Here is a 57,671-nt window from a genome sequence, read left to right on the forward strand (position 1 = left end):
TTGGCAACTCATATACGGTATGTGCTCATGATATTACCTCCGGCGACCAGCAACTCGCCGAGGATGGCAGGTGTGCCGGCGAGACTCCGGTCGGTTCTTCCCTCTCACATCTATTTGTCTACCCCAGTCCGGTTCATGAGAGTGATGAAGTGATGACATTCGCCGGGCTCACGCCGCAAGCCAGCATCATTATTTATACCACGGGAATGCGACTTCTCCGTCGACTGGAGAGCACCGATCAATCAGGGGGAATTCAATGGGATTTGCGGGACGAAACCGGTCGAAAATTATCGAGTGGTGTCTATATCTACCGGGTTTCAGGGAAGGATTCCGCTGGTAATGAGGTCGAGGTAGGCCAATCGAAATTTGTGATTGTAACCGACCGATAAAAAATTGTTGCGGAGAGGGAGAGATTCGAACTCTCGATACCCTTGCGGGTATAACGGTTTTCGAGACCGCCCCTTTCAACCACTCAGGCACCTCTCCTCCGTGGAAAAGACGGACAAACAACCCGCAGATGCTTCTGCGCGTTCCCCTCTTCTCAAAATGAGAAATTATGTGTGTACGTCAGAGTTGCGAGAATCTCCGTGAATGCAGGAGTGCCGCTTACTGAAGTGTTCGTTTCGGTCGCATAGAGTGTAAAAACGAAGGTCCCTTGGTCGCTGATGCGAAACGTAGAGTTCAGGCTCTCACTATACGTGTTCGATGTCGTACTGATCGACGGGATAGGCGGGACAGTGCTCCCTGCTATCTCAACTGAGCTACGTGTGTATCCGATCGACCCGCCGATAGATAATCGATTTTCCACTAAGCTCTTCGCACCATTAAAGGTAATACCCCGAAGGGCTGTTGAACTCGCGCTCTGCTTCGTATCGGCGATCAGTAGCGAAGCCCCGAGACTCAATGCACTTCTCAAAAATGTAATATTGTAATTGATCGTCCCGCTCGTCGTTTTGGAATTGGAATATTTCTGCGTAAATATATTCTGATCGGTATAGTCTTGGTAAGATGCCGAAAGAATGATCGACTGCGTGGAGATATTCGAGACAAAGAGAAATCTCGGTGTAACGGATGCCGATTGTGCCACACTGCTGACACGTGTGGAATCGTTGATCAGATTACTCTTCGCACTCGTCCCTTGTTGTGTCGAGTAGTTCGCATAATTCATGTCGATCCCGAAAACTTGTGCGGGGTTGATGCTAATATTCCCGCTGCCGATGATTCGCTGGGTGCGGGCCAGTTTCGTATCGAGCACATTGTCATTCTGAATACCGATTGCGCCACTCATACGAAGCTTGTTGGAAAATGCATCGAAGCTTGGGGCAATCGTATAATTCTCAATATCGGTGGTAAAATAGTACGCACCCAGCGAGGCATAGTCCGGTTCGACGCGCTCATACCCAAGACGGATGTTAAAATGCGGCACACGCAGCGTCAGGCCCGTCGTAGAAGCCAACAACAGACTCGTAGAGGAACGGGTATCGATCACCCATTTCAGACTATTGGGGATCTGTGACGAATCGATAAGCGGCGAGCGAAGATCGCGCGTGAGAAAACTTGAGGCAATCTCCGCATCGAACGTAAGCGGTTCGATAATCTTGATCTTGGTGTTAATTCCAAGAACGGTATTTTCCTCCGGAAAAATATTTACACGCGTCGGGATATGTGTCAACGATGCAGAATCGTCTTTTGCATGGAGGTAGATTAGATCGACGAAACTCTCGTCCGTCCCGTAGCCAATCTTTCCCGCGAGGCCCATCCGCTTGAACGCTGGTTGAACTGCAATGTTCGTCGTATCCTCTTCTACGGCACGTTGAAACCGTCCATACATAAACGAAAGTCTCAATGGATTTGGGTCGAGGTCAACGCCAGCTCCTAGAAACGTGATTCCTGCTAGAGTATATTTCGAATATGTCAGCGAGCGATATCCCAGGTGCAGAGTGACCCATTTGTATTGGGGCGATACACCGACCTGATCGAACGGTTGGCGGAACGAACTCTCCTGATCGGAAAGAATGAAAGAGAACGGAAGAGATACACCATAGAAGCTTAGCGTCGGCGCACCCACAAAAGTCCAGCCGGTGGCCGGTCGGCGTGCAGGTCCGCCGGATACGGAATACTTATTGACGGAAATACTGACCGATCCATCGAGCCGTACCGGCCGTTCACCGACCGATGACTCAAGATCCTGAGAGCGGGCTGAATAACTGAGGAAGCAGCCGAGTAATAGTACGAGCACCACGCGCACCACGCGCGTTCCGCTATTCGGTCGACCGATGTGATGTCGCAGACACATAGTATTTTCACTCGGCACGCACACCCACGAAATTCAACTACCTCCCTGCAAAACTACCATATTTCCGCTTCAATTTACGAAATTCCGAATTGCCCGTGCAATGGGGTGTTACGTTCATATCTTTGTAGAAAGAACTCAATAGATTCCGTTCGCATGAGTGTAGTTTCCGTACGATCTGTCAGCAAGCGGTATGGGCGTTCCATTGCTGTAGACTCCGTTTCCTTCGAAATACCGTCCGGATGTATTTTTGGCCTCCTCGGACCGAATGGTGCCGGCAAGACATCGACGATTCGGATGCTGAATCTCATCACATTACCCGATAGCGGCGAGATCGAGCTTTTCGGAGAAGCTCAACGCCTTGAGCACCAAAACCGTATCGGCTATATGCCGGAAGAACGCGGATTATACAGGAAGCTGCCTGTCCGTGAACAGTTAGAGTATCTCGGCGCCCTTCGTGGCCTTTCTAAGGCAACCTTACGAACAAGTATCGATTATTGGCTTGAACGGTTCGAAATTCAAGGTTGGGCCAAAAAGAAGACCGGAGAACTGTCCAAGGGTATGCAACAAAAGCTACAGTTTATCACCACTCTGTTGCACGATCCGGACCTCTATATTCTCGACGAGCCGCTTTCGGGCTTGGACCCCATTAATGCAGAGATCATCAATGAGATTATCCTCGAGCTGCGATCGAAGGGCAAAACGATCATTCTTTCGACCCATCGAATGGAGCAGGTTGAACAACTATGCGATGAAATTGCACTAATGAACCTCGGACGGATCGTTGTCCGCGGTGGCTTGCGGGAGGTTAAACAGCGTTCGAATAAGCGTATGGTTCGGCTGATTTTTGCCGGCCCCGATGGTTTTGTCATTCCCCTCGAAACAAAAGGAGTCCGAGTGGTTGAACGGCATCCGAACGAATTACTTCTGCAGCTTCTCGAAGGTACGTCTGGACGCGATGTCCTCTCATATCTGACCACTGTGACAGAAGTCGTTACATGGCAAACGATCGAAACGCCACTGAAGGAGATTTTCCTCGAGGCAGTCACCGGCTCCACCGTCATTCCTCAGATCTGATTATACCGGCACGTATGTCCAAAGTACCGATCATCATAGGGCAAGAGTTTCGCCAGAAACTGCGTTCGAAGGCTTTCATCGTAATGACGCTGCTCGCGCCGGCATTGCTTGCCCTCACAGGGTTACTTCCGAAGGCGATCGATTCGATGAATAGCGGAGAAACGAAGAAGATCGTCGTCATCGACCAGACGAAGCGTATTGCCGCTTACTTCGCAAATAAGCCGAACAATTCGTCAAAAGACGAGATCACCTACGAGGTTCGATCGGTTATTCTACAGGACTCCTCACTCGTCGATTCATTAAAGAATGCCGTCGAGGCAAAGCAGATCGCAGGGGTCTTTTTGATCCCCCCCGGGGCACTCGCGGATACCGGCGTCGTCTCGACGCTTCGGTTATCGAATACAAATGACTTTTCAATCGAGGCGGAAATTTCCGCGCGGTATGAAGAAGCCTTGTTCGTCGAACGGCTACGATACAATGGAGTCGATCCTGAAATGGTGCGAAATGCGCAGACGGCACATAAAATTCAGACATTGAAGGTTGACAAAGGATCGGAAGCGGCGGATCACGGACTCGGATTTGCAGCCGGATATATCTGTGGGTTTTTCATTTATTTCTCGATGATTCTCTATGGCTCGCTGATTATGCAAAGTGTCATCGAGGAAAAAAGCACTCGAGTAATAGAATTGCTCGCATCGAGTGCCAGACCGATCGACATCCTTGTCGGCAAGGTATTAGGCGTTGGGCTTGCAGGGCTCGTTCAGGTGACGGTCTGGGCCTTAATGTTTGCCGCACTGCCGGGTCTATTGCCAAATTTTGTGCCCGGTCTTGGTAATACACTCAGTAACATTCTCGAGCCGGTGCGGTTAGCCTATTTTATCGGGTATTTCCTTTTCGGTTACCTCATCTTCTCGGTACTCTATGCAGCGGCCGGTGCGACGGTGGAACAGGCAAGCGATGCTCAACAAGTCACGCTCCCGATCACCATTCTCATTATGGTACCGTTCTTGACGATGACGAGTGTTATTCAAGCTCCATCGAGTACCACGAGCGTCGTGTTATCGTTAATCCCCTTTTTCTCACCGATCCTCATGATCGGCCGCATATTCAGCGAGACACCTCCATTTTGGCAAATAGCGTTATCATTTGTCCTCATGGGACTCACATTCTATGGGGTTCTCTGGCTGGCCTCGAAGATATACCGTACAGGAATTTTGATGTACGGAAAGAAGTATACCCTCAAAGAGATCTTCCGTTGGGTACGCTATAGTTGAGGATTCGAGGGGCGTTTTCCATCCCATGCATGCTCTTGTACGCCGAGCCGATGGTTAGCATAGCGTGCAAGAACAAAAAATAGATCGGAAAGCCGATTTACAAACGGGAGGATAAATGCTCCGATATCTTCTGTATGCATGAGCGTCACCACCTCACGTTCGGCGCGACGCGCAACCGTCCGGGCAACATGTAACTGTGCGGCCAATGGCGAACCGCCCGGCAAAATGAACTGCGTTAAGGGCTCTAGACTTTCCTCGTATTCGTCGATGAGCAATTCCAACGCCCGAATATCTTCTGCGACAACACGAGGGACATCATAACTAACCTTTGCTGAGAGTGGTGTTGCAAGATCGGCCCCTGCGACAAAGAGCAATCGTTGGATAGATACCAGGCGCGTGTTGAAGACACCACCGGTATCCAACGCCACTACAAATCCGAGGATCGAATTGAGCTCGTCTATGTCACCGTAGGCACGAATCCGTGCCGCATCTTTTCGTATTCGTCCTGCGGAAAAGAGTCCGGTCGTCCCGTCGTCACCCGTTTTTGTATAAATTTTCATTGTACAATGAACAATGGAATCGAAAGTTCGTGTCGCACCGGCGAAATGGTCGCGCCGAAGAGTAGATCCTTGAAACCACGATGACCGTGCGAGCGCATTACCAACAGTTCTAACTGTTGTTCTTTTGCGATCCGCACCAGCTCGCGAGGCGGATCGCCGAAGCCGATCTTTGTCTGCACGCGAAGATCGGAAACCGTTGCCAATCGCTGCTCCCAATCGGTCATTAACTCTTCTGCCGCACGTGCGGCGCTATCGTGCGTTTGTTCGCGATGGAAGATGGTTGGTCCGCTGCCGACGACATGAATGAGAACGAGTGTCCCACCGGGTGCGCAAAACGACCGGGCCTCGCTCACGACCCGCTCGTCATCGTCACTTCCCTCTACTGCCACTCCAACGATCCCGTAACGGTTGCCTGACTCCACGGTAGTGACCAATCTCCGCGTGCGTGCCTTGCGGGTCAAGCGTCCCGCCTGCTTGCGCAGCCAAGGTTTGACAATGATATAGGCTAGCAGAGCTACAATAGCAGCAAGAACCGGCAAGAGTATAAACCCCCACACGCGACTGCTCCCATCCGATGATAATAACGATTGCTCGAAATCGATAATATACTTGCCGTTGAGTCCGATGATTACCAGGGCCGTAAGCCATGATAATATCCTGACCCAGATCGGATTGGCAAATTCTCCCATCAAGCGCTTGTCAGCCGTGAATTGAATCAGTGGTATCAATGCAAAAGACAATTGCAGACTGAGGACTACTTGGCTGGTCAACAACAATCCGAGCGTCGACCCATCGCCCATAATAGAAATCACAATCACCGCTGGGATGATCGCGAGCATTCTGGTGATCAATCGACGAGCGACCGGACGAATGCGCAAGTGCAGAAACCCCTCCATTGTAATCTGGCCTGCGAGTGTGCCCGTGACCGTCGATGATTGTCCGCTCGCTAAGAGCGCCACGGCAAAGAGAATACCCGCGAACGTTGTACCAAGCAATGGCGAAAGCAGAGAGTGTGCCTGTTGGATCTCTGTAACGACCTGGGAATGTGAAAAAAATACCGTCGCAGAAAGGATAAGAATGGCGGCATTAATCAGAAACGCACCGTTGAGGGCGACAAAGGCATCGACGAGATTAAACTTGCAGGCCTCTCGCTTCCCTTCTGTTGTCTGCTCAATCTGTCGGGTTTGGACCAATGCCGAGTGAAGATACAAGTTATGTGGCATGACGGTGGCCCCGATAATGCCGATAGCAATCACAAGGCTGCCATTTGGCAAGGACGGGATTAATCCCCTGGCAATGCCTCCCCACTGTGGTTGTGCCAAAATGATCTCGATCAGAAAACACCCCCCGATCAGCACGACCAATGAAATGATTGCCCCCTCCAGTTTTCTGACTCCAAGGCGCTGCAGCCCGAGCAGTACAAATGCATCGAGGGCGGTGAGCAGTACTCCCCACAACAGTGAAAGACCGAACAATAGATTGATGGCGATGGCAGTCCCAAGTACTTCTGCAAGATCGCATGCGGCGATCGCTATTTCGCATAGAAACCACAGCGCAACTGCTACGGGCTTTGGATATTCATCTCGGCATGCTTGTGCCAGATCACGCCCCGTGACAATCCCGAGCCGAGCGGAAAGCGTCTGTAGCAGCAACGCCATGAGATTGCTCAGCAGCAACACCCATAGTAAGGCATACCCAAAGCGAGCCCCACCTTCAAGATCGGTTGCCCAATTGCCAGGATCCATGTAGCCGACGCTTACCAAATACGCCGGCCCACCGAATGCAAGAAGCCGCCGGAAAATACTCACACCTGTCCCGGGTTTCGGGACAGCAACACTCTGATGTACCTCCGACAGTGATACCTGATCAGTCATTGCTGGTTGTGGCTCAGAATAGCGTGCAGCAGTTCTTTTGCCGTATCGACCTTCCTCCTTAGCTCGCCTAACACTGCCGGCGAGACACCTTTGGACGAGGGTTTTTGATAATAGATATCGAGCGCATTGAGGTCGATGAGCATATCGGTCAGAATCGTCATTGCCGTGGAAACACGGCCACGATTCTCACCTCGCATAAACATTTCATCCTCAAGCAGCTTCTCGTATTGGGATTCTGTCATCAGTTGGTAAATCGTACACTCGAAATGGTGGGCACCGATCCATATCGCCGCCTCAATTGCCGGTCTCGCCGGCCAACGGCTGAAGAATCATAATATGCAACGATGGCTGGATTTGAATCAATCATGCGCATCGCATTGACGGCCGGGGCAGAACACATAAGCATTGCATACAGAATCCCCTTCGAAAAGAATCGAGTCATGTGTAGGCTAACACACTTCTTATTGGGGAAAATTCACTGTACGACTTACCGCGCTACGTACTCCAATGTACGTGCCAGTACGACGGCAGGGTCGATCTTATTCATGCAATCGAACGTATGGATCGGGCACTCATTGGAACCGTGCGAAGCACACGGCCTGCACCATAAGCCCTCGCATTCAGCCACTATGCCGGATGCAGGACGAGGAGCAAAACCGAATTCCTTCACGGTAGGACCGAGGACATCGACAACCGGGGTGCCAACAGCGACTGCGATATGTACAGGGGCGCTGTCGTTTGATACTAACACATCTAAGTGTGAAATCACCGCCGCCGATGCTTCAAGAGATAGTTTTGATAAATAGCTTATCAACTTTACATCATATGTACTTACAGGGTTAATAATTTCAGAATCAACATCCGTTTTCTGGCCGATTAACACGATACTTCCTGCCCGAGATGAGAGCAACTGGATAAGCGAAGCAACATGTCTGGCAGGCCACCGTTTTGTCTTCCACACGCTCCCAGGCGCGATACCAATAATCGGGCGTGGGAGCTGTGAGAACTCCGGAGGTAAGAGCGTGGATGGTAATCTAAGCGTCGGCAGCGCCGTAATGTCCGCGTTTGACGATAGCGTTCGAGCTAATCGCGCCGCAGAAGTCGGGGCGTCATCGGTCTTCTCCGCAGGTATGACATGCGTGAATACAGGACTTGGGACAATACCAACCTTCATTGGGACATTCAAACGCTTGACCAACTCTATCGTGCGCCTTGAGCGGTGCAAGCAAAACACGACGTCAAAACCGACGGAATTCAATTCCGCCGCTTTCGCTTCAATCCCCTTAATACCGGAATCCTCGCCATATTTGTCAAACGCAAACACACGGTGGATATTAGGGGCATAGCTCAGAAGACTCGCGGACTCCGGCCGAACCAGGTAACTTATTTCAAATTCCGGGTCGATCGTCGCAAGCGTATTCGCGAGAGCCACAGAACAGATGGCATCCCCGATGAACGCCGGCTGCATGACGAGTGCGCGCTTCACTGGACGTACTTCCATCGTTTATGCTGCCAGACCCAAGGGGCAGGTTGTTGAAGAATGATATTTTCCAGTATACTCACATGCTTTTGCGTCAACGATTCGAGCGTATCCTCAGGCTCCACAAGAATGGGGTGGAAATGAATTGTGTATTTCCCTCCTGGGCCTAACTGACACTCGGCAAACAACATTCTCGCCCCGGTTTTTAGCGCCAACCATGCGGGCCCCTGCTGTGTCGGTGTAGGAATCCCCAGAAAGTCAACTCGGACACTCTCGCTGGGTGCAGCCTGATCGGCAAGCAGAGCCAAGCATTTCCCTTCTCGTATCGTGCGGATCATTGCTCGTACGTCTCCGGAATTAATGAGTGAATTTCCGGGGCGTAGGCGCATATTCTCGAGGAAGCGCTCGGTGAACGACGTCTGGATGTTCTTACGGACAATGGCAAAATTGGACTGAAGTTGCAAAGCTCCGCCGAATGCCAGCCACTCCCAATTTGCGTAGTGCGCAGCCACGACGATCAATCCCCGACCTTCTGCGAGCGCTGCATGGTATAGCTCGGGGTTAGAAACGTGGGTCTTCTGTTCGATCGCACGAAGTGGAGCAAACCGTAGATACATCATTTCGGCAAAGGTGCGGCCAAGAAACCGATAGGAAGCTCGGGCAGTCCTCTGCCGCCATGAATCACGAGCATGAGGAAATGCTCGCACCAAGTTTCCAATCACCACGTCGCGGCGAACACCGAGGAGATATGCGCATAGCGCAATGCTCTCCCCAACGATCACCAACAACCACCTCATGCGCGCCTAATTGCCCGGGGTTCGCTGAGCTTCGCGAGTAAACCAGTCGTCTTCTTCCACTTCCCCACGCGCGTTCGAACTGACCAAGATAAAATTACCGCCACCTTGTTTGTCGACGAACACAAATTCTGCGCGTGATCCGGACTGCAACGGGATCTTCTGGCTTACGTATTCCCACTGGATATATGGTTTGGAATTAATGGCAAACGGTTCGCCGGTGATCTGATCCGGTTTACCGTACTGTATCCAGACTCGACCGCGAGACGATTTCCATCCCGGAGTCTTCATGACGCTGAACATTCGGTTCGCCTCGTCAACACGCTTTAGAAATGCACGATATTGTGACAGCGGCGCCGCACCGGTCTCCTTATCTTTTGCGCGCCAATAATCAAAGAGCCATTGTTGACGTGCTTTCAGCTCAGTAAGCTTCTCATAGCTCTTTCTCTGAATTTCTGTCGCACCGTAGAGCGTCTGCTTCGCACGTTCCTCTACCTCCAGTTCGCTGAGGTTTCCAAAGCCTGCATCTGTATAGAGTGTAGCCTCATCGACATTTGTTGATGCAGGAGCTTCGTCCTCTTCGGAGAGCTGAATGCCGCTATCATAGAAAAATTGACGTTTTACTGAATCGACTACCGTCGTACCGCGTACGAGTGTCAATTGAAGAACGTATGCATCGGTCGGCAACCCTTCGATCTCTGCTGAGCCGATGATCGGTACAACCGGTGCGTCAAGTTGGACTTCCTCGGAGGTCTTAAACATTTCTTTCCCTGTTCCGTCGAGTACTTGAATTCGAATAACACCGCCGTTCGAGCCACTCACATCGCTCTTCGGGACCTCTACCTCCGTATAGTAATATAGCTTCGTGTAATTTCCGCCGTATGTTCTCGATGGATTCGGGATGACAAGGAAACCAACCTTTTCGAAAAAGTTGGACTTGTCGGCCGTTTTTTCCATCTGACTTGCAAATTCCACATTCGAGAACTGATACTTGGTCGGCTTACGCAGAGGCACCTCTATTTCGCGGCGGAGTGTATCGTTGTAGGACTGCTTCGTATCGTTGAGTCCGATCAATGTTAACACAGCCCGAGTGTTGGAGACAGCCGGAACCATGAAAAACGATCCATCGACAACATCGTCGGCAATATGTTGCTTCAGCTCATCTTCAGAGCCAGCGAAGGACTTTTCTTTCTGGATCGATGCCGACCGAACTACTTTTCCGTCCTGATAGATATCGATTCTACCGTTAATCGGTGCGATCCACTTATCACCGCTCTTTGTGAACGGCAAGAGCTTCTGCAACACACTATAGTAGACCTCTACCTGAATGGAGTCATTTCCCCGGGAGAACGCCACTGCATCCATTGAGGTGTAACCCTGGGCATAGATCGGGATCGCCAGCAACAGCAGAAACGGGAGAATGAAGTACTTGCGCATCGTGTACAATGATAGATGATAAAGAATATACGCTCGTAGCTCGATATGTTGCAATAAAAACGCCTTTCCGGAATTGACCCGGAAAGGCGCAAACGAACGGAAAAGCACTATTAACGGAATTGCGCGCTCACCGAGATCCGGTTGATCGTCCCGAGGGACTTCGTCGTATTGATCGCGTAGTCGATCGTCCCCATAAAATCCTCGGTCTTATATTTGAACCCTGCGCCAAGACCGAGTCCGAACTGATCCTGGTTAAACGCATATCCACCGCGAAGAGCGAGCATATCGTTCCAGACATATTCCCCGCCTAAGTTGTAGGTTTCCGGTCCGTCGGAGTGCGCAGCGAAATCAAAGCCGACGTTCAACTTCTGATCCTGCATCTCACCCTGGAACACGTCCGTTCCGACACCAATGCGGAATGACAACGGGAGCGAGAACGTGCTCGTGACGAGCTTGGCATCGACAAGTTTGGCCGTGGTATTGGCAGTATTTTGCGCCAACACGGAAAGTGAGTTTCCGTCAAACGAACGATCGGGTCCGAGATTCGTCAAGGCCAACGATATCTTCAGATGATAGAAATCCGTCTGGTACAGCGAACCCGCATCGAATGCCAAACCGTCGGCACTGAGATCGAGAATTGCACTACGAAGGTATTTCACCGTCGCACCGAACGAAAAGCGGTCCGTAAGGGCGCCAGCAAATGTCAGGCCGAATGACATATCGTTCGCATTGAACGTGCCTGCGTTGATGTCCTTATCGATCGTAGCCTTGTTCAGTGTCCCATTATCAAGAACAGTAAGGCTAACCCCAAACCGATACTTTTCACTGATCGGCATTACTGCACCGATGAAGTTATGCGTAATCCCAGCGAACCATGCCGTATAGGAGGCATTCGCCGAGATCCCCTGCAAATGTGCGATCCCTGCGGGGTTCCAGTAGAGGGCAGTAATATCGTCAGCAAGCGCACTAAACCCTCCGGCCATACCGGCAGCGCGTGCACCAACCCCAATCTTCGTGAACGTCGATCCGCCAGAACCGACGTTCGTAAAGTCACTACTCGTGGTCGATGTGGTCTGTGCTCCGACGTTCAGGCTAAGGCCGAACGTCGCCGAGAGAATCATGGCACAGCACAAAGAGCGGCGTAACAATTTCAATGAAGTCATTCCGTTCTATATATAGAAAGTGTACGTACGAATTCTTGTTCATCGGCTGAGCCCATCGGCGAAATGCCGACGGGCCCCGAGTATGCTACGATTAATTACCCGTCACCTGGCGATAGCCGCCAAGAATGACTGCGAATTTCTTTGTCGTTTCGCCAAGGACAGCATCCGTGTTGATGTCCTTTGCAATGATGCGAGCGACAAGCACCTGCGAACCGACACGCTGACGGCCCGATGTCAGGAGATTCCACTCCTCTACATTGTAGCGGTCATTGAGTGAATCGACACCATTTGTCACTGTTGCACCATGGTGCTCCAGAGTGGTCACAAGATCGCCAGCCTGGGTGTAGATCTCGATGGTCGCACGCGGTGGGAGTCGCGTGAAAAAGAGCTTCGCATTGTCGGTCGATGTTTGGCCAAGATGCGTCACAATGTACGGATTCGGCACGACCTGCACCTGATCGAGAATTTTCTGCTCCTGGTAATACGCGTTCGATGCAAAATCGACACGCTTGTCCTTCGAAGTATAGATAAAGAAGCAAGTATCCGGCATCGGCAAGCCTCGTGCGAGTCCTGTAAAGTTTACAAGAATCTGATCACCCTGACGGAAGTCACCCGTTCCTTGTATACCGGTTGCCATCGTATCACCGGTGATGGTCGAAGCAGTGATCTGCGGGAAGTTAATGATGATCTCAGCACCCGCAAGTCGGACACGATGCACCGTTGCAAGCTGCTGCCCATTCGACTGATTCGCATGATCGTACGGGTAGTAGAAACTGCCCGTCGTCTTCAAGATAAGGTTCGCCGTGCTCGGATCATCCGGAGACTCGGAGAAATGGAACGCATCGACAGCATATTTCCCTGGCTCCGGTACGAGCATCGAGTCCGGATCATTATTTGCAGGGAAGGAGATTGTCGGATCCTTCGCGGCCTGAAGTCGGCCTATATAGAATCGGCTGTCTCCTTCGTAGACAATATCATTCCGGTTACCCGGTCGAATCGGCTTCAGGAGTGCATCGCAATGTGTTGAGCTCGTAACGGTGATCGGAAGCACCGACGGGTGGAATTCGACGCTGGAGTTCGGGTCCTTGATGCTTGTGATACGTGTCAAGTTACCGAGTGTATCAGCCTCTTGTTCGTCCAAATTCGTGGGCTGTCCGAAGTGAATCACATAATTACATTCACCCAGCGCACCCATAAATGACGGAAGCGTTGCCCACTCCGGAAGATCGGTTAGATCGACCGCACCGCTATCTTGTTGAGCCTGCATCGTGCGGTGTGACAAGTGCACGATCGATGGATCGACATTCGACGAAGCATCGCGTACTACCTGAACCTTACGGAGGCGGTACGGAGCCTTCACCTGTTCGAACTGGTAGTCAACGACGACACGGAACGCCTGATCAACGGTCTGATTTGGAGCGAAGTTAGTATTGTCCGAGGTAAAGCGTCCTTTCACCACTGAATCCGCATGCTGATCCAGCACTTCCTGTTGAATACCCGACGGGGTACTATACGGGGTGGTTGGTGGAACGGCATTGGGATTATACAATTTGTCGTAGGTCAGCTGTTTCCCCTGTCGCGTATCCGTCACGTTCACATATAAGTTTAACGGACTCAAATACAGGAAGTGGGGATTCAATACTTCATTCCACCTCGGCAGGAACGAGACACAGACAGTATCATTCGAATACAAATCGAGGAATTTCCCTGTATCGACGATCTCAAGCGAGATACTATCGACACCGGCTACATGGAGATTATCCGACGTCCAGGCGCCTTGAATACAACTGATATCGCCGGCTATTTTTGTCGGAAGATCCGGGAATACGGGTCGCGAAGGGATTGCAACGACGAGATTCTTAGGGGAGACGACTGCCGTCGTCAGTGGCCCGACTTTATTGATAGAGTCAAATTCATCGGTGGCAGTAAGGAAGTAGTAATACTTCACCCCATTGAGCAACCCTTCACTGCCGTTGATGACTCCGTCGCCATTATCGTCGCCAAGATCAAGGAATGAGTGCGGCAGTGTATTCGGGGTCTTGTTCGTACGAGTGTACTTGAAGCCCGTAAATACCGGCACCTTTGCTCCTGCTTTGGTATAGAGCGTATCGGCAAAGACACTATCCTGCCTGAGATTCCATAATGACCATGTGCCGAGGTGAACGATCGGATTCAAGCCGTCAGGGCGAATGGTCGAGTCGTGATCGCTGCGTGTGGTACGATACAGATCATAGGTATTGAACGGAAGCGTTGTGCTCAGCGGATCCTGCGAATTATCTGCTGTATAATCCCACTTCAACAGAATCGAACGGTCGAGGCTTGTTGCCGTCAGCTGCGGGATATCCGGCGGAACCGGCGTGATGAAATGCTTCACGATCGTTGCAGAAGAATCATGCGTAGCAGCATAGCTGCCCGAGGTATCCGCAAAGACGGTATGTGCGAAGGCAATCAACTTCACGATCGAATCTTTATTCGATTCGAGGTTGGTCGTACTTGCCTGAGCAATACCAATCGCAACGGTGGTCTCGACACTCTTCCCCGGGGCCAATGTAAACGGCCCGGTAGAAAAGAGAAGACGCATATCGCCCTGGATCGCCACATCGTGATCTTTACTGCCATCGGACACAAAGTCGTAGCGAAGATCCGGCGTCGGCGGATCGTTCGAGATCGTCCACTTTTTGAACGTCGTCAGTCCGAGCTGTGATTGACCACCCGGTCCATATCCATTGACCGCTGCACTATCGCTGTTATCGACGATATTCCCATTCACGGTTACCGGTGACTCGAGGAACGAGAAACCAATAACACCATACTGCTTACCACTTTCTGGTCCCGACCACTGATACCCCATATTGAGCTTCGTCGGGTCTTGGTAATACGGTGAGTTCTTTGGAAATACACGACGTGCTCGAAGCGTATCAGCATTCAAGAGACCGAAATACGAATTGTAGTCATTTGCTGCCGCACTTCCACCGACCCCAAGATCCGGATCGAACGCAGGAGCGACAAAACACTCATACAATGTGTCTTTGGATGCATTGGTCACTTTGTGACGAACGAAGATCATGTCACGATACCGGCCGAAGCTCCAGCTATAGATCACTTCGACAATGTTCAAACCGAACGGGTATCCCAAACCTTGGCGATATTCGGGGTTTGCAGAAACATCTTGGTCGGAATACACATTGACGATATCTTCCTGAGACAACATGGCCGGCACAACCTTGTCACCATTCGGCTTGAGGGTTCCAGCGAGTGTTTTACGCACCGCATTCGATTCGATATAATCACCGAAGTAGTAGTTGTGCTTTAACGTCTTCGTCGTCGCAGTATCCCAGATTGGCCACACTTGTGACATGTCTGGCACCGTTGAGCGTACTACCCTGTCATACGCCCCGGTAGAGGTCGAATAGCGAGGACTCAGATATGAGATAAACTTCCCATCGTCTCCAGTTTCCGGGTCGTTGATCTGTCCTTCGGTGTACCAGCCGGCACCGGAATTCGGATTGTATCCGAGCTCCACCAGTTTACGGCGCTTGCCGGCAATATTCTTCTTCGTCGCGAACCACAAGCCGCCGCCGAAGATATAGGAGTTCGACGTACCGCGCGGCCAATTTAGACCGGCAACGGCATCGTTATTGAACAGCACACCTTTGTTCGTAAGATAGAAATCCAGGTTGCTGAGTGTGTTCTTCTGACGCTTAAAGGTTTGCGTCTGAAATCCGCTGGACTTGCTCTTGGAGGGTCGCGCGTTGCTGTCGCCCGCACAGGCGGCAATCGCAACCAACGCCAAGACGATGAGCGTCACACGAATGCGAAGAAGAGATGTCATCATAGTTCCGTTATACATTCCTGTAATCTGATAGTGGCGCGTACGATGCCGGATTAGAAGTGGAGCGTCACGTTGAAGTAGACTCTGCGCGGGATCTGGTAATTCGTCCGGCGAGCAAAGTTCGTCTTACGCAGTGCCTGGTATGCCTGCGATTGTTCGTCAATACTGACGCGACCGTCGTGGTTAAGATCCCAACGAGGGTTGTATTTCAACTTACCAAGCGCATCGATCTGCTGACCGTCTGCATTCGTCGGATCGTTAATGAAATCCGTCGTACCGGTATAGAGTGGATTGACACCGTCGTCATCACCCTGGCCGGAAGTCGCGTACACGAAAAGTGGATTCGTCGTATTGAACAGGTTCACGACTTCGAGCTGGAGATCGAGCGACGTGTTACCGAAGCTCTCCCCGAAGAGATCGGCAAGAGGAATATTACGTGTCAACTGAGCATCCGTCTGGAAATATGCCGGCTCGCGATCTCCGTTGAATTCGCCCGATTGTTGGCCCTTTGCATTGAGTCGGGTGTACGGCACACCTGACTGGTACTCCGTCGTTGTCGAAAGACTGAGCAACTGAAGTAACTTCGTACCGAAGATCGTCGGCCCTTCGCCACGATTGAATCCAGCAGTCAACAACAGCTCTGCAACGTGTGTACGATCAAAGCTCAATGCGAACGGCTGCAACGGAAGCACCACGTTCGGATCCTCACCGGTCGCACCCGAATTAATCAGGAGACCGTAGTTTTCAGCTGCCGAGCTGGACGTGCCCTTCGAGACGGAATACGTATAGTTGAATCGGAACGAGTAGTTATCCGACATACGCTTTTCGAACGTCAGCTCGATACCGCGATAATTGCCGTATTGATCATCGCTATAAAGCGTGTAACCGATTGCAAGATCCGAGCTGCTGATCTTCGAAAGACCGGACAGATTTCTCAAATCTTTATAGATACCCTGCAGCGACATCGAAAGGACATCAGTGAGTGCGGTCGTAAAACCAACAGTAAACTCCTGCGTATGCTGAGCCTTGAGTGAGCCGTTGCCAATGATCTGGTTACCGCGTTGGATCACCCGATTGAAATTGCCACCGGTATTCGTTAGTACTTCACCGAACAATGGCTGCTCAAAGTACAAACCGTAGTTAAAATTAAATATGGTTTGTTCGGTGACCGCATATGTGATGCCGAGTCGTGGGCTCAACTGCGTCTGCACGGGAGCTGTCGTGAAGTTCGGCTGCTTGGTTGCAGAGTCGATCGGGTGATTCGGATCGACCAATGCATGGTCATTACCAGGATTATAGATATCAAAGCGCAAGCTCGGGTTAAACGTAATGTCGTTGAACTCCATCTTGTCACCCACGTAAATCGCGCCGATAAAGGGCTTCACTACGAACGAATCGCTGAACGGGTTAGCATCCCACGGCAATCCGTTGTTATAATTGAACAGGGTGTACAAGTGCCCTTCGAAACCGGCATTGAAGAGATGGTTCTGGCCGATCTGATTGGTATACTTGCCTTCCAACTGGATTTGGTCGCGCGTATTATGGAAGAAACCGGCAACGTTACCTGCGACGATGTACTGATTCAACAACCCATAGGGGTTGGCGGTCGAGTACGAGATCGGGGCGCCTTCGATATGTCCGGTGAACGGGTTCAAGCCAGCGCTCGAAAGGCTTAAGATATTTGCGGGGTTGCGCGGATCCGGAATCTGCTTGCTGACCGGAGTATAAATATCGATGATTCCGTCAGGGCCAGGCGTCACGACATGGTTATTATCGTCGTAGCTGAAGTTATCCTGTGGATCGTACAACTTATAGAGCGAAAGCAGACCGCCGCCTGCCGACTGGTCGTACTTTCCATAGCGATCGTTTACGCGCTCGTATCCGACTGTAAATTCGAGAAGTCCATCACTACCGTTTTCACCCAGAGCCTTGTTCCCACGCAGGGTGTATAGATTATCGATCGTGTTTCGTGCAGGTAATTCTGCAGGATCGCCATATGCAAGTGTGACACCGTTCGATTGACGACTGACTGCGGAGAGCACAGCGTCTGCGCTTAAATGGAATCCAAGTACATCGAAGGTTACCTTTGCGGTTGCAGCGCGGGAATAATACTTACTGTTTGGCAACTGACCGGTCGTATTTCCATACGGATCCACGACGTTGAGTCCTTCGTTATCTTGGGTCGGAGTCGTGAATGCATTCAAATAATCACGGGTGTTGATCTTTGCCGTGAGGAAATATCGAACATCGGAAGTGAACAACGGGCCACCCATAGCCAACTCATAGATACGGTCACCCGAGCCCATTTGCTTGTAACCGTTATCGGAGCTACCGAACAATGCTGGGATTTCCTGTCGGTAATGGGCTGTCATTTCGAAATCAAGACCGCCACCTTTGGTCTGAGTATTAATTTCACCACCGATATACCCTCCCTTGGAAGCATCACCACCGGCCGTGGTGACGTTGACTTCGGAAATCGCAAGCGGCGAAACAGCCGATTGAATCACAGAGGTTGCTCCGTTGACGACGTCGTTCGTTTCGATATTATTGAAACGAATCGAATTCTGCGTACCGCGAGCACCATGGATCGAGAACCCACCATTACTGTTATCGCGGACGAGACCGGGTGTCAAGGCAACAACCTGGTCTACACTATGACGTCCGGCCGTCGAAGTGATCTCGGTCGACGAAAGCTTCGTCCCTACATTCGTAACCGATTTGTCGACGAGTTTCTCTGCCGATACGAGGATCGTGTCCTGCGCCTTCGTGGATAGCCGGAAGCTCAACTCCGTAGTCGCATCGGATTTAATGCGAACCCCCTTGACCGTCTGCGGTTCATATCCCGCGTACTTTGCCACGACGGTATAATTTTCACCGGGGCTGATATTGATAATGGTCGCGATACCGTTATCCTTCGTGTATGCTCCCTGCTTCGTCTCAAGGACCTGAACGCTGGCACGGAGCAACCCCTCGCCAGTCTTCGCATCAACGACCTTTGCTCTAATCTTACCTGGCTGCGCGAACACAGAGGTCCCAATACCGGCAAGACAGACGATCACCAGTGCTCCGATGATCCTGTGAAGTCGTACTGATCGCATCGTGCGGAAAGAAATGGTCATAGCCTTTACCTTTGCAAAAAAATCTCTTGAGAATACTTCAGATCACACAACTCGTTGACAGAAGTGTCTGCCTACAAGAACACAAACAACTCTCGAAAGTAGCACAGATGGGCAGAACCGGTACTGCCCGACACAGGCAGTACCGGTATAAGCCGATAACTCAATGCACGACTGCCATCATGCCCGACGCCGAACCCGTTGCAGTCGTCAGCACAAACCGGTACACCCCAGGGACGAGCGAAGCCGTTTCGACCGGAATATTCGTCGTACCAGCGGAGAGTGTCCCGCGGAATACCGTGCGTACCGGTCGCCCGAGAATATCTTCAACAGAAAGCGTGGCAGCCTCTGGCTGATCAAGGGTAACCGGAACAGTTGTCGAGACAGCAGCTGGGTTAGGGTAATTAGCGCCAAGCATATTACTTGCAACTGCGTTTTCAGAATGCACCGCTGACGTTGACATCACCTTATGATACCAGGTATTGAACGTCCATCCGGGCATTCCATTTCCGAACTGCTGACCGGGAAATGTATCTGCAACAAAGTTTACATGATACTGCGTATTTCCTGCAACAGCCGGGCTATTCAATGCGGGCGCCGGGTAATGGAAGTCCAGCTTCGTAGTCGGATCGGCGTTCGTCGGATCATTCGCCATAAACGGTGCCGGTTCTGACCAGGTTGCGCCTCCGTCAGTAGTCTGTTGGAAATAGATATCGCGGAACAGATAGACTTTGATGCTGCTACCATCACCCAATTCATCCACGGTCATCGTGTCATTGTCTTGGAAGGTGTTATAGAGCACCATGAAATAATTCGGATTCGGCGACAATGTGGTCGTGACTTTGGAAATAAATGGGACACCCGTCGGCTCATACCCTGCCGCGGAAGGAGGCGCTGTAAAGTAGGTAGGTTGGTATAGAATTGTGTCATCGACAAAATCATTTCCCATCTGCAGACTGGTGAACTGCGGCTGATAGATCGTATTGAGGATCTGCACCTTCTTATCGCCAAGCGCCCAGTAGCAAACCATACCGGTGTATGGGTAGAAGCGGTTCTGCCCGAGCAACTGGTAATCCATCTGCCACATGAAGTGCGGACGACCGGTAGCATCATACCAAAAATCAAGTCCGTCGTAGTCGACGAGCGATGCTCCGCTGAGATTTCCATCCGAAGCATCAGGTACGTAGAGAGGCAGATAGGGTGATGTCCAGGTGGCACCGCCGTCATTCGATTCTACGAAGTATAAACCTGCATCGCTATTATCCCCTTGTCCCCACAAGACACCGATCTTTCCGTCTGCGGCAACTCGCATCAAATCGACACCTCCGTTACAGATTGCGGAAGTAGCGTCACCACCGGGATGATTCTTCCACCCCTTCCATGAGGGCTGCGCACCGCTAAGATCGAAATATCCGAACTCAAGTGGTTCTGCCGAGGCGGATGAACTCGCCTGGAGGACGCAGCCGAGTACATACAACTTGTCCTGACTCGGAGAGAGAGCGAGCGACGGATATCCAATATCCTTCGTCGATTGGTCCGATGCGGTACGATCGCAATCATACGAAGCAAAATTGCCGTCTCCTGGCTGTCCCTGCTCAAAGAACACCTTCGTTACCCAGTTCGTATTTCCCGTCGAGTTCGGGCCGTTATGTGCCGCAATGATCGGCACATTCACCCCGTTGTGCTTATAAAGCACGATATCGGGATACCCCAAACGCACACCGCCGAGAATCACCGGAGCCTTCCATGTCTGGCCTCCATCGGAACTGTACGAGTATTGCACACGACGGCTGCTGAACGCATTTGCGCCGGAGGTATCGGCTTCCGTGTTATCGGTCAGCACCATCGAAATGAAGTGCATCTTGTTCGGATCGTCCGGATCAACGACCAGATTGTGAGAGGCTCGACCATTACTCACAACATCGTATCGTGACGAGATCGGTAGCACATTGGCACCCGTAACTGCAACTTGCGTGGAGAGAGGCGACGAAGGAAAACCTGTGTTCTCCTTGACACTGCGGGTGGCAAGCACGGTGGAGAGCTCCCCTTTCTGACGGGCAGTGGCCGTCTGGCGCAGTGCACTATTGTTTGCAGGCATCTTTCCTACCTGCGCGACCACGGTCGAAGCGCAGAATGCGAGCGCAGCGATCGTTCCAATCGTAGTTCTTCTCATTGTGATATCGTTAGGGTGAATCGAAGCTATCTCAGATTTGCAAATTACGCAATTTTTCGGGTCGTCATGAGCAAAATCAATAATACAGCAACACACAAGAAGCGTCGAAGTTGCGTACTGCGAGCATACTACCTCGTTGCTGTAGTCGTCTCCAGATAGCGGCGAAGCGGAATGATCCCCTTCCCAGTCTCTGAGGACACCGAAAACAAGGATTCTGCCTCGCTAAATTCCGCACGAAGGTACTTTTCGTGGACCGCAAGCTCGCGTTGAGTACATTTATCAGCTTTTGTTAATATAATGATCGAACGCCGCTGCTGTTGTCGCAGCCAGTCGATCGCCTCCAGATCGTTTGCGAGTCCTGGGTGGCGGCTATCGATCACCATCGCAACGGTTTGCGGCTCCGCTCGATGTTCGAAATACCGATCCATGAGGATATGCCACTTTCGGCGCTCTTCCTTGCTTTGGCGGGCATAGCCATATCCCGGGGTATCGACAATGTAGAATCTATCTTCCAGCCGATAGAAATTCAGACTCTTGGTCTTGCCTGGAGTCGAGCTGGTCTTGGCGAGCCCTTTATGAGCGGCTATCGCATTGATCAGTGAGGATTTTCCGACATTGGAGCGGCCGACAAGCGCAACCTCGGGCAAGCCGTCGGTCGGCAAGTCCCTTAGGTCAAACACTGAGCGAACGAAGGCCGCAGCGAGACTCATTTCTGGAAAAGAAAAGAGCGGTACACCGTTATGGGGTACCGCTCCGAAATCTTGAACACTCGAGCACTTACTCCGAGATCACGTTCACTCGCACCGTCGCCGTGACGCCATGCTTGAACTTGATCGTAATCTCATGCGCACCGAGCGTGCGAATCGGCTCTTCGATGGCAATAGCGCGACGATCGACCGCGAAGCCCTGATTACCAAGACTGTCAGCAATCATCATCGGCGTGACCGAACCATACAAGCGCTCTTCCTCGCCGACCTTCATCGGGATCGTAACCGAAATCTCGGCAAGTTTTGCAGCGACTTCGGAAAGATTCGCGCGTTCAATGTCGATCTTCTTGGCGCGGATCTTCATCTCCTGCTCGATGCGCTTAAGAGCGCCAGCGGTGGCGACATACGCAAGCTTGCGCGGGACGAGGAAGTTACGAGCGTAACCGTCCTTCACGTTCACAACCTCACCGGCTCCGCCGAGTGTCTCGATATCTTCGCGTAGAATAACCTTCATACTACTTAATCTATGATCGTACTGATAAACTCTTACAGTTTGCCGCTCGTCTGGGCGACGGCAGGGAATGTGTACTCCCCGATGGGTTCGCTGCACGGCGCTGTTTGCACCGATGTGTTTGCTTCAAGGCTTTCGAGGTCGGTCGGGACCTCGCTGCGATTGAGAAACTGGATCCGGTGTGCCTTGATCTCGACGATCGTACGGCTGAATCCATTATCCGATTGCAGCACCCTGCTTTGCAGCTCGCCGTCAACCAAGACGGCACTTCCCTTCTTTAACTTTTCAATGCAGTTCTCCGCGAGTTTGCTCCATGCCACGACGCCGACATAGCAGACGTCTTCAACCCATTGGTTGTTCGCGTCGCGGAACTTCCGGTTCGTTGCGATGCAGAAGTTTGCAACCGGAATCCCACTCGTTGTGCGCCTGATCACCGGATCTTTGGTAAGATTACCGGCAATCATCACACAATTCAACTCGGGCATTTTCAAGCAAGCCATTGCGGGTACAGAGACTGCTTAAAACATACACAGGCCGTCGTGACGTTTGCACACGGCCTTCAACACAGACGCTTCGTTAGGAAGCGGCGTTTGCAGCTTCGCTTTCAAGCTTCGCTGCAGCGGCGGCCGTACGGCGAGCCTCGACATTTTCCTGGCGCGTCTTCATTGCCTGACGCAGCTTATGGTTTTCGTCCGGCATCTCAAGGATCAACCAGCGAAGGATCGTCTCATCCAGATGGAACGTACGGTCAAGCTTCGCATTGACCGACGACGGCGCAGTATAATGCAATGAGTAGTAGTGCGCGTTGGTATGCTTCTCGATCGGATACGCAAGGCGGCGAATTCCCCAATGTTCGGTATCGATCATGGTGCCGCCGTTCTTCGTAATGACCTCCTGGTAATGCTTTACGAGCGTCGTAAGCGCGTCGTCAGCCAAGGTGGTCGGAAGTAAAAATGTAGTCTCGTATCGCTTTTCTGCCATATTTCGTTGTCCTATGGATACCGGAACCTCCGGCAGCCCCCATCACAATGGGTGGGAGCAGGTTATTTTTGGGTGGTCATATAACAATATTTCGGCAAAACCGTTTCTGGATTCAGAAGATATCCACAAGTATCGCAGCATCGATTTACCTTCGCCGTAGAACTGCTTTTAGGGTCTCCGACACCCCTTTCCCCGTCACCCGTATATGATATACTCCATCAGTCAGTCCATCCGCGTGAATATTCAAGGGGCGTCCAGGTGCGATCTGCCCTGCCACAGTTAATATCTGTTCGCCTCGCTCGTCGAAGATATCGGCATCCACAACTCCCGTATAACTATATGATCTGATTGCGAAGCCCTCCAACGACGGGGTTGAGATCATCGCGAAGACGTCCGACCCTGATTGAGTACTATTTGGCACAACCTCATCGATTCCACAACCGGTGCCTACTCCGACGAACCCGGAGAACGATTGGGCGGCGACATCCGTACACGGATCGGAAATCGAGATCGAGTCGAATGTTACTCGCTCGCAATCCGATTCGATCGGAGTCCAAAGCAGATCGATATACCCGAGTACTGAACCTTGAAATTTCTGCAAAGCGCTCATTCCGACATGAAGACGAATTCTTCCCTCGCCACTACTTGCAGGGGCATCGAAACTACTCCCATCGTAGAGTCTGCTGCGCACGAACCGCAGGCTGGTCGTTTGAAAATGCATCCTCATATCCAAGTCGCCCGTCACTCTGCTTGCTTCGCAATAGATCGGAAGATGAACGACGATGTTCGACGAATCTTTGATGATTCGGTCGCTGCTCAATCTGATATAGGCATTCGGGACGATGCTTGAGACAGAATCGCCTCCGCTGTTGGTCGTCCTCCACAGACTACCTACAGTATCGAGCATAAACAATATATTCTCGTCGATGGCAACAAGGTTATGCGAATCGTTTGCCGACGATGGACCCCCGATATATTTCCAGTGAAGTCCCCGGTCTGTCGATCGGCTTACGCCTCGGAACGCCCCGCCTGCAAATAGTCCGTACGTCGTACTCACCATCGAACCGGAAAAGAATGGTGCAGGGTTCGAATCGGTCGGCGTCCATGTTCCACCGCCGTCGGTCGATAGGTAAACTTGAGAAAGCCCGTCGCTCGTTGTTGCCCAGTCCTCATTGAGCAGATACAGACGCTTTGAATCACACGAGTCGACAGACAACGTAAAGCAATCTCCGTCGGTGATTGCACCTCGTGGCGACCATGTCCTTCCTTTATCCGACGAATGAATCACCCATCCTTTGGATATGCCGTTCACTGGTTTTTGGGCAAAGACATACAAGGTGCCTGTTGTCGTGATCGCAATGCAGGATATCCACCTACCGAGTGAGTCTTGGCGCCAAGTTTTCCCACCGTTATAGCTGGTATACAATACGCCGTTGGTATTCTCGACAGTATGGATCGTATCCAACGAGCCGTTATAGCGCGACATCCAAAAATTACCGTCACCGGCGAGAATATTCGTCCATGTCATGCCGCCGTCCGTCGTCTGTAATACTCCCTGCCCTGAGGTGGAAAGCAAACCATGCATCTTGTCGGCAAAGTAGAAATCGCGGACCTCGGTGGTTGTTCCTAATGGTGACGGTAAGCGCACCCAAGTCTTTCCTGAATCGTGTGAGACCGTAATCGAATCGCGAACACCGGCCCAGATATCGCCATCGATGTAGCACAGAGCCCCGGCTCCGCCGCGGCCACGGAACATATTATTCTTTAACTTTACCCACTGACCATTGCTCACGGATGAAAATACAGTGAGCACTACAACAACTAACACCCAGGTTTTCCAACGTATCATGACCAATTCGTCCTATATATTCATCGGTGACCCAAATGACCTATGAGGTGCCTATCCACATTCACCTCTACCGTAACTCTATTATTCCGTGACATATCGCTCAACACACAAACATCCATCTGAGTACCTGTTCGATGTTTTTCTGTGCGTGCACCTCGGTGGCAATCGCCCTGGAGATAACCGAGCAAATATATGTGCTCTAGGTTACGATCGATAAAATACGAAATCCATTACCCGTTGTCAAGGTGCCCACAACAAATTAATTGTTCGAGCATCCAAAGACTGACAGTATGAATAAAAACAAAACTCCCCCGGACCAACGGTCCAGGGGAGTTTTTCGATAGATACAACACGCTTAGATAAACAGTGGTGCAAGCACCAGTGTGATCGTCGAGATCAACTTGATGAGCACGTGCAACGACGGGCCGGCAGTATCCTTGAACGGATCGCCGACGGTGTCGCCGACCACAGCAGCCTTGTGCGCTTCGGAGCGCTTGCCGCCGTAATTGCCCATTTCGATGAACTTCTTCGCATTATCCCACGCACCGCCGCCATTGTTGAGGAGCAATGCAACGAGAATACCAACGATCGTTGCGACCATCAGGAATCCTGCGACAACCTCTCCACCTGAAGCCAGACGAGGAGCGCTTTCTGCAGCAGCACCACCGAGCTTCATGTTGTAGAGGAACTTGAAGATCAACCCGACGACGACTGGCATGCCCGTCACGAGCAAGCCCGGAAGTACCATCTCCTTGAGAGCCGCGCGCGTCACGATATCTACCGTACGGCCGTAATCCGGCTCTTGCGTCCCCTGAAGAATACCCGGCTTCTCTTTGAACTGTGCACGCACGTCGTTGATAACGGCGTAGGCAGAGCGACCGACAGCCTTGATGGCCATCGACGTGAACAAGAAGACGAGCATACCGCCGAGCGCTGCGCCGACGAAGACTTCCGGCTTCGTCAGATCGACCGCCGAAAGATGCAACCCGTAATGAGCGAGTTCGTCGAGGTACGCACTAAAGAGCAAGAAGGCGGCAAGTGCGGCCGAGCCGACTGCATAGCCCTTGGTGAGTGCTTTCGTCGTATTACCGACTGCATCGAGGCGATCCGTCTTTTCACGGATCGACTCCGGCTGCTGACTCATTTCGACGATACCACCGGCGTTATCGGTGATCGGGCCAAACGTGTCCATCGCAAGGATATACGCAGCGGTGCCGAGCATTCCCATCGTTGCGACAGCCGTGCCGAAGAGTCCTGCATGCTGCAAGCCGCTCGAATCGCCAATGTAATACGATGCGACGATTGCAATGCCGATCGTGATGATCGGGTATGCAACGTTTTCAAAGCCCACAGCAATACCGGCGATGATGTTCGTTGCCGGACCCGTCTGCGACGCTTCCGCAATGCTCTTCACCGGACGATAGCGATACTCGGTATAGTACTGCGTAATGAACACAAACGCCTGAGCGGTTGCAAGACCGATGACGCCACAGATGAAGAAGCTCATCCATGCATTGGCTGCCGGGCCGTTCGGATCCGCCGGAGCGAGCAACCACTGCGACGCAAAGAAGAAGCCAACAGCCGCAAGCACAGTCGTCACGTAATAGCCGCGGTTGAGGGCCTTCATCGGATCTTCCGTCTCCTTCGCTTTCACCGACATAATGCCGACGATCGAAGAGATCAGCCCGAATGCGCGAGCAACGAGCGGGAACAACAGAACGCCGAGAATGCCGACCTTGAATGCACCCGGGTTCGCAACGAACAGCCCCGATGCAAGGATCATAGCACCGATGTTCTCAGCAGCCGTCGACTCGAAAAGGTCAGCACCACGACCGGCACAATCGCCGACGTTATCACCGACGAGGTCGGCGATTACAGCAGGGTTACGCGGATCGTCTTCCGGGATGCCGGCTTCGACTTTACCGACAAGGTCGGCACCGACGTCAGCAGCCTTCGTATAGATACCGCCGCCAAGCTGGGCGAAGAGTGCGACGAACGACGCACCGAACCCGTATCCGCCGATCAGCAGCGGAATCTTGGCAACATCTTGGTCAGCGGTGCCAACAACGCCCATCGCCTGAACGATGGCGAAGAGACCCGCAACACCGAGGAGCGAGAGCGCAACAACAAAGAGGCCCGACACTGCCCCACCGCGAAGAGCGGTCTGCAACGCATCGTTGAGCGACTTTGTGGCGGCGCTTGCCGTACGAATGTTCGTACGGATCGACACCCACATGCCAATATAGCCCGAACCCACCGAACACAATGCACCGAGCACGAAGCTCAGCGTCGTCCAGAATGCAAGCACCGATGTGCTCGATACCGGATCGTGTTCGTTGTGTGCACGTACAAAACCATATACGATGAAGATAACAGCGGCGACGACAGTTGCAAGAATAAGAATCGTCTTATTTTGCCGACGCAAGAATGCTTCGGCGCCTTGCTTGATGGCGTTGGAGATCTTCTGCATTGCAGGCGTCCCCTGGTCGCGCTTCATGACATTCGGGATGAGGTAGAGCCCTGCAAAGAGCAGGCCGACCACACTAATCCCTAAAACGAGTGCTAATTCCATTCGTTTATTGAGCTATGGGTGAATACACGTGAATACTACCGCGCCAGCGGGCAAAATCGGCTCGGATGACGCGTCGGTTTGATGAATTTCCGAAAATACGAAGAAATAGCCCGTCCTGACGCAATTTCGGGATTTTTGTGGATGATCACTTACAGATCCGACCGGCTCGCTATACTCCCGGTTTTACATTTATCACGTTCATTGCTTTGGGAGGCCCCTGTTTGACAATCTCGATACAACCACCGACAGCTCTCGATGTCATCTCGTCAATAATCGCTTTCTCCGATTCCTTAAAGCGGCCCAAGACATACCGAGCCTGTTCGCCTTTGTGAAAATCATTTCCTACTCCGCAGCGCAGACGGGGAAATTCATCCGTGCCGGTCTCGAAGATCACAGATGTCAGACCGTTATGGCCGCCGTCGGAGCCACGCAAGCGAAGTCGAAGAGCGCCGGGAGGAATTGCGATGTCGTCACAGATGACAACCACTTCTCCGATCTGAGCTTTGAAGAATGCCAGCACATCGCGTACCGCTCGGCCAGAAAGATTCATATATGTCGTGGGCTTTACCAGCACGACATCGACACCAGCGAGGATGCCCTTCGCATAGTAATAATCGCCCTTCCCCGGTCGCCAGCCGAGCGAGCGTTCGAGTTTATGCTCGAGTTCATCGACGATGGCGAATCCAATGTTATGACGTGTGCCGTCATACTCTTTCCCCGGATTTCCGAGTCCCACAAAGATGTACATCTTCGATCAGAAAAAGAAAAACTCGCCGACCGGTGACGGCTGGCGAGTTCTTCACGAAGTTCACACAGTTTATGCTTCTTCTTCCTTCTTGCCCTTTGCCTGAATCTGCTCGGGCTCGGTGATCTCGGCTGCTGCACCTGGCGTTGCAGCCGTTTCGACCTTCGGCGCTGCGCAGGCAACGATCACGGCCGTTTCTTCGCCGTTGATCGTGTAGCCCGGATGTGCCGGCAAATCCTTGATATGGACGCCGTGACCGATCTTGAGGTTCGTAATATCGACGTCGATGTGCGACGGAATCGCATCCGGCTCTGCGTTGATCGAGAGCTTATGCATGATGTGATCGATAATACCGCCGTCCTTCACGCCGACCGACTGGCCGACGAGATTGACCGGAACCTCGACGCGGATCTTCTCGCCCGCATGGATCTTCACGAAGTCAACGTGCGTGACACGGTCGGTGATCGGGTCGAACTGGATCTCGCGAAGGATGCAACGATTTGCATTTCCTGCAAGCGAGAGGTTCACAAGATGCGTCTCGTTTGTATAAATGAGCGGACGCAAGTCAAGCTCCTTCACGTGGAAGGCGACCGAGGGTTCGCCGTGACCGTACAGGACACCCGGAACACGACCTTCGTTACGAAGATGTGCTGCCGAGCTGCCGCCGAGCTTCGTACGAGCTTCGGCATTAAGTTGGATATCTGCCATTGTTGTTTACCTTTCATCAGCCGTCGCACACTTACGTCAGAGGGGGAGCCGGCGTGTAACCGTCTCGCTTCGGCGTAACACCGAAGTTACCTCCAAGCAGTGCCCAGCGGCGCTGGTGGAATGTACCCTGCGACCATCGCAGGTAATACCGTGAGGCTCCAGCGTGCCGGAACCGCACAAAGTTATTTGTCGAAGAGCGAGCTGATGCTTGCGCCTTTATTCGTTCGTTTGATCGCTTCGGCAAAGAGCTTTGCGACCGAGCGAACTTTGATCTTTTTCGACTCTCGTGCCAACGGTATCGAATCCGTAACGAGCAAGAATTCGAGCGGCGAATCCTCGATCCGTTCGATCGCCTTGCCGCTGAGCACCGGGTGCGTACACGCACCGTAAATCTTCTTCGCGCCGGCATCCTTGAGGGCACGTGCAGCATTCGTAAACGTGCCGCCGGTATCGATCAAATCGTCCACAAGAATGATCGTCTTCCCTTCCGGTTCGCCGATGACGTTCATCACTTCGGCAACGTTCGGGGCGGGACGGCGCTTGTCGATGATCACCAGATCCGCATCGAAACGCTTTGCAAATCCTCGCGCCATTTTCGTGCCCCCGACATCGGGCGATGCGATGGCGAGGTTCTTCAACCCGAGGTTGCGAAAATATTTTGCGAATGCGTTCGATGCATACAAATGATCGAACGGAATATCGAAGAATCCCTGCAACTGCGGTGCATGCAGGTCCATCGAGATCACACGGTCGGCGCCTGCCTCGGTGATGAGGTTTGCGACGAGTTTGCTCGTGATCGCAACGCGTGGTTGGTCCTTGCGGTCCTGGCGTGCATACCCGAAATACGGAAGCACCGCCGTGATCCGCTTCGCGCTTGCTCTGCGTGCTGCGTCGATGAGCATCAGCAGCTCCATCAGATTGTCCGACGGAGGCATGGTCGATTGTACAATGAACAAGTCGACGTCGCGGATATTCTCGTCGTACTTTACCCAGATCTCGCCGTCCGCAAAGTTCTTGATCTGCGCCTTCGCCAGTTTCAGGCCGAGCGCTTTAGCGATCTGAGCAGCGAACACCGGATTACTGCGTCCGGCAACGATCTTCATTTGCGACATCGACGACGATCAATTAGGATCGCTGCACTTGTTGGCGACGGCAACACGCCGTTCGCTACTGTGCAACAACACAGTTCAAACGCTGGGGTGGCAGGATTCGAACCTACGAATGGCGCCTCCAAAGGGCGCTGCCTTACCGCTTGGCGACACCCCAATTCAAGAAAGAATCAATAACGCGAGGGATAGATAGTCATCACTGTAACCACCGTGGATAAATGACTTGGAAACACCATTCATTCTCCACCACCCCTCGCTTACCCATTCCTACCTGCTTGGTACTCCTTCGAGCGACCCGATAACAGATTGAAGAAGTCGGTAGTTCGATAAATATGGCCCTGCAGGGGCCGTTTGGCGCAGTTGCACCATTCCGAGCTCGTAAAACCGGACGCCCGTCGTAAAGACGACATAGCGCGAATGCAGAATATGGTCGGGTCCGCGGGAAATCTCATAATTTGCGAACGGCCGATGATACTGGGTAAATACCTCCGGGTTACGTTCGAGCCTAAAGCCCTCTATCTTCGAACGATGGATATTGATCGACTCTTCGGCAACCGCCAAGAGGCCGTCCTGATCATAGCGGCGGCGCAAACTCGCAGACCCAGGAATCTCGATCAACGTCAATGCCCATGACCGGATCGAATCGGTGTAGACAAACGCCACGTTTTCCAAGGGTTGAATGTGTTCGATATTCGTTTGCAGCCAGCCGCTCGGATAATGCCCGGCCAGGTCTCCGACCGGAGAATGAAAGTAATCGTCGCTTAGCGCAGATGGGTACGGATCATAAAACGCCTTCTCCTCGGCCAGTTTGACGGGGGCCGGATAGAACAACGAGCAGCCTTGCGCGAGTGGCAGACACAACAGGCCGAGTACAAGTAAGCGAAACTTCACGGGCGCAAATATACGAGGACAAGCGATACCGCAATGTCGATCGGTCGGTTCAGCGAGCACGTCGCAACTTATTGTCAAGGGCGATGCTAAAGCTCACGCGGTGAGTGTTGCCGAGTTGGTCATCGGCGGAGAAACTCTGAAACGCGTAATCAAGTGAGAGTTTCGGCAGGTGGATGCCGACACCGAGCGTCAGAAGTTTTGTGTCGGTATATCCACCTCGAACAAAAACGATATTGCGGAATGCGTACTCGAGACCGGCATGCATGTCAGCGCTAATCGGCCCAACATGAACTTCGGAGACACTTCCGCGATTTTCAAATCGGAGATCGATATCTGCGACCGGCATAATGACGTGGGCACGATCGTCAAACAGGTCCCACTGGTATGCTCCGCCGAGCTTCAGAGTGGGCGACACAAGTTCGCGGGTACCACTAGTATAGGAAAGCAGGGTTGTCGTAATATCTTGTCCGACCGCCGCGAGCATTAGTTGGTCCGATACGCGGTACCGCACCGCGGCATCGAACCCAATCCCCGTTGCCGAATTCTCCGGGTCGAGCTTCCGGACGATGAACTTCAGATTTGCCCCGTACGAAAGCGGCGAAGAATCCTGTTGGTGGCCGTACGAGAGATACACTCCCCAATCATAATTCCCGAACGTTGTGACTTTTGAGTAATCGAGATAATTCTCGCCGTCGAAGGTACCGCTCCCGGAGCGGTCGACAAATGCATTTCGCGTATCCTTGATGTCCGAGATTCCGATATGAAAGACAGAGAGGGCTACACCGCTTGATTTCCCTAATGGAATGGCGATCGCGCCATAGTCGTACTTTACCGTATTGTCGAAACGGGCCTCGTGCATAGCCGAAATATTCGGATAGGTAAGCGAAGACAATCCGGCAGGATTCCAATACCCCATCGTTGCATCGTCGACAAATGCAATGGCCGAACCTCCGAGCGCAAGGGAGCGAGCCCCCGCACCCAGTTGCAAGAATTCGCCACTATACGCACGAAAGCTCTGCGCTCGAACGGCGCAGCTTGCAACAAGTAGCAGCAGAATGGATAACGAACGAAATCTCACTGTGTCAATCTACAACAAACGGAGCAGGAATGTTCAAAGGGACGAACAATTGCCTTCCCGATCACCACAACCCAAATGAATCCGGGTATGACACCCGCATGAACGTAAGCCCATGTGCCGGACAAATGAACTTTGCCCGGTGAAGCTCTTGGGGTTCGTCGATGAGCCTCCGAAATGCCTCGATAGACAGCTTGCCTTTTCCGATCTCGACGGTGGCCCCCACCAGTGCTCGCACCATGCCACGAACGAAGCGGTTTGCGCTCAACGCTATCGTGAGCATATCGCCGGAGTTTACAAGCGCAGCTTGCGTGACCGTACAGCGGTAGTGGTTGACATCGTCGGATAATTTGGAAAACGATGTGAAGTCATGCTCACCAACAAGCATGGCAACGGCCGCCTGCATTGCCGATTCGTCCAGCTGCTGCCATACTTGCCAAGCATAATTCCGACCGACAGCAATGCGCCGGCGAGCGATCCGATATTCGTAGCTTCGCTCGACGGCCGAATACCGTGCATGAAAGTCTTCACTGACAACGCGAGCATCTCGAACGACGATATCTTCGTCCGTCAGCGCATTCAGTGCTTCGAGCAGCTTCCACGAAGGCATCTCGGCTGAAACGTTTACGTCCGCATGAGCGACCATTCCGACTGCATGAACTCCGGCATCCGTTCGGCCTGCACCGATCACGATCGTCTCATTTCCACTCAAACGTGCAAGCGTATCCTGCAAGGCACCTTGAACGGTCCTGCCGTCAGGTTGCACCTGCCACCCGTTGAAAGCGCTGCCGTCATACTCGACAAGGAGTGCAATTTTCATCCCCAGTAGTAACAGTTTTCCATGAAATACGTTATAGTTCGCTACACGCTCGATCCATTTTTTTATTTAACGAGGATTCACGTCTATGTGCGGAATAGTCGGGTACGTAGGGCATCGCGAGGCGCAGCCGATCATCGTTTCAGGTCTGAAACGGTTGGAGTACCGAGGATATGATAGCGCCGGAATCGCCACGATCGAGCATACAGCCGCTCATGACACTCTCAGTGTCCTCAAGTGCAAAGGCAAGGTCAGCGATCTCGAAGAGATACTTCGCACTCATCCGATCCGTGCGAGCATCGGCATTGGTCACACCAGATGGGCCACACACGGTGTTCCGAGCGACGTCAATAGCCACCCGCACACCGACCAGACGGGCACAATAGCACTGATCCATAACGGCATCATTGAAAACTACTCCTCGATCAAGAGAACGCTCCTCGAACGCGGACATACGTTCAATAGCGAGACCGACACCGAAGTACTGGCTCACCTCGTCGGAGAATTTTATTCGAAAGGCATTTCCCTGACCGAAGCAGTGCGCCTGGCTTTGAGCGAAGTGGTCGGCGCCTACGGAGTCTGTGTCATCGCTGCAGACTCGCCCCGGGAAATTGTCTGTGCACGCAAAGGCTCACCGATCGTAATCGGCGTCGGCGACAACGAGAATTTCATTGCAAGCGACGCAGCAGCGTTGATCTCGCACACGAGAAACGTAATCTATCTTTCCGATGGTGAAATCGCTACGATCACGGACCATGACGTCAAGACTCGTACGATCGAAGACGTCGAGGTGACCAAGGAGATCGAGGCGATTACCATTAAGCTCGAAGAGATCGAAAAGGGCGGCTACGAGCACTTCATGCTCAAAGAGATCCATGAGCAACCGACGACCGTCCACGACGCAATGCGCGGTCGCATTCTTTCCGACGAAGGCACGACCATCCTCGGCGGCTTGCGCAACCACTTGCCTGCTCTTCGTGCAGCCAAGCGCTTGATCATTACTGCATGTGGCACGAGCTACCACGCCGGCCTGATCGGCAAATACATGCTCGAGCAATTAGCGCAAGTCCCGGTCGATGTCGAGTATGCCAGCGAGTTTCGCTACCGCAACCCGGTCGTCAACGAAGGCGACATCATGATCGTTATTTCGCAATCCGGCGAGACGGCGGATACACTCGCTGCCATGCGCGAAGGCAAACGAAAAGGTGCGACAGCCCTCGGCGTCGTGAACGTGGTCGGCTCGACGATCGCACGCGAATCCGATGGCGGTGTCTATATCCATGCAGGACCTGAGATTGGCGTCGCTTCGACCAAAGCATTTACGTCTCAAGTGACGGTACTTGCACTGCTGGCCGTGATGCTGGGACGGATGAAAGGGCTTTCGGTCGTCGACGGAAAGGAATATATCCGTTCGCTTTCCGCACTCCCCGATCAGATCGGCAGTCTGATAGAATCGTGTGAAAAGACCGTAAAAGCGATCGTCGATGATTTCAAGGATGCCGATCACTTCCTCTACCTCGGTCGCGGCTACAACTACTCGGTTGCTCTCGAAGGGGCGCTGAAACTCAAAGAGATTTCCTACATTCACGCTGAGGGCTACCCGGCAGCCGAGATGAAGCATGGCCCGATCGCATTGATCGACGAGAACATGCCGGTGGTCGTGATCGCTCCGAACGACGATGTGTATGAGAAAGTGATCTCGAATATCATGGAAGTCCGTGCACGCGGAGGCAAAGTGATCGCGATCGCAAGCGAGGGCGACAAAGAGATTTCACACTTAGCCGAACGTGTGATCTATATCCCCAACACATTGCCAATGCTCGTTCCGATCCTATCTGTTATCCCGCTTCAACTGCTGGCGTACTACATGGCGACAGCTCGCGGCGCGAATGTAGATCAGCCGCGTAACCTTGCGAAGTCCGTGACCGTCGAATAAAACAGGCTATCTAACCGATATAATATCAACAAAAAACGCGCCGATCGGCGCGTTTTTTGTTTGGATACAATCGGCAACGTTAGTTTCTTGCGATGCGGAAGTCTTTGATCTTCGCGCTCGTCTTGAGATCTTCAAGCCACGAAGAGAAGAATCGTTGTTCCTTCTCTTTTGCCAAATTCTGGAAGAGTCCGGCTTTGTGCTTTTCATAGTCTTCCTTCTGGGTCGGCTGCATGCTCACAAGCTTTGCAATAAAGCACGCGCCTTGGCCTTTGACCGCAGGGGTGATCTCGCCAGGATTCTTCAGATTAAAGACGGCAGCATTGAGTTCGTACTCCGTACCGAGTTGCTGGGTTGACTCACCGGGGCCGGACGTTACGCGCTGAACGGTAAGGGTCGCATCCATCGCTGTAAGCTTCGAGAGATCGTCGTTCGGTCCGAGCGAATTGCGTAATTGCTGGGCATGAGCATAGACGGATTCGACCATCTTCTTCTTCGCAACCTGCGACTTGATCACACGCTTGAGCTCTTCATCGAGCGGACGTGCGCCCTTGGGAATATTCTCGACAACCTGGGCTACGACACTGATCCGTGCAGCAGAAATCTGCACCGGGACGGTGATGTCGCCGACCGACAGGTCAAAGATATAGTACGCGAACGGCATATAGCCAAAGAGTGGCTGCGACCCGCGCAGCTGAACAAGCGGCGCATCGGTGATCACGCGCATATCCATATCCTTTGCCGCCTGATCGAAGCCCTTCTTTGTAGCCTGCTCACGGAAAATGGTCGCTTGCTGCTGGACCATCTTCGTTGTCTGAGAACTTGCCCGAATGTCGAGGTTCACCGTTTGAACCGTCAACTTATGACTGGAACGGCCATTGAGCTGCATTATGATAAAGCCCATCGGTCCCTCGATGGGGCCAACAATACTCCCCACCGGCTCTTTGTTGACGACGCTCAGTACTTCGCTTGGAATCGTCTTCTCAGGCAACCAGCGCATGTCGCCGCCGGTACGTGCAGAAGGATCTTCAGAGTACTGACGAGCCATCTCGGCGAAATTCGCACCCGAGCGAAGTTGAGCGACTACTCGTTCTGCACGCGCCTTGGCACTATCGCGCTCCGCACCGGTCTTACCGACGCCCATCACGATCTGCTTTGCATGTACGAGTTGTTCGCCGGTATCAGCGATCGAGATGACACGCATGACCTTCACCTGGCCCTGTGCCGTCGGACAGATCACGACATCACCCGGCTTTGCAGCGAGGAGTGAATCGGCGTTGAGCACACTGCCGAGCGTCTTGAGATCGAGTGGAGCAGAATGAACGAACGGATCGTCGCTGTAATCACGGGCGAGGTCGGCACCGGCACTGTCGCTCTCGGCAAGCGGCAATGACTGCCACCGCTTTGCAAGCGAACGGGCACGCTCGAATACGGACGCCGAATCTTTGGCGGTCGGAATATAGCGGAAGACCACGAACTTGATCTTTCGCGCTTCGTCCTGCTTATACTCCCACTTGTGGTTGTCGTAGTATGCCTTTACTTCGTCGTCGGTCACCTTCGAAACCATATCGTTGAACTGGTTCTGCGGCGGGACGATCTTGACGACATCAAAGGTTGCTTTCGCCGTCTGAATATCGTAGCGTTCCCACATCTCGTCATTGGTCAGACGGATGGTCGCAAGCAAAATGCTCTGGAGTTTCTCCCGCTTCATCGACTCGCGCATACGCTGGACATACGGGGTCAAGATGGTATCATACTTCGGATCGCGAAGAACCTGCCAATACTCCTGCTGATGGAAGCGGCCAGCAGAATCGACAAAACTGCGACGGATGTCATCCGGCGGATTATAGAACATACGATCACGGACCTCCTGGTCGGTAACCGTGATGCCGTACTGAGTAAGCTTCTGGTCGATGAGCTTGGTCGTGAGCAGTTGATCCCACGCCTGCGAGTTGACTTCGGCTTCCTCGGCCTCGCTCAACGCGCTTTTCTTGGTTTCCGACAACTTCTGTTGACGCACCATCTGGAGCATGTCGTTGAACTCCTTATTGGAGATCGCCTGACCATTGACTTCTCCGATCTCATCTCCCTTCGGACCGCTGCGGAAGAAGTCTCCCTGGGCACCCCATTCGAAGACGATCATCAAGAGGAATGCGCCGGCAAGACCCGCGAATATCACGGTCATCTTTTCGCGCATTTTGTTCATTATTGCCATATCGTGGTGTCGGAAATTAATCTAAAGGCGTAAAAGCCCATTAAAATCGTTTATTTTGAACGAGAAGTTCCGTTTTTCCGCTTCCGTCATGCCCTATTAGCTTCCTGCCCATAACGTCAGCGATTTCAATTGCCAAGCGGGAGCGCTATCCCGAGCCCAATTGGCCCTCGAACAGCCGCACTGGAAAAGTACGCTCCGGTGGAGGACCGTGGGGTTTTCGGCCAATATTGGAACTTGTAGAATGCATACTGCACAAGACTTCCGAGTACAGCCCCGGTCAACACGTCGCTCGGGAAGTGGACCCCAAGGTACGGGCGTGAGAGGCTCACCACAAGAGCGTACGCGACGCTCGGCCCGATCACATACCACTTCGGATATCGCAGGGATAGCCCAACTGCCAATCCCCAACTGGTTGCCGCGTGGCTAGATGGGAAGGAATATCCGGTAGCGCTGGAGTCGACCCATCGTACGCTATCGAGCGCCCTGTACGGTCGCTCACGACGTACCAACGGTTTGATGACTAACTCTTGTAACGCCAACGTCACGGCAACGCCGGCAGCGATACTTACCCCATTCGACGCCGTCGTCCATCCGGCATTATTATTCGATTGCGCTAGCCCACCAACGATCATAGAGGTTGGTATCGCGATCGTGAGCGGAAGTAATGACCCCGATGCGAATTTCATTACCCCATCGGTTGTACGTGACGCAGAGCCTCGGTTGAGTTCGAAGAACAGTTGATCGTCTATACCTGAGCCTCTACGCAAATGGGTGATACTATCGCGTTCATGGGACAGCGCAATGCGTACAGCAATCGGCTACACCAGCGCGAAGAATACCACCAAGGTTACGTATGATAGTCTCGATCTTTCCATACGACCGTTCGCTGGGCGTATTGCAGCGGTACGCATACAAGGAAGAATAACAAGTAGAACTGATAGATCGGCACATAGAGAATTAGCCGAATTCGTTTCAGCGACATCGCCATTGGGCCAATGATCATCAAATCGCCTATGATTTTGATCCCGATCACGGCGACGATCATTGGCAGCGTCTGCGTCCACAGCGCGCCGAATGCAGCGATCATCCCAACATAGCCAAGGATGAGTATGAACCACCCGATGAATCCGAGCGATTTCGCGCCGATGACCCACCGCTGTTTCTGCCGCCACCATGCCGAGAGGGATCCCGGCGGGTTCGTCGTTACGAGCAAACGATCACTTGCCTTGAACCGAACGTCCCAACGTGATTGCCACATCGCCTGAAACAGCGCAACATCCTCAGTAACACTGAACGGAATCGCACGATATCCGCCGATGTCTTCGTAGGCTGCGCGTCGGATCGAAAGATTATTACCGATGATCGAGACGGCTACCCCCATATTGATCCCGGCCATACTCATTCCGAGCAGTTGCATCATCTCGATGGACTGACACACAGCTGTCGGGTGCGACGAGTTAGTGATTGTAACGCTCGATACCAACCCCGTGGCTGCATCGTACCACTTCAAATACTCCTCGATCCATGACGGAGGCACTTGACAATCGGCATCGGTGATACAGACAAACTCCCCGATTGCAGCGTCCATACCGACCGTCAGCGCATTGACTTTTCCACCTTCGTGCGGCGAAGTCAGAGAAAGCACCTGAAGGTGCGGCAGGCGCCGACACCACTCGGACAGATGTCTTGCCGTAGCATCCGTGGAATGATCGTCCACCACGAGGATCTGTAACCGCTCCGCAGGATAGTGCAATTGCTCGAGCGAAGCGATACATCGGTCGATATTCTGCTCCTCGTTTCGAGCGCAAACCAACACCGTCACAAGCGGCTTCTCGACGTTCTCATGAACGCCACGGCTCCTGTCGAGTCCACGCCGCAACCCAACGACAAACGTCGCAAGCACGACAAGGTAGAGTATCGCAAGGAGTAGGAAGATCATTCGGTAACGAGATCCCGCAGAGACATTAGATCAATGCCACTCGATCACCTCTGCGTGGAAATCGAGCAAAATGGCTTCGGGGTCCTCGGTATGTAGTTGGATCACGACTTTGTCGCCGATTTCCAACCGACCGGTCCCTTGTGGAGTACCGGTGAAGAGGATATCCCCCAGTTTCAACGAACACCGCTGCGAGAGGAAGTTCACCATCATTTCAGGGCTAAAAATCATCTCTTTCGTCGAGCCGCGCTGGCGCAGCTCACCATTCACATATAATGAAAATGCCAACGATTCAAACGGCGGAGCGGCATCGTATGGAATAAAATGACTCACCTGAGCCGAACCGTCAAATCCTTTCGCAAGTAACCACGGGAGTCCTTTGCTTTTGAATTCATTTTGAAGATCGCGCATCGTCAGGTCCAGACCAACCCCGTATCCGAGTATGATCTCGCTCGGATCGTATGCTTGAATATTTCGTCCGCCCCCACGAAGGAGTAATACGAGTTCGGCTTCGAATTCGAGATTCTCGGTCCCCGGAGGAAATTCGATGATATTGTATGAGCCGTGCCGGAGCGCACACTCGGGTTTTACGAAGATGATCGGGTTCGTCGGCTGTTCGTTGCCGAGTTCGCGGATGTGACCGACGTAGTTACGTCCGACGCAATAAATCGTCCCGCTCTCGATTCCCTGTTCCTCCTGATGATCGACGTCAAAGATCAGCCGCATAATGATGTATAATCAATCTACTGAAACGAATATACCAGAATTACTCCGGTATCGGTCAAACAACCTGCCCAGCCGCCCAGCCGGACGACCATGCCCACTGAAAATTATACCCACCGAGCCAACCGGTTACATCGACCGCTTCGCCGATGAAGTATAACCCGGGGCGTTTGAGTGCCTCCATCGTCTTTGAACTGAGTTCACGCGTATCGACACCGCCAACCGTCACTTCCGCCTTCGCAAACCCTTCTGTCCCTGCAGGGGAAATACGCCAAGCGCAAAGTGACTCAGAGAGTGTCGTAAGATCCGCTTTGGATAGCTGTGTAATCGATCGGGTAAACCCGAGTTTCGCCTCCCATACTGCGGCCATTCGTTTCGGCAGCAGCGTCAGAAGCAGTTGCGCAACCGTCCCCCCACGAATTCGCAGCAACTCTGGCGCGTACTCATTCGCTCGACCTGCTGTCAGATCGATCGTGATTTCTTCTCCGGGTAACCAGTACGATGAGATCTGTAGTATTGCAGGTCCGGAAAGGCCGCGGTGGGTAAAAAGCAGATCGTCGTTAAATGTGGCTCGTCCGTTACGCACCACTACAGGGAGCGAGACTCCGGCAAGAAGCTCGTACTGCTTCGAATCGGTCTCCGACCAGATCAGTGGTACCAGCCCAGGCCGTGGTTCAACGATACGCAAACCGAATTGCTCGGCAACCCCGTACGCAAATCTCGTTGCTCCCATCTGAGGTATTGATGCTCCCCCAGTAGCAATTACAAGGGAATCAGCATTGTATGTATCGCCATTCGTAGTCACGCGGTAGCTACCTTCATGCTCGATCGCTTGTACCTCAACGCTACAATCGATCGTAACACCCGAATCTGCGCATTTCGACAATAGCAGATCGAGAATTTGTTTGGCATTCTCACGGCAAAAGAGTTGCCCTTTTTTCTTTTCGTAAAACTCGATACCATGAGAGCGAACGAGATCGATAAATCGAGTCTGATTGTATCGAGCCAACGCGGAACGACAGAAATCGGGATTCTCTGAGATAACATTCTTTGCCGAGACATCCAGATTGGTAAAATTGCACCGCCCGCCACCGGAGATCAGAATCTTACTCCCCGGCCGATGCGACCGTTCGAGTACTCGGACAGTGCGTCCTCGTTTCCCGGCATCGATCGCACACATTAAGCCTGCCGCACCGGCACCGATTACAAGTACATCAGAACGGACATTCATGCGTACCGATCAGAATACCTTCAGGCGGATATCGAATCCGGCGGTGATTGTACGCGTCGGGGGCACGAGCACTCCGGTCGATGCCGGTGTGGTGCGCTCGTAGCGGTAGAAGCCTTCGATGGTCAACTGTTGATTGATGTCGTAGCTAAAGCGCGGTTCGATCACTGTCTTGGTGATACCACCGTTGCTCGTCCCGGCCGGGTTCAGCAGGATATCCTCGAATGTATAGTACACATCGCTCGATATCGTCTTGCTGAAGTTAAAGGTCGCCCCAAAATTATTCTTCAGATTCAGTTTGAGGAATGGGATCGATAACCCTTGCTTCTGGAAGTTTGCATTAATACCGAAGGTCGTCGACAGCCGCGACGTAATCCTTGAGAACGAATAGTCGCTCGCCCAGTCATTCTGCGTATCATAATTTGCGGAGACAGTCAGCTTCCCACCCCAAATCTTATCCCACCCGAGATCCAGCGCGGCAAGTGGTCGGAATGAATACGAGATCGTCTGCAACGTCGTCAGCTCGTCGACGTCGCCGGGATTGAGCTTGAAGACACGTTTATAGTTACCATTATACGCGTGACGGAACGATGCGCGATCGGCCCATTTGAAGAGCGGGAATTTCTCGAGGCCCGACCAAATGAACGAGTAGTTCAACCTCGGCAAATACTCGCGCAGAAAACTCGAAAACATCGGCAGCGTTTCAAAGCCCTCCATGAACGCCTGCTTTTGCAGATCATTCTTGAGCTTTGCATTCATTGTGTCACGGGCTGCTTTCGTGGTATAATTATGCGATGCCGCAAGGTCGATCCACTTCTGCGCGACACGTTCGATGCCGCTTTGGGATACATTGAGGAACGGCAACGGCGGAATCGACAAAAACGTCCGTGACACATCGCCTGTCTTGGTAACCTGAAGCGGAGTAATGCTTCCATCCGGCCCAATCAGTAGTTCATCACGCTCGTCATAGCCGAATTCCGCCTTCCAATTCAGACTGATCGATGCCCCGCTCCAGAGTGGACGACTTGTAGAAAGCTCGAACATATTGGTCTGCGTGAAGACATCGTTGATGTCAATGCTATGTCCGAACGGGTCGGCTTGTCGTAACCCATGTCGTACCCCGAATTGGATGAACGGGAATTTCGGAATGAAGTTAATCAGCAACCGCCCGTGCGGGTCGGTGATCAAGCCAAGTTGGTATGCACGTGACGGCCCGTTACCATCGTCTTCCGGTGCGAATATTCCACGGGTAAGGAAGTTCGTAATTCCGGAGCCACTACCCTGCAATGCACCGTTGAGGCTATAGTTATTTTGTATAAAGTTGAATCTGGTACCGTTCCAATCGGTAAAGGGCGTTTGAATCAGTGCTTTTGCAATATCTCGCGCCGTGACCGACGGCTCTTCTTCGACAACTTGTTCTTGAAGCTGTGGCGGGGCTACCGGCGTAAGCAACGTATCGTTTACGCTCAGATCATCTTTGATACCTTCGGTACCAACACCAAGAACATGATGCAACGTATCAGTCGACGGGCCGGGCTTCTGCGAAGAGCCGGACTGTTTCTTCCCGGTATCCCCAGGAATCGGTAATGCAGACGGAGACTGTGGCCGCTGGCCCGGTGCATCGCCAATACGGCGAACGCCACCACGACGCTGGTCGAAAGTATCCGGCGCTTGATCTGTATTGTCGCCAAACACATTCGAGCCCGGTCGTTGTGCTTGTACAGCAGATTTCCCAGGTACCTTCCCCTTTCCTCCTGGTTGATCGCTCCCGAATACGTCAATTCCAAGTTCTCGCAGATTAAGCTCGAAGCCCGTATTGATCGTATTGCGCCATTGTCCTGTACGATCTCCTTGGGCGCCCGCTTGCGCGTCGAACCACTTATACTCGTTCGTATACGTAAAGACCGGGCGAATATACTTATCGACCCAGAATATCCACGGCAACCTCGGAGAGGTCGAAAGCTTAAATTTCTGAACCGCCAGATAGTCATGACCTGGGTTCACGAGCTTCCCGTGCGTAAAGAATATATCGCCGAGGATTGCTTTGAACGGACGCTGGTAAAAGTACACCGAATCGTACGGATACACCCAATTCCCGTTTACATCCTGATACGCCGAATCGTTTGGAGCATTATATGTCTCGAGCCCCGCCAAATTGCTTGCAACATCCAACGAGTAATCAATCACCGGTGAAAGAAATCCATTCTCCGTCAACTTCCACGTAAATGCCATCGACCGGTTCATGGTGAACGCCCGGTTAATAAATGGCTGGCGGCTATTGAGGATATCGATCGTATCCTGCGGCGTAGTGAACGGCGGGAAGACCAGCGTCGATATCCGATCGATGTAACTCAATCTGCTTCTCGTAGCGCTCACTCCAAGCGTGAGTCTACTGGGAAGGAAATTAATCTTCCAGTTCGCATAGCGCCCAATATCGAATGTTCCGCTTCCAACCCACGTCAGTGGCGAAACCGAGGGCGGCGACGGTATCGGGAGATCGTACCCGAGGCTTCCCGTCCAACTCCAATTACGATAGTACTCGTAGATCGGCGAGCGCGTATACTCCTCGCCATATCCAAAGCCGTAGACAAGGCGATTGACGAAGAGCGGAAGCAGGAAGAATCTCCCAGGCCACGTAAATTGCACTCCGGTCGCGCTAATCGCATTGCGTACCGTCAGTGTTTCCGTTGTCAGCGTGATCGAGTCGGTGAGTGCCCTCGCGCTTTCTTGCGTAATATTTCCGGCCGAAGCAGCAGAATTGATCTTGTCGATCGCACTCTGGACCTCCACATCTGTATTGGGAACATACTTCGGCTTTAAGAGCGACTCGGTATGTGAAATGACGAGTGGGAATTTCGTCGCGCGTTCGAGCCATGTCGGGAGAATCTTCTGCATTTGGAATTCACCCGTAATCCCCCAGCCACTTGTGAGCGCACGTGTTATATTAAAGCGCTCATCGACTCGGTGAAAGTCCGGTCGCTCATACAAGAAATTCGTCGTAACGGTGCCGAACTCGGCAAGCTTTGTCTGGATGCTGCCGTTCATTGCATAATCGGACTTGTCGTTCGCATCCAGCAAGCGGAGTTCGTCGAACCACACCTCGGTCGTCAGGCATGTATCCGGTGTCTCGTTATCAACGCCAAGCACGAAGTACGGGGCATTGGTGATATTTGGGCTACCGACCACCGTATAGAATGCCCCGACATTACCATCGTTCACCGCTTCCGAAACTACCGTAGATGGATCCCGCTTGGTGGCCTTCAATGCCGCGAGCGCGCCAAAATCGACGTGAATGTTGCTCCAGCCGTTCGTGAGCGGTCTGCGGTATTCGTAGTAGTTATACTTATCTCCGCCAAAACGGAAGTACACCCATACCCGATTGAACGTATCGGTAACGGTTGTCGGAGCCCCATCGCCGCCATGAACCCAGATGGCCATCGACCGGTAATTGAACAGATCGTTCGGAGTCGGGAATATTCTGACCGCTTCGCGTCGCGAATGACTCTTGACGCACTTCAATTGCAGAGCAATCGACTGCTCATTCCCATAGACAACGGTTGCCTGACCTGCAAGCTGGTCACGTTGTGCCCCAGGAGGTGACGAATAATTTGTCGGGGGGCCTTGATTATTTTCAACGCTGACGTAATTGACCGAGAATGTCGTATCGCCAACCGGATTAGTCGGATTCAAGCCAACCAGCCCGCGTGTCCATTGGCTACCGAAGAGCCCGATGTCGTATAAACGGATATGTACCCGTTTTGAAAAGCCAGTAAACCACAGTCGATAATACCGGAGATTTGAAAATGCCGTATCGACGCTGCCCACCGTTTTGGCGAACGAGGTCAGCGGTATTCGGAATTGATACCATGTGTTGTTGGTATTGCCAATGATGAACGGGTTATTCTGTGGATTCAGCGGTATCTCATACTCATAATAGCTATTATCGACATCCAGTGTCGCGTTGGCATTCAGATCCTCAGTATCCGGCAATCGCACGCTGCCACTGACAGCATCGTTCGAGTTGCCCTCTGTGCCGTTAATGTTATCATACACTTGCGAATTCGTTGTGTATGAGTAATCATCGTGATCCGGGTCTGCTTGCGTGCCGTTCGGATCATACCTTGCATGCTCATCGGTATTTGAAATTGTATCGAGACCGTTATCTTCGCCCGGATCGTAGCGGCCGTTTCCGTTTTTGTCCTCGGTCTCGAGTTTTCCGTCCGGGATCACATCTTCACTAATTGCTCCCATATCGAAGCGCAGCTTGGCTGACGGGAAATCCGCTCCATCGAGTTCTTTGACGTTCATCCAGAATTCGATTGCGTCCGTATTCGTCGCGGCAACATTGAGGCCCTGCTGATACTGCATCAAGCCATTCCAGGTATTCGTCGGTACCTCCGTCGAATCCGGATGATGGTTATAAATACCGTCGCGACGATTCGGGTCGAAGACGACATCGAGTACCTGGGCCTGGGTTGCGGGATCCGCTACGCTTTTGTTCGGGATGATATCGCGGATCGGTGTATTTGCTGGTTGTTCGACATACCAGAACGCCTTCGACTTTCGAGCCACGATCTGCGAATCGGCAAGTCCGCTCGAAACAAAGTATGGCACTTCGGCCGGGATCGACGTTGCGACCCAGCGGGCATAGTTCATCGACAAGGGAAACTCATTGCGACCGCCTTCGAAATCGTCGAGGTAGGCGATACTTGCACCATTATCCACCGACATTGGTGATTTCTCGGTGTTCGGGTTCGGCAGCGACAGTGCAGCATCGAACTTGAACGTCATTTCCGACTTGTCGCGAAGATTAAAGATCGGCAACGCATTCAGAAGATTCGTTAACCCCGGTAATGAGATCTTGTAGCTGGCGTCGGTGCCCAGGATCATATTGGACATCGGCTCTTCGCCTTGCCGTGTTTTGATCGTCGGCAAGTGCATTGAATAGTTCATCAACGAGAACCCAAGCAGACCGTGGTCGACGATCGGCAGTTCGGCGCGAAGACCGACGAGCGTCTTGGTCGATGTCGTGAAGATATCGTGCGTATCGTATTCGACGTTGATCTGTCCCGCCGATGCGAGGTCGGGCTTGAGCAAGGTCAGGGTTCCGGAATTCACGTCGACACGATAGTCCTCGTTCTCGACCAACTGACGACCGCCGACACTGACGCGAACACTTCCCTCGACAATGTTAAATGCATTCAGATTGATGATCGACGATGTACCGCCGGAATATTTGACGTCGATCGAGATGTAGTTGTTCTTCGTCAGATCGGTGTCTTTCAAATTCTCATGCGGCTTCGTATAGATGACCGGATAGTAGAATGTCGAATCGCGGCGGTATGCACTATTGAGACGACTTTGTTGATTCTGGAAGTCGATAATCCGGTTGCCGAACGGTTCAAGATATGGGAAGATGATCGTTCCGGTGCGGCTATCGAGCAAGGCCGATTGCCCGCTAATCACGTCAAATGCACCGTCGGAGCCCGGTGCACCGGAGGCATTATTGAATCGGTCGAGCCCCATTACCGAAATGGATTTCACCAGTCCGGTTGCCGAGCGGACCATCTCGTACGCAGTACCGGTTGGAAATGTGTAGGCGATACGAACACTCACCGATTTCGGATCGACGTTCGTTGCGCCAACATAGTACGAATTCTTCAACATATCTCGCCACTCAGGGGCCGTGGCACCTGCCTGCATTAAGTATTGGGGCTTCAAGAGCTTCAGCACCACCGGCGTGGTATTGTCGCCGTTGAGCGTACCGACGAGTTCGCCCACCCGATCGTTACTTTGCGATAGGATGTAGCTGACTGCATAGATATCCTGCTCGGACGGCTCCTGGAATAATGTAATTACGCCCGTCTTCGGGTCGACGCTATATTGACTCGTATCAACCTTCACCATAAGCGCTTGGGCGAAGAGGTTTTTGTTATTATACGGAGGTACGTTCGTCGATGCTGGGTAGCGGTAGGCATCGTATGATCCACCAACAGCTTTAGAAACTGGTGGAAGGTCGTAGTACATCACCGCCGAGCGCTTGCGAACATCCGTCGTATTGGTTGTGCTTCGCCACAGTTCGACTGTCGGAGCCGAGACGACATCCGGGTAGTTCTGGCCGAGCGGTGACGTCACCGAGGAATAGATACGCTCGTAGTTCTGGATGAACGAAGAATCGAGGAAGAAACGGTTACGGCGATAGTTTGCAGGCTGGATGGTAAAATCGGTGCCACTCGACGACCCAGGCCCGCCACCGAACGATTTCGATTGACGCTCGCCTTTTTTCTGCGCAGCAATGGCGGTCAGGTACATCGGGCCGAACCGCATTACGCCCTTGAATCCGAACAGTGCGGATTGTACGCCGATATACTTCGAGGGTGTATTGAGCGATACGTTACCGGCCTCGACACTTTGAATGATCTCGTCCGGATATCCTTGATAGCTCAGCTTGAACAAATTGTCGAACGAGAACTGACGAAGGCTCCCGAAATCGGTATTGATCTTCACCTTGTCACCGATCGAGCCGCTGAGACTCATATTGACTTCCTGCCGGAAATCGAGCCCCGTTTCGGAGCCGGAGAAATAGGCACCTGTCGTCTGGAGAAATTGATTATCACGATACGCAAGGTGGATCGCAACATCGCCGTTGACGCGAAGATTGATCGACGGCTTACCGAAGATTGTCGGGACGATCGATGGCGGAATCGGAATAGAGATGGAGTTATAATCGCTGAGCACTCCGCCCGGTCCTTGTTGCTGTGTGCCTGTAGCTCCCGGCTTTCCGCTCCCTCCTGCACCGCCGGAAGCAACGTAGCTTTGCGCACTCTTTCGATACCCGTCGCGCATCTGATCGTCACGCTGACCGTCGACGTACTGATCGATCGTGTATGTTTGAGGTGTCGTTACATCGACGCCCAACATTTGGTCGTGGATCGTAACATTGCCGGCGGAATCGAACTCGACCTTCCGCAGAATCGGCGATGGTGGGAATTGACCGCCATATTGCGACGTCAGCTCGGCAGAAGGATGATACGGTGAACGAGGGTGGATAACGATGACACTATCTTTGCCTCCGAATGACGGGACTAACCCACCGAAGAAATCCTTCACCTTGCTGACCGCATTCCCGATCGACTCGGTAAGGGAATCCATCTTACTGACCGCTTCGACTTTCGAGGTATCGGCAGGGGTTTGTTCTTTCGTGGTCGTACTCTTCTTCAGACCGGCACAGGAATCGAGGAGAACCGAAGATCCGAGCGCCAGGACAAGAATACATGCACCGAATGACCAGGGCTGAAGAGCCCGGTGTCGTGGCAAGAATCCGATATAGCGCAGTATGGCCCGCGTCACGTGCAGGTTGGGTCGATCGAACTAGCGTGCTGCGCCGCTCACTGCGCCGCAGATGAAAAGTACCGAAATTATAATAACTTACCTTTCGGTGAATACTGTCGCAATCCTTCGATAGACTCCTCCGTGAATGGGTTACTGTCAGCGAAAACTAACAGTGGGGCATTTTGGGCCGTTCCGGTCATTCCTGGACCATCCGATAAACCGCAAATCCCGTTGTGAATTGAATCATTTGAGTTTATACTCACGTTAAATCCACGGATGGGTTTCAACGAACACGGTGCATCTCTCGATACCCCGCTCAAGCGAAGCGGCTGGGCGACGTCGTTCCGGCTCTGGCGCTATATCCTCTCCGCGCACATTGGCCCATTTCTGCTTGCCTTCGTGGTGACAATGTTCGTCTTCCTGCTCCAATTCCTGATGCGTTTCATTGACAAAATCGTCGGGAAAGGGTTAGGCTGGTGGACGATCATGCAACTGATCGCCCTCAATCTTGCGTGGATGGTGGTGCTTGCGCTCCCGATGGCTGCCCTTGTCGCCAGTCTCATGGCGTTCGGATCGATGTCGTCGTCGCAAGAGGTTACTGCAATGAAGGCTTCCGGCGTGAGCTTTTTGCGCATGCTCTTCCCTGTGCTGGTCGCAGCAAGCCTACTGGCCTATGCCGATCTGTGGTTCAATAATGAGGTCTTGCCAGACGCGAACCATCGCGCAAAGGATCTCATGACCGATATCCAGCGCAAGAAACCGACGTTTGTCGTACGGCAAGGCGAGTTTACCGATCAGGACGCACTGCCTGGGTATTCGATCCTTGCCCGCCGTACGTTCGAACAATCGAATAATCTCGAAGGGATCGTGATCTTCGATCATACAGCACCTAATGAGACAAAGGTCATTACGGCCAACAGCGCGACGTTCTCTTTTACGCGTGACTTCTCCAACCTGGTCATGAACCTGCGTGACGGAGAATTCCACCAGGCGCCGATTACCGCCGGGACCGATTATCGCAACGGACATTTCAAAACATATCAGGTTCGGATCCCAACCTCGGGCTACGATTTCATGCGGCAAGAAAGCTCGGATCGTGGTGACCGAGAACTTTCAGCGAACGATCTATTGAAGTATGTTCACGCTCGTGATACCATCGCCGCCAAACAGCTTGGGGCGCTTCGCACAACGATCCATCGCTTCGTCGTTGCAGTGAACGAACCGACACCCGACTTGCAACCCGTCACGAAAGATACCCTGCATAAGCTTCCACGCCAGGTCGGTTCGGGTGTGCGGCAGAACCTCTTCGAAGTTTCGAGTCTCGCTGCGCAGGCGAACGGTACCCTACTCGACGCCGGAAGCTACATGGTGGAGGTGCATAAGAAATATGCGCTGCCCGTGGCATGCCTGATTTTCGTCCTTGTCGGCGCTCCGCTCGGAGCATTGGCGCGGCGAGGTGGTATTGGCGTCGGCGTCGGATTTTCCATCGGATTTTTTATTCTCTACTGGGCTTTCCTCATCGGTGGAGAAAAGCTCGCAGATCGCGGTATTACATCACCGTGGTTCGGAATGTGGAGCGCAAATATCGTCCTCGGCGTGTTAGGTACATACCTGATTATCCGTGTCCTGACCGAGCGAACGGGCGTCGGCATCTCGTTCGCACCACTCATTCGCTTGTTCCGTAAACGCTCATGAAGTACTTCCTACTTGGTTTGGTGTCCGCTGCGATATTCGCATCCTGTTGCGACCCCAAAGCGCGCAATTCATTTCCTCTGGTAATCGATTCATCCTACAGCGTTCAATCGGTGAAGGATGCCAAAGTACCGGTCCCTCCTGATTACGTTCTCGACTCGGGATATTACCCGATCTATTCGATTGATATTAAGAATACCGGCACCGAGGCAGATACGTTTCGGCTGGTCATTTCACCGCCATACTCCGGCCAGTATGTCGTCACGCCCGATTTTCAGCTTACGGACAAACACTATGTTGAGCCCGGACAGACTGCGACATTCAGAACATACGGTCCAGTTCCGCCGAACGCGCTCGACACAGCAAAATATAGATACCTGTTCTTCTTTACCTCGACACCCGACAGCGTGAGTTTGCCGATCTTTCGACCGTGGGTCCAAATATTCTACGGCAAATCGATTGACGGACCCGAGACGTGCGGAACCCCAGAAACCAGCCTGGATGTGAATGTGGACAACCTCGGGAAGAAATAACCTTGCCCTGACTGTAACACCGCATGACAGTCAGTTCGCGTCATAGCAGCTCGGTATTTACGGCATTCTTCCGGTCGGAGGCAACGGGGGGAATCGTGCTCATTGTGACCACGATCGTTTCGCTCGTTCTTGCCAATTCTCCGCTCGCCGATCACTTCACGAGTATCATCACGCAGCCCGTTTTGCTGGAGCACAACGGTCACACCTTAACCATTCTCGATTGGATCAATGACGGGTTGATGAGCTTATTTTTTCTCGGCGTCGGTATGGAGATACGACGCGAACTCACTCGCGGAGAACTCTCGACACCTACTGCCCGGCGACTTCCCGTCATTGCAGCGATTGGCGGAATGGCGGCCCCTGCGCTGATCTATCTTGCAGTTGCGGGCAATGGGGTGGCTGCTCGAGGATGGGCGATCCCCTCGGCCACGGACATTGCATTTTCGCTTGGAGTACTGTCGCTTCTCGGTGACCGTATCACGCGATCCGTGAGGATCTTCGTAGCAGCACTTGCGATCATCGATGATCTTGGTGCAGTAGTAATCATCGCGCTCTTCTACGGCGGGTCACTCTCTCTCCCCTATCTCGTTGCAAGTGTGGTGTTGATACTGTTGATATGGGGCATCGCACACCGTGGGACCGCCACACTGTGGCTCATACTATTTACGGGAGTTGTATTGTGGTATCTCTTACTCCAAAGCGGCATTCATCCAACGCTCGCCGGAGTGATGACAGGTCTTCTGCTACCTGCATCTCAGATACAGGAGCAGTTTGAGCGCCGCCTGAATCCTATAATCGCATTTGGGATCGTCCCACTTTTTGCACTGGTGAATGCTGCCGTTCCGATTCACGGTAATTCGATGATTGAGACCATCACTACAGGCGCGGGACTCGGGGTGTTACTTGGGCTCATCGTCGGCAAGCCTGTTGGAATTACCGTTGCAGCGCTACTTGCTCGTGGAAGGTCAGCGGGATCGTCGATACCGATCAAACAACTCGTCGGTGCTGCGATGCTCTGCGGAATCGGCTTTACGATGTCGCTCTTTATCACCCAACTGGCATTCACGGCCCCGAACCTGATCGATCAGGCGAAGCTAGCGATTCTCTGCGGATCGTTGCTTTCCGGAATCATCGGGTATGCGTATCTTCGGGTGTTCGGGTCTACGGAAGTGTGAAATCGAGTGAGACAGGCTTTCCTGCTTCGATATGCACCTGTTGCTGCTTGACGAAATCCGGGCCTCGTTTGTACGATTGAATTCTTCCCTCGCCATCTTTCACCAACTCGACAGTCCAGTTGTCTCTCCACAATGAGATCGTGTAATCGCCTGCCGGTATGTCCGTGATCGAATAGCTGCCCTGTGCATCCGTCACAGCATAGTATGGATTCTCGGCGACATACACATATCCTCGCATCCACGGATGCACATCGCACGTGACGGCGAGTAGTCCGGGGGTCTTCATCTTCACTTCGCGTGCCGGCGAGCTTTCGGGCTGTGCCTCATTAACGATTGTCTCTGTGCCCTTCGTAATATGGAAATTATGCAACGCCGCATCAGAATTGGCGACGACGATCGACTTCCCAACCGGCACAGCGAGTATATGCGGAATAAACTCACAACCTTTCTGATCGACCTCCCACTTCTGTTCGACGAAGGCCTTGCCTTTGGATATATGTTCGATCGCAACCACGCACCCGCCGATCCCATTGCCGCTGCCAAGCGCTCCAGGGTTCGGATGCGAGGTACCGCACACATCTTGATCCTTCTGTGTCTCGAGCATTGAGGTCGCCGGATGCTCGCCAACCAACATCACGTGGCCACTGACAGAACCACCTGAAGTGACGTTCTCAACACTATACCCCGAAGCAGGTGCCGCAGAGTCATCCTCTGCTTGTTTTTTTGAGCATCCAACCAAGAAGATACTTGCGACAATAATCGAACGGGTTAGAATCGTCATACGATACTCAGATATGGAAAAGCCCCGGTCGCTGTGAGCGACCGGGGCTTTGGTTGAATATTACTCGATCGCCTTACTTTGACGCATACTTGTGAAGCTTCTTCGTATGCATGAGCGAACTCGTCTTCTTCGCGTCGGCAGCAGGCTTCGTAAGCATACTTGCGGCTGTCGGCATTTCAGTCCGCTGCATGGCGGCTTCGTAATCGCCGTTCGGAAGCACGTACTTCGCGCTACCGTTGATAACGGCATACGGCGTCGCCGTAATCGTGGCATCCGTCCCGATCGATTCGAGATAATCCTTTACAGCCTGGATCTGCATCTTGTAATCGCCGCCGAGGATTTGCGGATCTGCAGCAGCCATCTTGCCGCCGCTCACCCAGAATGCCGTCATCGGTGTACCAGGCATGACGGAGTCAGGGCGACTGATCCATGTCGTGATCCAATCCGGCCGCAAGCGCTTCTTCACGTTCGCAAGGTTCGGTGCCTTTGCGGTCGCTTCGCCGGTGGTGCCGACATAGTGACACGACAGACATTTCAGCTTATCGAACATCTCCTTCCCATGCGGCACCATCGATGCATTCGCCTGATACTCATAGTTTGTCAAGACGAACGGACGCTTATGCAGACCGAGGAAGTAATTCGTCGCTAACGAGATATCGTCGTCGCTGAAACCATAGCTCGGCATGCGCATCTTGACAAGCGGACGGATTTTAACCGGTCCTTGCAAGAACGTATGCAGCCAGTTTTCCTGAACACGACTTCCTTCCGGTCCAAGGAACGGCGGAGTGAAGTACGCGATGTTCTGATCGCCGGCATACTTTTCGTTAATGAACTTCGCAACGTATCCGCCGCCCGATTCGATCTTATGACAGCCGACGCAGTTGTTCCAGTAAGTGAAGAACCGCCCCTTGTCAACCGCCACCTGATTCGCTTCCGTCTTCGAATCTCCGTATCCTGGCGCAACATAGACGCCGGTTTGTGAACGCAGGAATACCGAAAGAGCGTATGCCTCCTGCGTTGACATCTGGAAGTTCGGCATTTTCTGTGTGATGCGCTCGGTCGCATAGATGCGCGAGTTCATCATCTTGCCGACAGTCCATGTGTACCAATCCTGGCTTTCGTGAATCTCCGCTTCATCGACTTGTCCGAGCGGTAAGCCTGCCTTTTCGAACGTATGGCGCCAGCCTTCGAGCACCTTTCCGTCAAGGTCACCGTAGAAGAGCTCACCGGGTGTCTTCTTGCCGAACGTAGAGAGGCTGACCGAGACCTTCGATTCCTTTTCGAGTCCCTTGATCTGATGACAGCCGAAGCATCCGTAGCCCTTGACAAGCTTTTCGCCGGCAGTGATATCGGCTGCATTGGTCAGGCTACCGGTGAAGCCGGTCTTTACGGAGTCGTTCGAGCCTGTATGCTGCATGAGATATGCCGTAAGGTCGGACGCCTCATCGTCGCTCAGACGCAAGCTTGGCATACGAGAATGCGCCTGGTAGTTCTTCGGGTTCTTGAGCCAATCGAAGAGCCATTCAGCGGTAACTTTGGATCCTTCCTTATTGAGGTTCGGACCGAAACTGTTTCCTTCTTTCACGCGCATGAGATCATCCGACTTGTAGTCGTCGATCGAATGACATGCAACGCAACCGGCATCGAAGAACGTCTGCTTTCCTTTGAGCGCATCTCCGCCACCCGAGCGATGTGCGAGCGGCGCATAGTTCGACTCTTTCGAGCGATCCATAATAAAGGCCGTGACCTGACGTGCTTCCTCGTCGGTAAACATGAAGTTCGGCATGCGTGTCGAATGCGACCATCCGCGCGGATTCTTGATCCACTGGTACATCCAATCTGCCGTGACCTTCTTCGATACGTTTAGCAACGACGGCCCCTGACCCGTCTGCTCTTCCAGCCCCGGCATCGGATGGCAACCATAGCAGCCAAACCCGATAAAGAGCTTCTTCCCCATCGAAATATACTTTGCGTCCTCGAAGTCAAACTTCCCGCTGTGACAGTTCTGACAGGACGATTCCACGTAATGACCGGTAAGCAGTGGCTGCGACCAATGCCGTTCGAATCCGTGTGCAAATTCTTCCGAGACGATCGATTGGCCCTGTCCTTCGTGACACGACGTACAACCGAGCACACCAGGCGCCGTCGGTTCGCCAACGCGGTGCTTCTTGATCATCAAGTCGACGTTCGGGTGCATGCGATAGAGCGCCGAGACGACTGCAACGACCGTATCGCCGTTTGTCTTGATCTTGTAGTGTTCGGGATCGTTATACTTATTCGCCTTTTTCCAGTTCGCTATCTCGGTCTTGTCGCCCGAGATAAGGGTATCGTTCTTGAACAACGGGTCGGCATAACTCAAGTGGCACGTTTCGCAACGGTCAACGCGCATCTTGAGGTTATTGAAGTTCGTCTTCTCGTAGTTATAGAGAACGGTCTGTTTGACCTGAATAGGCATCTTGTCAACCGCTTCGATCTTACGATCGATCGCGATGACACCGGCGAATACGGAATCATACACAGACTGTGCAGCCTTCACACGCTTCTGGACCGCCTGAACGTTCGCCGCAAAATATGCATCTCGCTTTGCCTGCAATCCGTCCACGACCGTCTTCTGGGCAGCCATGTCCTTCTCGAGCTCGCGAAGCTTATGGCCGTCGCTGGTGGTGTCTTTATGCTGGATACGATCCTCGTCAAGCACATAATATGCTTCGTCGGCACGACTCTTGGTAAAGGTGTAATCGCGCTTTGCTTTCGCGATCTCCTTATCCATATCGTCAAGCTTCGAGAGCGATGCGGTGTACTTATCGCCTTCAAGAGCGTTCTTCGCGGTGCTCAGTTCTTTCCGAACAGACTTGCGAACGTCGATGGCGATCTTCCCAAGCTCCTTCTTGCGCTCGATGTGCAGACGAGCGGTCTTGAACGATTTGAAATCGGCCTGAATATCCTTCCACGGGCGTCGGGTCATTGCTTCGTCGAGCACTGCCCATACCGTAAAGGCAAACAGGAGCAACGAAAGAATGCCGTAGATCTTCGTATACGAGCGCTGCTCGACCGGAATGCTTCGGCGCACGGCAAACCACTTTGCCGGATTCCACCACGGAGCTTTCTTGGGCGCTTGATTGGTCATACTCATACTTCGCTATATCGCTACCAGAGTTCTAAACTCGATTAGATATTGAAGAACAGGTCGTGTCCGAAACCGAACACCCACACGTACTTGATGTTAAACATCAGACGCAAGAACATCTTGATCGGCAGGCCCGCCATCATCATAAAGAGCACAGCGGCCGTACCGTACTTCCATACACCCATCTCTTTGAGCACGGGGCTCTTGGTTTTGTACTTTTTCCAGATGTACATCGGCACACCAACCAGCCAGCCGCCGATCAATGCCATACCAAGGAACACCTGCAACAGATTGAAGCTGCCATCGATATTCTTACTTGGGATGCCCATCGCCTCGAACAAGTCCACGTTCGTTAGCGCAACGACTCGATGCGTGTCCCAGAATTCCCATGGCCAGAAGAAGTACCATCCCGGACCGCGCATAAACGTGCCCAGTACGATGAGCGCTACCCACAGGATCAAAAAGCCGATCGAAAAGACGCTGATCGCGAACGGACGCTCCTTAAACGTATAGTAGCCATTCCCTTTCGGATTAATATCGATATATGGGACAAGAATCAATCCGAGAATGATAAATGTCGGCAGCATCACGCCAGCGATCCACGGATCGAAATACACAAGCATTTCCTGTAACCCGAGGAAGTACCATGGCGCTTTCGACGGATTCGGCGTCAGCGTCGGATTGGCGGGCTCTTCAAGCGGTGCGTTGATTTTGATCGACCACACCGTGAGGATGATCATGACGATAATCGTCACGAGGAATTCGATCTTCACGAGGTACGGCCATGTCTGCACCTTATCGGCCTGCTTTGCTTCTTCGATCCCATAGCGATCGTTGCGGCGAGCTTGTTTATACGCTAGCCAACAGTAGAACGCGACGAAGAATATCATCAGCACGATCGGCACATTGTCCGGGACGCTGACGATCTTCCAAAAATTCTGTAAACCTTCCATTGCTGTAAACTAGAAGTGTGTAGGTTCTAAATTCGTCGTTCCTGTACGTGGTCGCTTACTTCTTCAGCCAGGGCGGTGCAGGCTTTCCAGCAGCCGGAGCCGCGCCACCGGCGGCCGGTGCGGCTGCAGGAGCTGCGGCAGGCTTCGGTGCGGCCGGTGCCTTTGCAGGCGCCGGAGCTTTTCCGTTACCATTGCTCGAAACACCCTTCACCTGACCGATGCGACGCTCAGCCATTTTCTCGGCAATGTACTTCGCGCCGGCGCTCGCCTTCGTATCGACGACCGGGCCGGAAATACCGCCGTCTTTGCGGACACGCCAGAAGTGAACAGCCATCAACGTGGCAGCGATAAACGGCAGGAAAATACAGTGACCGACATAGAAGCGAAGCAGCGTCGGCTCGCCTACCATCGTTCCGCCAAGCAGGATAAAACGAATATCGTTATCCGGCCGCAGACCGAGGTAATTCGAGAACGGTCCTTCGGAGCCTTGCAGCGGTACTGCACGCGCCATGTTCGTACCCACTGTGACCGCCCAGATTGCGAGCTGATCCCACGGCAAGAGGTATCCCGTGAACGACAGAAGGAACGTCAGCAGAAGCAGAATAACACCAACGCCCCAGTTAAACTGGCGCGGCGGCTTATACGAACCTGTCAGGAATACACGGAACATGTGCAACATGACCGTCATGACCATCGAGTGCGCACCCCATCGGTGCATATTTCGAATGATCGGTCCGAATGCAACGTCCGTCATGAGGGCCTTCATATCCTGAAACGCGAAGGCTTCCGTCGGACGATACCAGAACATCAGGATGATGCCGGTAATCGTCAGGACGATGAAGAGCAAAAAGGTAATTCCGCCCATGCCCCATGTGTAGGCATAGTTGGTGGCGTGTCGGGTAACGCGAACCGGGTGCAAATGCAGAAAGACGTTGTCGACGATCTGCAGTGCGCGGTTACGCTGGTTATCCTGGTACCCGTGCCGGAAAATGGACTTCCACGCTT

At 52.7% G+C, this 57,671-nt stretch carries 40 protein-coding genes and 2 tRNA genes (2 of these 42 only partly in view); 7 read left to right on the top strand and 35 right to left on the bottom strand.

Annotation, left to right across the window (positions count from 1 at the left end; all coding sequences use genetic code 11):
- On the top strand, positions 1–389 hold the 3' end of the coding sequence (locus tag JSS75_05630) for a S8 family serine peptidase (protein MBS1903167.1). The gene continues 3,931 nt to the left of window position 1, outside the view; 389 of the gene's 4,320 nt are visible here — the last part of the coding sequence; the start codon falls outside the window, past its left edge; the stop codon is at positions 387–389.
- 10 nt (positions 390–399) lie between these two features.
- Here the strand turns inward: JSS75_05630 and JSS75_05635 are convergent.
- Together JSS75_05635 and JSS75_05640 are read right to left on the bottom strand one after the other, a co-directional pair.
- A tRNA-Ser gene (locus tag JSS75_05635) sits at positions 400–486 on the bottom strand.
- Between the two features lie 55 nt (positions 487–541).
- Entirely contained in the window at positions 542–2,296 is a 1,755-nt protein-coding gene (locus tag JSS75_05640; protein MBS1903168.1) for a hypothetical protein, read from the bottom strand.
- 153 nt (positions 2,297–2,449) lie between these two features.
- Here JSS75_05640 and JSS75_05645 point away from each other — a divergent pair, with 153 nt between their 5' ends.
- A complete protein-coding gene (locus tag JSS75_05645) occupies positions 2,450–3,370 on the top strand; it encodes an ATP-binding cassette domain-containing protein (protein ID MBS1903169.1) in 921 nt (306 codons plus the stop codon).
- 14 nt (positions 3,371–3,384) lie between these two features.
- Complete coding sequence (locus tag JSS75_05650; protein MBS1903170.1) at positions 3,385–4,644, top strand: ABC transporter permease; 1,260 nt, start codon at positions 3,385–3,387, stop codon at positions 4,642–4,644.
- On the opposite strand, the gene JSS75_05655 is transcribed toward JSS75_05650, so the two are convergent.
- The 23 genes from JSS75_05655 to truA form a co-directional block, all read right to left on the bottom strand.
- Complete coding sequence (locus JSS75_05655; protein MBS1903171.1) at positions 4,635–5,204, bottom strand: cob(I)yrinic acid a,c-diamide adenosyltransferase; 570 nt, start codon at positions 5,202–5,204, stop codon at positions 4,635–4,637. The genes JSS75_05650 and JSS75_05655 overlap by 10 nt on opposite strands.
- Positions 5,201–7,078: an Nramp family divalent metal transporter gene (locus JSS75_05660; protein ID MBS1903172.1), complete on the bottom strand. Its 1,878-nt coding sequence runs from the start codon at positions 7,076–7,078 to the stop codon at positions 5,201–5,203. The genes JSS75_05655 and JSS75_05660 overlap by 4 nt, the downstream gene beginning before the upstream one ends.
- Positions 7,075–7,320, bottom strand: a complete 246-nt coding sequence (locus JSS75_05665; GenBank protein ID MBS1903173.1) for a hypothetical protein — start codon at positions 7,318–7,320, stop codon at positions 7,075–7,077. Before JSS75_05665 ends, JSS75_05660 begins: the two co-directional genes overlap by 4 nt.
- A gap of 245 nt (positions 7,321–7,565) precedes the next feature.
- Entirely contained in the window at positions 7,566–8,564 is a 999-nt protein-coding gene (locus tag JSS75_05670) for a glycosyltransferase family 9 protein (GenBank protein MBS1903174.1), read from the bottom strand.
- Complete coding sequence (locus JSS75_05675) at positions 8,561–9,355, bottom strand: hypothetical protein (protein MBS1903175.1); 795 nt, start codon at positions 9,353–9,355, stop codon at positions 8,561–8,563. Before JSS75_05675 ends, JSS75_05670 begins: the two co-directional genes overlap by 4 nt.
- A gap of 6 nt (positions 9,356–9,361) precedes the next feature.
- On the bottom strand, positions 9,362–10,789 hold the full coding sequence (locus JSS75_05680; GenBank protein MBS1903176.1) for a GWxTD domain-containing protein: 1,428 nt from the start codon (positions 10,787–10,789) through the stop codon (positions 9,362–9,364).
- 110 nt (positions 10,790–10,899) lie between these two features.
- The gene (locus JSS75_05685) at positions 10,900–11,952 is read right to left on the bottom strand and encodes a PorV/PorQ family protein (GenBank protein MBS1903177.1); all 1,053 of its coding nucleotides are present in this window, start codon (positions 11,950–11,952) and stop codon (positions 10,900–10,902) included.
- A gap of 91 nt (positions 11,953–12,043) precedes the next feature.
- Positions 12,044–15,787, bottom strand: coding sequence for a hypothetical protein (locus JSS75_05690; GenBank protein ID MBS1903178.1), 3,744 nt, complete (start codon positions 15,785–15,787; stop codon positions 12,044–12,046).
- A 50-nt stretch (positions 15,788–15,837) separates the two neighbouring features.
- Positions 15,838–18,903: a TonB-dependent receptor gene (locus JSS75_05695; GenBank protein ID MBS1903179.1), complete on the bottom strand. Its 3,066-nt coding sequence runs from the start codon at positions 18,901–18,903 to the stop codon at positions 15,838–15,840.
- Between the two features lie 160 nt (positions 18,904–19,063).
- On the bottom strand, positions 19,064–21,073 hold the full coding sequence (locus JSS75_05700) for a T9SS type A sorting domain-containing protein (GenBank protein ID MBS1903180.1): 2,010 nt from the start codon (positions 21,071–21,073) through the stop codon (positions 19,064–19,066).
- 128 nt (positions 21,074–21,201) lie between these two features.
- The gene (locus JSS75_05705) at positions 21,202–21,783 is read right to left on the bottom strand and encodes a YihA family ribosome biogenesis GTP-binding protein (GenBank protein MBS1903181.1); all 582 of its coding nucleotides are present in this window, start codon (positions 21,781–21,783) and stop codon (positions 21,202–21,204) included.
- A gap of 67 nt (positions 21,784–21,850) precedes the next feature.
- Positions 21,851–22,294, bottom strand: a complete 444-nt coding sequence (locus JSS75_05710) for a 50S ribosomal protein L9 (protein MBS1903182.1) — start codon at positions 22,292–22,294, stop codon at positions 21,851–21,853.
- Positions 22,295–22,326: 32 nt separating this feature from the next.
- Positions 22,327–22,791 (bottom strand): single-stranded DNA-binding protein, encoded by a 465-nt coding sequence (locus tag JSS75_05715; protein MBS1903183.1) that lies wholly within the window; start codon positions 22,789–22,791, stop codon positions 22,327–22,329.
- Positions 22,792–22,867: 76 nt separating this feature from the next.
- Positions 22,868–23,272, bottom strand: a complete 405-nt coding sequence (gene rpsF / locus JSS75_05720; protein ID MBS1903184.1) for a 30S ribosomal protein S6 — start codon at positions 23,270–23,272, stop codon at positions 22,868–22,870.
- A 145-nt stretch (positions 23,273–23,417) separates the two neighbouring features.
- Positions 23,418–25,121, bottom strand: a complete 1,704-nt coding sequence (locus tag JSS75_05725) for a hypothetical protein (protein ID MBS1903185.1) — start codon at positions 25,119–25,121, stop codon at positions 23,418–23,420.
- Between the two features lie 355 nt (positions 25,122–25,476).
- Positions 25,477–27,693, bottom strand: a complete 2,217-nt coding sequence (locus JSS75_05730) for a sodium-translocating pyrophosphatase (GenBank protein ID MBS1903186.1) — start codon at positions 27,691–27,693, stop codon at positions 25,477–25,479.
- A gap of 169 nt (positions 27,694–27,862) precedes the next feature.
- Complete coding sequence (locus tag JSS75_05735; GenBank protein ID MBS1903187.1) at positions 27,863–28,441, bottom strand: aminoacyl-tRNA hydrolase; 579 nt, start codon at positions 28,439–28,441, stop codon at positions 27,863–27,865.
- A 69-nt stretch (positions 28,442–28,510) separates the two neighbouring features.
- Positions 28,511–29,146, bottom strand: coding sequence for a 50S ribosomal protein L25 (locus JSS75_05740; GenBank protein ID MBS1903188.1), 636 nt, complete (start codon positions 29,144–29,146; stop codon positions 28,511–28,513).
- Positions 29,147–29,328: 182 nt separating this feature from the next.
- Complete coding sequence (locus JSS75_05745) at positions 29,329–30,258, bottom strand: ribose-phosphate pyrophosphokinase (GenBank protein MBS1903189.1); 930 nt, start codon at positions 30,256–30,258, stop codon at positions 29,329–29,331.
- Between the two features lie 82 nt (positions 30,259–30,340).
- Positions 30,341–30,412: transfer RNA gene (locus JSS75_05750), tRNA-Gln, on the bottom strand.
- Between the two features lie 110 nt (positions 30,413–30,522).
- Complete coding sequence (locus JSS75_05755) at positions 30,523–31,146, bottom strand: hypothetical protein (GenBank protein MBS1903190.1); 624 nt, start codon at positions 31,144–31,146, stop codon at positions 30,523–30,525.
- Between the two features lie 49 nt (positions 31,147–31,195).
- Positions 31,196–32,224 carry a PorV/PorQ family protein gene (locus tag JSS75_05760; GenBank protein ID MBS1903191.1) on the bottom strand — a complete coding sequence of 343 codons (1,029 nt, stop codon included), beginning with the start codon at positions 32,222–32,224 and terminating at the stop codon, positions 31,196–31,198.
- 61 nt (positions 32,225–32,285) lie between these two features.
- Positions 32,286–33,041, bottom strand: coding sequence for a tRNA pseudouridine(38-40) synthase TruA (gene truA / locus JSS75_05765; GenBank protein MBS1903192.1), 756 nt, complete (start codon positions 33,039–33,041; stop codon positions 32,286–32,288).
- 85 nt (positions 33,042–33,126) lie between these two features.
- Between truA and glmS the strand changes: the two genes are divergently transcribed.
- Positions 33,127–34,974, top strand: coding sequence for a glutamine--fructose-6-phosphate transaminase (isomerizing) (glmS, locus tag JSS75_05770; protein ID MBS1903193.1), 1,848 nt, complete (start codon positions 33,127–33,129; stop codon positions 34,972–34,974).
- Positions 34,975–35,053: 79 nt separating this feature from the next.
- Here the strand turns inward: glmS and JSS75_05775 are convergent, their stop codons facing one another.
- The 6 genes from JSS75_05775 to sprA all read right to left on the bottom strand — a co-directional run bounded on the left by JSS75_05775 (position 35,054) and on the right by sprA (position 48,423).
- Positions 35,054–37,156, bottom strand: a complete 2,103-nt coding sequence (locus JSS75_05775; GenBank protein ID MBS1903194.1) for a SurA N-terminal domain-containing protein — start codon at positions 37,154–37,156, stop codon at positions 35,054–35,056.
- Between the two features lie 155 nt (positions 37,157–37,311).
- Entirely contained in the window at positions 37,312–37,872 is a 561-nt protein-coding gene (locus JSS75_05780) for a phosphatase PAP2 family protein (GenBank protein ID MBS1903195.1), read from the bottom strand.
- A 161-nt stretch (positions 37,873–38,033) separates the two neighbouring features.
- Positions 38,034–39,125: a glycosyltransferase gene (locus JSS75_05785; GenBank protein ID MBS1903196.1), complete on the bottom strand. Its 1,092-nt coding sequence runs from the start codon at positions 39,123–39,125 to the stop codon at positions 38,034–38,036.
- Between the two features lie 30 nt (positions 39,126–39,155).
- Positions 39,156–39,848 carry a fumarylacetoacetate hydrolase family protein gene (locus JSS75_05790; GenBank protein MBS1903197.1) on the bottom strand — a complete coding sequence of 231 codons (693 nt, stop codon included), beginning with the start codon at positions 39,846–39,848 and terminating at the stop codon, positions 39,156–39,158.
- A 55-nt stretch (positions 39,849–39,903) separates the two neighbouring features.
- Complete coding sequence (locus JSS75_05795; GenBank protein ID MBS1903198.1) at positions 39,904–41,076, bottom strand: NAD(P)/FAD-dependent oxidoreductase; 1,173 nt, start codon at positions 41,074–41,076, stop codon at positions 39,904–39,906.
- A gap of 9 nt (positions 41,077–41,085) precedes the next feature.
- The gene (sprA, locus tag JSS75_05800) at positions 41,086–48,423 is read right to left on the bottom strand and encodes a cell surface protein SprA (GenBank protein MBS1903199.1); all 7,338 of its coding nucleotides are present in this window, start codon (positions 48,421–48,423) and stop codon (positions 41,086–41,088) included.
- A 258-nt stretch (positions 48,424–48,681) separates the two neighbouring features.
- On the opposite strand from sprA, the gene JSS75_05805 reads away from it, so the two are divergent.
- From JSS75_05805 to nhaA, 3 genes are read left to right on the top strand one after another with little or no spacing between them, the layout of a single operon-like run.
- The gene (locus JSS75_05805; protein ID MBS1903200.1) at positions 48,682–50,100 is read left to right on the top strand and encodes an LptF/LptG family permease; all 1,419 of its coding nucleotides are present in this window, start codon (positions 48,682–48,684) and stop codon (positions 50,098–50,100) included.
- A complete protein-coding gene (locus JSS75_05810) occupies positions 50,097–50,630 on the top strand; it encodes a hypothetical protein (GenBank protein MBS1903201.1) in 534 nt (177 codons plus the stop codon). Before JSS75_05805 ends, JSS75_05810 begins: the two co-directional genes overlap by 4 nt.
- Before the next feature lie 23 nt (positions 50,631–50,653).
- Entirely contained in the window at positions 50,654–51,805 is a 1,152-nt protein-coding gene (gene nhaA, locus JSS75_05815) for a Na+/H+ antiporter NhaA (GenBank protein MBS1903202.1), read from the top strand.
- Here nhaA and JSS75_05820 read toward each other — a convergent pair.
- From JSS75_05820 to JSS75_05835, 4 genes are all read right to left on the bottom strand, one after another.
- Positions 51,792–52,586: a hypothetical protein gene (locus JSS75_05820; protein ID MBS1903203.1), complete on the bottom strand. Its 795-nt coding sequence runs from the start codon at positions 52,584–52,586 to the stop codon at positions 51,792–51,794. The two genes, nhaA and JSS75_05820, sit on opposite strands and share 14 nt — an antisense overlap.
- A 73-nt stretch (positions 52,587–52,659) precedes the next feature.
- Positions 52,660–55,713, bottom strand: coding sequence for a c-type cytochrome (locus JSS75_05825; GenBank protein ID MBS1903204.1), 3,054 nt, complete (start codon positions 55,711–55,713; stop codon positions 52,660–52,662).
- Positions 55,714–55,754: 41 nt separating this feature from the next.
- Positions 55,755–56,666, bottom strand: a complete 912-nt coding sequence (locus JSS75_05830) for a cytochrome C (protein ID MBS1903205.1) — start codon at positions 56,664–56,666, stop codon at positions 55,755–55,757.
- A 55-nt stretch (positions 56,667–56,721) separates the two neighbouring features.
- Positions 56,722–57,671, bottom strand: the 3' portion of a protein-coding gene (locus JSS75_05835; GenBank protein MBS1903206.1) for a cytochrome b N-terminal domain-containing protein. 76 nt of this gene lie beyond the right edge of the window; 950 of the gene's 1,026 nt are visible here — the last part of the coding sequence; its start codon lies off the right edge, out of view; it ends in the stop codon at positions 56,722–56,724.

The organism is Bacteroidota bacterium (assembly GCA_018266755.1).
In the GTDB taxonomy this organism is placed as follows: domain Bacteria; phylum Bacteroidota; class Ignavibacteria; order Palsa-1295; family Palsa-1295; genus JAFDZW01.

What these genes read in the sequence shown, in the direction of transcription:
- JSS75_05820 (MBS1903203.1), bottom strand. Translation starts at nt 52,586, where the DNA reads ATGACGATTCTAACCCGTTCGATTATTGTCGCAAGTATCTTCTTGGTT.
- JSS75_05690 (MBS1903178.1), bottom strand. Translation starts at nt 15,787, where the DNA reads ATGATGACATCTCTTCTTCGCATTCGTGTGACGCTCATCGTCTTGGCG.
- JSS75_05655 (MBS1903171.1), bottom strand. Translation starts at nt 5,204, where the DNA reads ATGAAAATTTATACAAAAACGGGTGACGACGGGACGACCGGACTCTTT.
- nhaA (MBS1903202.1), top strand. Translation starts at nt 50,654, where the DNA reads ATGACAGTCAGTTCGCGTCATAGCAGCTCGGTATTTACGGCATTCTTC.
- JSS75_05790 (MBS1903197.1), bottom strand. Translation starts at nt 39,848, where the DNA reads ATGCGGCTGATCTTTGACGTCGATCATCAGGAGGAACAGGGAATCGAG.
- truA (MBS1903192.1), bottom strand. Translation starts at nt 33,041, where the DNA reads ATGAAAATTGCACTCCTTGTCGAGTATGACGGCAGCGCTTTCAACGGG.
- JSS75_05710 (MBS1903182.1), bottom strand. Translation starts at nt 22,294, where the DNA reads ATGAAGGTTATTCTACGCGAAGATATCGAGACACTCGGCGGAGCCGGT.
- glmS (MBS1903193.1), top strand. Translation starts at nt 33,127, where the DNA reads ATGTGCGGAATAGTCGGGTACGTAGGGCATCGCGAGGCGCAGCCGATC.
- JSS75_05825 (MBS1903204.1), bottom strand. Translation starts at nt 55,713, where the DNA reads ATGACCAATCAAGCGCCCAAGAAAGCTCCGTGGTGGAATCCGGCAAAG.
- JSS75_05805 (MBS1903200.1), top strand. Translation starts at nt 48,682, where the DNA reads ATGGGTTTCAACGAACACGGTGCATCTCTCGATACCCCGCTCAAGCGA.
- JSS75_05650 (MBS1903170.1), top strand. Translation starts at nt 3,385, where the DNA reads ATGTCCAAAGTACCGATCATCATAGGGCAAGAGTTTCGCCAGAAACTG.
- JSS75_05830 (MBS1903205.1), bottom strand. Translation starts at nt 56,666, where the DNA reads ATGGAAGGTTTACAGAATTTTTGGAAGATCGTCAGCGTCCCGGACAAT.
- JSS75_05695 (MBS1903179.1), bottom strand. Translation starts at nt 18,903, where the DNA reads ATGACCATTTCTTTCCGCACGATGCGATCAGTACGACTTCACAGGATC.
- JSS75_05775 (MBS1903194.1), bottom strand. Translation starts at nt 37,156, where the DNA reads ATGACCGTGATATTCGCGGGTCTTGCCGGCGCATTCCTCTTGATGATC.
- JSS75_05700 (MBS1903180.1), bottom strand. Translation starts at nt 21,073, where the DNA reads ATGAGAAGAACTACGATTGGAACGATCGCTGCGCTCGCATTCTGCGCT.
- JSS75_05660 (MBS1903172.1), bottom strand. Translation starts at nt 7,078, where the DNA reads ATGACTGATCAGGTATCACTGTCGGAGGTACATCAGAGTGTTGCTGTC.
- JSS75_05725 (MBS1903185.1), bottom strand. Translation starts at nt 25,121, where the DNA reads ATGATACGTTGGAAAACCTGGGTGTTAGTTGTTGTAGTGCTCACTGTA.
- JSS75_05795 (MBS1903198.1), bottom strand. Translation starts at nt 41,076, where the DNA reads ATGAATGTCCGTTCTGATGTACTTGTAATCGGTGCCGGTGCGGCAGGC.
- JSS75_05780 (MBS1903195.1), bottom strand. Translation starts at nt 37,872, where the DNA reads ATGAAATTCGCATCGGGGTCATTACTTCCGCTCACGATCGCGATACCA.
- JSS75_05640 (MBS1903168.1), bottom strand. Translation starts at nt 2,296, where the DNA reads ATGTGTCTGCGACATCACATCGGTCGACCGAATAGCGGAACGCGCGTG.
- JSS75_05735 (MBS1903187.1), bottom strand. Translation starts at nt 28,441, where the DNA reads ATGTACATCTTTGTGGGACTCGGAAATCCGGGGAAAGAGTATGACGGC.
- JSS75_05645 (MBS1903169.1), top strand. Translation starts at nt 2,450, where the DNA reads ATGAGTGTAGTTTCCGTACGATCTGTCAGCAAGCGGTATGGGCGTTCC.
- rpsF (MBS1903184.1), bottom strand. Translation starts at nt 23,272, where the DNA reads ATGGCAGAAAAGCGATACGAGACTACATTTTTACTTCCGACCACCTTG.
- JSS75_05745 (MBS1903189.1), bottom strand. Translation starts at nt 30,258, where the DNA reads ATGTCGCAAATGAAGATCGTTGCCGGACGCAGTAATCCGGTGTTCGCT.
- JSS75_05730 (MBS1903186.1), bottom strand. Translation starts at nt 27,693, where the DNA reads ATGGAATTAGCACTCGTTTTAGGGATTAGTGTGGTCGGCCTGCTCTTT.
- JSS75_05675 (MBS1903175.1), bottom strand. Translation starts at nt 9,355, where the DNA reads ATGAGGTGGTTGTTGGTGATCGTTGGGGAGAGCATTGCGCTATGCGCA.
- JSS75_05810 (MBS1903201.1), top strand. Translation starts at nt 50,097, where the DNA reads ATGAAGTACTTCCTACTTGGTTTGGTGTCCGCTGCGATATTCGCATCC.
- JSS75_05665 (MBS1903173.1), bottom strand. Translation starts at nt 7,320, where the DNA reads ATGACAGAATCCCAATACGAGAAGCTGCTTGAGGATGAAATGTTTATG.
- JSS75_05715 (MBS1903183.1), bottom strand. Translation starts at nt 22,791, where the DNA reads ATGGCTTGCTTGAAAATGCCCGAGTTGAATTGTGTGATGATTGCCGGT.
- JSS75_05785 (MBS1903196.1), bottom strand. Translation starts at nt 39,125, where the DNA reads ATGATCTTCCTACTCCTTGCGATACTCTACCTTGTCGTGCTTGCGACG.
- JSS75_05680 (MBS1903176.1), bottom strand. Translation starts at nt 10,789, where the DNA reads ATGCGCAAGTACTTCATTCTCCCGTTTCTGCTGTTGCTGGCGATCCCG.
- JSS75_05705 (MBS1903181.1), bottom strand. Translation starts at nt 21,783, where the DNA reads ATGAGTCTCGCTGCGGCCTTCGTTCGCTCAGTGTTTGACCTAAGGGAC.
- JSS75_05740 (MBS1903188.1), bottom strand. Translation starts at nt 29,146, where the DNA reads ATGGCAGATATCCAACTTAATGCCGAAGCTCGTACGAAGCTCGGCGGC.
- JSS75_05685 (MBS1903177.1), bottom strand. Translation starts at nt 11,952, where the DNA reads ATGACTTCATTGAAATTGTTACGCCGCTCTTTGTGCTGTGCCATGATT.